The sequence below is a fragment of the Sphingomonas sp. LR60 genome (assembly GCF_036855935.1).
Lineage (GTDB): Bacteria > Pseudomonadota > Alphaproteobacteria > Sphingomonadales > Sphingomonadaceae > Sphingomonas.
Map to the genome: position 1 here is coordinate 578723 of NZ_JASPFK010000001.1, position 56231 is coordinate 634953.

Below are 56231 nucleotides of genomic sequence, written 5' to 3' on the forward strand. Positions count from 1 at the left end.
TCGAGGCGGTTACGGACAAGCCGGTGTGGGTCACCGAGGTCGGCGTCGGCTCGTTCGGTGCCGAAGAGGTGCAGGTGTTCGGGGTCGAGAAGACCGCCGAGCTGCTGATCGGCCGCGTGCCGCGCGTCTACTGGTATTCCCTGTTCGACCTGCCGCAGGAATGGGGAGCGACCACTCGCCACCGCGAGGCGGAAGGGTCGAGCTATTACCGGCATTTCTACATGGGGCTGATCCGCGAGGACGGCACGCCGAAGCCCTCGCTCGACAGCTATGCCAAGGTCGCGTCGGAGATGGGGCTGATGCAGTGGTTCCATTTCGAGGATCCGCGGCTCGACGATGCGGTCATGTGGATGAAGCGGCTGGGGACGAAGAAGCTGCGCACCGGGCTGAGCTGGGCCGACAGCTTCCGCCCCAATGCGACCGACTGGTTCGACCGGCAGATGGAAGCGCTTGCCGAATTCGACACGACCGTCACCTTCTGCTTCACGCCGGAGCATCTCGGCATCCAGCCGCATCATACCAGCGCGGCGCGCGATCCGCAGGCGTTCGCGGATTTCTGCGCGTGGATGATCGACCGCTATGCGCCCGCCGCGGTCACGAGCCGGACGGCGGTGGCGTAACCCGGTCGAGCGTGTCGAGCACATCCTCGGCGCGAACGTCGCGTTCGATCTCCGCAATGTCGTCCGGGGTGTGACCCCGACGCGTTCGGCGATCTGCCGGACGACGGACGTAAGCCGCGACAATTCGTGCTCGGCCAGCAGGTTGATGTGAAGGTCGAGGTCGGCGCGCGCCTGCGCCTGCGCGGCCATCCGGTTCTGGCTGATGAGGACGAAGGTGGACAGGAAGATCGCCTCCACCGACGCGATCATCGCCAGCACGACGAAGGTCGGGTCGAACTTGGGGCTCAGATACAGGTTCCAGACGATCCAGCCCCCGAAGAACGTCAGGTGCAGCGCGACGAAGGTCATCGATCCGGTAAAGCCGGTGATCCGCCCCGCCAGCCGGTCCGACCAAGGCGCATCGGCCTCGACGCGGTGCTGGCGCTCGGCAAGGCGGTGGATGTTGTCGGCGAGCGCGCCGTTCAGATCACGCGGTTCATTCATGGAAAGTCCAACGATTGTCGTACGATAATGGAAGCATGATGCCCGCCGCCGTGCTGGTGGCGCCGGGACGGTTCGAGGTGCGCGAGGCCCCGGTACCGCAGCCGGGCGCCGGCGAGGTTCGCGTCCGCCTCGAAGGCTGCGGCGTCTGCGCGTCGAACGTCGAGCCGTGGGAGGGGCAGCCATGGTCGACCTATCCCAGCGAGGCGGGCGGAATGGGGCATGAGGGCTGGGGCGTCGTCGATGCGCTGGGCGAGGGGGTCGATGACGTCGCGCTCGGTGAACGGGTGACGATGCTGTCGGGGCATGGCTTCGCGCCCTATGACGTGGCGTCGGTCGACCAATTGGTGCGGCTGCCCGCCGCGCTCGACGGGCAGGCGTTTCCGGGCGAGCCGCTGGCGTGCGCGATGAACATCTTCCGGCGTGCCGACGTGCTGCCCGGGCAGACGGTGGCGATCGTCGGCATCGGTTTTCTGGGTGCGGTGCTGACGAAGCTGGCGAGCGATGCGGGGGCGCGGGTGATCGCGATCTCGCGGCGCGCGGAGTCGCTGGCGCTGGCGCGCGCGAACGGCGCCGCCGAGACGATCGCGATGGACGATCACTGGGCGATCATCGAGCGGGTCAAGCAACTGACCGGCGAAGCATTGTGCGAGCGCGTGATCGAGGCGGTCGGCAAGCAATGGCCGCTCGACCTCGCCTCGGCGATCGTCGGGTTCGGCGGGCGGCTGGTGGTGGCGGGCTATCATCAGGACGGGCCGCGGCAAGTGAACATGCAGGACTGGAACTGGAAGGGTATCGACGTGATCAACGCGCACGAACGCAACCCGCGCGTAAACCTGCGGGGGCTGAACGAGGCGGTGGCGGCGGTGGCCGGCGGGCGCGTCGATCTGGCCGCGCTGCTGACGCATCGGTTCACGCTGACCGAGTTGAACGAGGCGGTCGCGGCGACGCGCGACAAGCCCGCCGGTTTCGTGAAGGCGGTGGTGACGTTCTGAGGCGGGAGCGCCTTGGCCGCGCATACGGCGTCGTTCCCGCGCGGGCGGGAGTCTAGGCATGCCGACGTGGCGCTTCCAGATCGTGAGGACATGACATCAACCCGAGATCGTCATTGCGAGCGCAGCGAAGCAATCCAGGGCCACGGCCAGGACGCTCTGGATTGCTTCGCTCCGCTCGCAATGACGGCTGAGCGTGATGTGATGTCGTCATATTTCAGCGAGACCGCATGGGTTCTGGATTCCTGCCTGCGCGGGAATGACGGACGGTAGATGAAGGACGACGGATCCATGACCAACGCCAAACCGCGCATCGGCTTTCTCGGCACCGGCTGGATCGGGCGGCATCGCATGGCGGCGATGGTCGCCAGCGGGGCGGTCGAGGCCGTCGCGATCAGCGATCCGTCATCGGCGATGGTCGCGGCGGCGGTGCAGGACGCACCGGACGCGCAGGTCTGCGCATCGCTCGAGGAGATGCTGGCGCTCGGGCTCGACGGGGTGGTGATCGCCAGCCCGAGCGCCCTCCACGCCGCGCAGTCGATCGTGGCGCTGGAGGCGGGGGTGGCCGTGTTCTGCCAGAAGCCGCTCGGTCGCGATGCCGCCGAGAATGAGGCGGTAGTCGCGGCGGCACGGCGGGCGGACCGGTTGCTGGGGGTCGATCTCTCCTATCGCCACACAGCGGGGATGCGCGCGATCGCGCCGCTGGTGCGGAGTGGTGCGCTGGGGCGGGTGTTCGCGATCGATCTGACCTTCCACAATGCCTATGGCCCCGACAAGCCGTGGTTCTATGACCGCGCGCAGTCCGGCGGCGGGTGTGTCATGGATCTCGGCATCCACCTTGCCGATCTCGCCTTGTGGCTCAATCCGGGCGCGACCGCCGAGCGGGTCGATGCCGCGCTCTATGCCGGCGGGGCGCCGGTCACGGCGGACGCGGTCGAGGATTATGCGGCGGCGACGGTGCGGCTCGACAATGGCGTCGTGGTGCGGCTGGCCTGTTCGTGGCGGCTCCACGCCGGGCAGGATGCGGTGATCGAAGCGGCGTTTTACGGCACCGACGGCGGCGCGGCGCTGCGCAACGTTGGCGGCTCGTTCTACGATTTCACCGCCGAGCATTTCCTCGACACCGCGCGCGAGACGTTGGCGGTGCCGCCCGATGACTGGGGCGGGCGCGCGGCGGTCGACTGGGCGGAGCGGCTGGCGGCCGGCGCGCGCTTCGATGCGGCGGCGGCGGAATATGTCGCGACCGCGCGGGTGCTCGACGCGATCTATGCGGCGGGGCGGGGGTAGGGGACGACTCCGTCATTCCCGCCTAGGCGAAACCTCTGCGAAGGGGCCGGATCTTCCAGATCGTTCCCCGGCGAAGGCCGGGGTCCAGTTGGGTAGGTTTGCGAGATAGTTGCAACCGTTTCCCAACTGGGCCCCGGCCTCCGCCGGAGAACGGAAGGCAGGATTTTCCAGAAGTCACGCCCACGCGGGAATGATGGCGGTGGGCTGGTGCCCGCCGCGGCGAAGCCGCGTCGTCGGTCGGGGCGGTGCCCCGCCGGCCGGTCTTGGGCGAGTCCCGGCGCAGGATGCGACGGGCCGCCCTGCGACTTAAAAGTCCGACCATTCCTCGTCCGCCACCGCCAGCGCGGTGCCGCGTGTGCCGGTGACCGGGCGGCGGGCCGTGCGGGCAAGGTCGCGGCCGGCCTGCGCGGCGCGCGCCTGAAGGTCGTGGACCGACGCAACCGGCGTCGTCGCGGGGAGGATCGGGCGTGGCGCGGCGGCGGTACGAAAGCGCGAGACTTCGGTGGTCAGCCGGTCGGCTTCCTCGGCGAGGCTGCGCGCGGCGGCAGTCGCTTCCTCGACCATCGCGGCATTCTGTTGCGTGACGCCGTCCATCTCCGACACGGCGGTGTTGACCTGCTGCAAGCCGGTCGCCTGCTGCTCGGCGGATTGCGCGATCGTCGAGACGAGCGTGCTGATCTCGCCGATACGGGTGATGATCCGCTGGAGCGCCTTGCCGGTCTCGCTGACCAGCGTCACGCCGGACTCGACCTGCTGCGATGAGGCGAGGATCTTGGTCTTGACGTCCTTGGCGGCATCCGCCGAGCGCTGCGCGAGTGCGCGGACCTCGGAGGCGACGACCGCGAAGCCCTTGCCCGCGTCGCCCGCGCGCGCCGCCTCGACCCCGGCGTTTAGCGCGAGGAGGTTGGTCTGGAAGGCGATGCCGTCGATGACGCTGATGATCTCGCTGATTTCCGACGACGCGCGCTCGATCCCGCCCATCGCATCGACCGCGCGGCGGACGACGTCGCCCGAGCTTTCGGCCTCGGTGCGTGCCTCGACCACCGCGTCATTGGCGCGACGTGCGCCGGCCGCAGTCTCGCGAACGGTCGTGGTGATCTCGTCCATCGCGGCGGCGGTTTCCTCGAGCGAGGCGGCCTGCTGTTCGGTGCGCTGCGACAGGTCGTCGGACGCCTGGCGAATGTCCGCCGCGCCGCTGTTGATGCCGTTGGCCGCGCTGGTCACCGCGCCGATCGTGCTCGACACCGCCGACATCGCGCGATTGAAGTTGGTGCGCAGCGCGTCGTAATCCGCGCTGAACGGCTCTTCGATCTTGAACGTCAGATCGTTGTCGGCGAGCCGGCCGAGCCCGGTGCCGAGCGCCTCGACCACCATCTGCTGCGACTGCGCCGCGCTGGCGAGCGCCTTGCCGTTGCGGCGGAACACTTCCATCGCCTTGGTCATCCGGCCGACGCAGTCGCGATGGTCGGTGAAGGCGATAATGGTGTCGAGGTCGTTGGCGGCCAGCGCCTCCATCCGGACCACGGTCGCGACATAGGGGTCGCAGATCAGCGCGCGAGACGTCACCGCAACCACGAGCACCGCCACCAACACGCCCGCGGCCAAGCCGATCGCGACATTGCCCGGTATCATTCCCTGCACGGCGCCGATCGTCGCGCAGAGCGATAGCGCGGCCAGCGCGCCGTACACCAGCGTCAGGACGGTGAACTTGGCGCGAATCGGCGCATGTTGCTGAAACCACGTGACCATTTTTGTTCCTTCCGCGCCCGACCGAAGCAATTCGACCAATCGAGATTAGTAAGGAATGTCTTTGCCCAAACTTGTTAAATAGCGAGTTAAGGCGACATGGACTTTGAAGTAGAGCAGTCACTCTAGAATGTTTCTACGTAGGATAAATCGTAGTTCTGGTGTCAAGCCTATGATTTCGGTTCGGGGTGAAAGAATGGGCTATGTGCTTAATCAAGCAAAGAAAGAGGCAGTCGCGACGCCACGACTTCGCGCAGGACGAAGCCGCTTTCCATCTGTGTGACGCCGGGCAGCCGGGAAAGTTCGTCGCGATGAATATGCGCGAAATCGGCGAGGTCGCGCGCGCGGACGGTGATCAGATAATCGTAGCTGCCCGACATCAGGTCGCAGCGCACGACCGACGGGCTGGCGGCGATCGCCGTCTCGAATGCGTCGAGCACGTCGATGCGCTGGCTCTCCAGCGTCACCTTGATGTGCACCGTCGTCTCGCGGCCGAGCCGCGTCAGGTCGAGCCGGGCGGCATAGCCGGTGATGATCCCGGCCTCCTCCAGCGCGCGCTGTCGCCGGGCGACCGCGGTCGCCGAGCGGCCGATCGCTTCGGCGAGCGTGAAGGCGGTGGCGCGCGCATTGTCGAGCAACAGCGCGATCAGCCGGCGGTCGATTCGATCGGGAACGTAGCTTTTCTGCGTCATGGCGCCGAACCATGCAGGAATTCGCCGCAAAGTCACCCCGGCCGCGTGCGGTTCGCCCGGTTTCGCCGTTCGGAACGTGCTACAGCGCCCATAAACAAGGAGACGGACCCATGCGCATCGGCGTGCCCAAGGAAATCAAGAACCACGAATATCGTGTCGGCCTGACCCCGGGCGCGGTGCGCGAATATGTCGCGCATGGCCATGAGGTGATCGTGCAGACCGGCGCGGGCGCGGGGATCGCCGCCGATGACGACACCTATCGCGCCGCGGGTGCCGGGATCGTCGATACCGCCGAGGAAGTGTTCGCGGCCGCGCAGATGGTGGTGAAGGTCAAGGAGCCGCAGCCGAGCGAGTGGGTGCAGCTGCGCGACGACCAGATCCTGTTCACCTACCTCCATCTCGCCCCCGATCCAGAGCAGGCCAAGGGTCTGCAGGCGTCGGGCGTCACGGCAGTTGCCTATGAGACGGTGGTCGACGGGCGCGGGCACCTGCCGCTCCTCGCGCCGATGAGCGAGGTCGCGGGGCGACTGTCGATCGAGGCGGCGGGCACCGCGCTGAAGGCGGTCAACGGCGGGCGCGGCGTGCTGATCGGTGGCGTACCGGGCGTGCAGCCGGCGCGGATCGTCGTGCTGGGCGGCGGTGTGGTCGGCACCCATGCGGCGCGGATGGCAGTCGGGCTTGGTGCGGAGGTGACGATCATCGATCGCTCGATCCCGCGGCTGCGCGAGCTGGACGAGCTGTTCCAGGGCCGGGTGCGGACGCGCGTGTCGACGCTGGAATCGATCGAGCACGAGATTTCGGAAGCCGACGCGGTGATCGGCGCGGTGCTGATCCCCGGTGCCTCGGCGCCGAAGCTGGTGACGCGCCCGATGCTCAAGCTGATGAAGCCGCGCGCGGTGCTGGTCGACGTTGCCATCGATCAGGGTGGCTGCTTTGAGACTAGCCATGCCACCACCCATGCCGAGCCGACCTATGAGGTCGACGGCGTGATCCATTATTGCGTCGCCAACATGCCGGGTGCGGTGCCGCTGACGTCGAGCCATGCGCTTAACAATGCGACCTTGCCGTACGGGCTGGCGCTGGCGGATCGTGGCTATGCCGCGGCCGAGGCGGATGCCGGGTTGATGGAAGGCGTCAACGTGCGCGGCGGCAAGATCGTCAACAAGGTGGTGGCCGAGGCGCTGGGCGTCGCGGGGTAAATACAATCGTCGTCCCGGGCTCGACCCGGGACGACGGTAGGGGCAGCGTGTCAGCTGCTCCCGTAAGCGATTATTTCTTTTTGCGTGCGCGCTTCGGGGCGGCGGCCGCGGCGGTGTCTTCTTCCTCGTCGTGTTCCTCTTCGCCCGCCTCGGTCAGCGCCTCGCCGAGCGACTTGAGCTTGTCCTGCGACTTCTCGGCCTTGTCGGCGATCTTGGTGGTCGCCGCGCCGAGCCGGTGGAGCAGCGCATGGACGCGATCGGCGTCGGGCTCGCTCTTCTCCAGCTGCTTGCGGAGCGAGCCGAGGTCGCGAAGGATCCCCTTGGCACCGGGCGTGTCGATGTCGGCGAGCGCAGCCTCCCAGTCTTCGATCATGTCGACGCCCTTGGCGGGCTTGGTTTCATCGAGTCCGCGATTGATCGCGTTCATGGTTCCGGCGAATTTCACGGCCATCAGCTGCTTCCTCTCGTGGGAGAAAAGTCCCGGGCGGCGAACGAGGGGCCGTTGCACTTGGGTCCGTGATGCAGATCAAGTTGAAAGATAAAGGTTCATCTGTCGGATGTGTCACTATCATTTCGGTTCGGTGACGACGGCCGTCACTCAATCGTCGTCATGGTGACACCTCACCGTCGCACAAGGGTCGCGGTCCCCGGGCCCGGTCGGGGCTCTTCAGCGAAGGTAAGCGGCGGGAATGACAGCGACGATGACAACGGCCGGCGTGGCGCTGGCCTATGATCGGTGGGCGCCGGTGTACGATCTGGTGTTCGGCCCGGTGTTCAGACAGGGACGTGCCGCCGCGATCCGTGCCGCCGACCAGATCGGCGGGCGCATTCTGGAGGTCGGGGTGGGCACCGGCATCTCGTTGCCGCATTATGCCGCGACCAGCCGCGTGACTGGCGTCGATATCTCCGAGGACATGCTCGACAAGGCGCGCGCCCGCACGAGGCGGCTGAACCTGGCCAATGTCGATGCGATCCGCGTCGCCGATGCCGAGGCGCTGGATTATCCGGACGAATCCTTCGACGTCGTCGTCGCGCAATATGTCGTGAGCGCGGTCGCCAATCCGCGGCGTGCGTTGGATGAATTCGCGCGCGTATGTCGGCCGGGCGGCGAGATCGTCATCACCACGCGCGTCGGCGCCGAACAGGGGCTGCGCGGCGGGATCGAACGCGCGCTGATGCCGATCACCAAACGGCTCGGCTTCCGCACCGACTTTCCCTTCGCGCTCTACACCGACTGGATCGCGACGCGCAGCGACGTGTCGCTGACCGAGCGGCGCGCGATCCCGCCGTTCGGACATTTCTCGCTGGTCCGCATCGCCAAGGAGAAGGCATGATGCCGTGGCTTCGCAAGCTCCGTTTCGAAGATGAGCAAGGCAATCCGGGGTTCCGCGCGCAATTGAAGGAGCAGCGCTGGGACGATCATCGTTATTATCACCACGACCTGATCAACCAGAGCCTGCATTTCGTCAGCGCCTGCACGTTCATCACGGCTTATGCCTTGCTGTTCGTCGATGCCGCGCTGGCGAGCCTGCTGGCCTGGGGTGTCGCGATGACCAGCCGGCAGGCGGGGCATTTCTTCTTCGAGCCGAAAGACTATGACGAAGAGAATGGCGTCAGCCACGACTACAAGGAAGAGGTGAAGGTCGGCTATAACCTGATGCGCAAATACGTGCTGATGGGGTTGTGGCTCGCGATCCCGGTGGTGCTGGCGCTGTCGCCGACGTTGTTCGGTGTGCTGGAGCGGCCCGACGGGGCAATGGCCTTCCTGCGTCATGTCGGGTTCGGGTGGCTGTTCTTCGGGATCGCGGCGATCTTGTTCCGCGTCGGGCAATTGTGGATCGAGCGCGATCTGGAAACCGGGATCGTCTGGGCGACCAAGATCGTCACCGATCCGTTCAGCGACTTCCGCCTGTACCGCAGCGCGCCGGCGCGGTTGATCAAGCACGGGCGGACCGACGACACCCACGCGGCGGCGTGAAGGCCGGGGCGGGGCGGAGTTTCGTCTGCCACCCGCCCTCTTCGTCATCCCCGCCTCTTCGTCATCCCCGCCTTCTCCGTCATCCCCCCGAAGGCGGGGATCCAGATGCGCGGTGGTTGGTGAGGATCGGGACGGTGCTGGCCACCGGCTCGATTGAGCCGTGACGACATGGGTTCTGGATCCCCGCCTGCGCGGGATGACGATGGTGGAAGGCGGACGATGGTGCTGGGCCGGGTCTTCCTATTCACCCATCCCGCACCCGCACCGCCAGCGACTCCTTCAACGCCTGTCGCTTCAGCTGCTTGTTGCTCACGACCGGTCCGTCCCACCAGCCGTCCGCCAGCATCGCCGTGCCCGCCGCGACGATCCGTGCCGCAATCTGCTCGAACAGGGTGTCGTCGATATCGAGGCTGAAGATCAGCCGTCCGGTGCCGACCCACGATAGCGCCAGCCCCTCGGCGCGGAGGTAATATTGCAGCATCCAATTGTAGCGCGACGGGCGGGTGTAGAGGATCGTCCACACCGTCTCGAGATGCGCAATCGACAGCGGCAATTCCACCTCCGCGAGCAAAGCATTGAGCCGGGCGGCGCGCGTGCTCCAGCGTTCGGTCATGCCGTCGTACAGCGCGGCGACCTCCGGCGTGTCGAGCCGGCGCAGGAAGGCGTCGGTCGCGGCCATCACATACGGATGCGCGTTGAACGTTCCGCGCGCGAAGCAGATGTCGACCGGGCGATCGTCGCGCCAGCGCTTCATCAGCGCCGCGCGTCCGGTCAGCACGCCGATCGGCAGCCCGCCGCCCAGCGTCTTGCCCCATACGATCATGTCGGCGTCGATGCCCCATGCGCGCGCGACGCTGCCCGGCGCGAGGCGGAAGCCCATGAACACTTCGTCGACGATCAGCACGATGCCGTTCGCGCGGCACGTCTCGGCCAGGCGACGCAGCCACGCGACATAGGCGGGCAGGTCGGCGCCCGCGCTACGCGCGCTGTCGACCAACTGGCTGTCCGATGGCGCGCCGCCATTGGGGTGGAGCGCCTGCAAGGGATTGACCAAGACGCAAGCGATGTCCTTGCGCCGGGCGAGCACCGCCAGCGTCTGTTCGGACTGATCGGCGAGCGTCAGCGTATGGTCGGCGGGGACGGGGTTGCCGATGCCGGGCTGCACCTCGCCCCACCAGCCGTGATACGCGCCCGCGAACCGCACCAACCGGCGCTTGCCGGTGTGATAGCGCGCCAGCCGCACCGCCTGCATCACCGCCTCGGTGCCCGACATGTGGAACGACACTTCGTCGAGCCCCGACAGCGCACACAGCCGGCGGACGTTGTCGGCGACGATCGGGTGATAGCTGCCCAGCACCCCGCCGAGCGGCTCCGCCACGGCGAGCGCCTCGCGCATCGTCGCTTTGTAGAAGTCGTTGCCGAACAGATTGACGCCGTAGCTGCCGGTCAGGTCGATGAAGGTATTGCCGTCGAGATCGGTCAGCCATGGTCCATCCGAGCGCGCCATGAACGCACCGACCGGCAGATGTTCGCGCACCGTCGCCGCGAACGGGAAGGGCACCCGGTAGCGGCCGGTGAATTGCAGATCGGACAGGCCCTCGCGCGTTTCGGCAGTCAGGGCGAGCGTCTTCGGAAAGCGTTCGGCATAGCGCGCCGCGAGTCGCTCGAACCCGGCGCGGCGGCGCGCGGCGACGCCGGCGTCACAGGCATCGGCGCGAAAGAAGCGGTCCTCGACATGCGCGTAATAAGGGATGTGCCCGGCAATGCGCTTGGCCATGCGGACGTGCCCGCCGGGGCCGGGGTGCTTGGCGCGCGACAGCGCGAGCCGCTCGCGGCCCTTGGTCGTGGCGAACAACGTACCGGCGACGAGCCCGGCGACGACGGCGAGGGTCTTTTTCTCCATGGCGCCACTACGCGCGCCGCGATGACGCAGGTGTGACAATGCGAACCGGACTGATGCGCGTATTGATGCAGGAAGACCTGAATTTCCTGCTGACCAACCGCTTGCCGCGGCGCTGGGCGACGAAAATGGTGGGGCGGATCGCGGCGGTCGAGCATCCGTTGGTGGCGAAGCCGGCGCTGGCGGCGTGGCGGTTCTTTTGCGACGTCGACCTGCGCGATGCCGAGACGACGCGCTTCGCGAGCTTGCGTGAGGGGTTCATCCGGCGGCTGCGCGCCGGGGCGCGCGTGTTCGCACAAGGCGATGGTGTGGTGGCGAGCCCATGCGACGCGATCGTCGGCGCGCATGGCCGGGTCGAGAACGGGCAACTCTATCAGGTGAAGGGTTTTCCCTATCGGCTCGACGAACTGGTGCCCGATGCGGCGCTGGCGGCGCGGTTCGCGGACGGCTGGTTCGTGACACTGCGGCTGACCGCGGGGATGTACCACCGCTTCCATGCGCCCGCCGACCTGACGGTCGAGGCGGTGACCTATCAGTCGGGCGATTGCTGGAACGTCAATCCGATCGCGCTGCGCCGGGTCGAGCGCTTGTTCTGCCGCAACGAGCGCGCGGTGATCGAAGCGCGCGGGTCAGGCGGGCGCGCGCTGTTGCTGGTGCCGGTCGCGGCGATCCTGGTGGCGAGCATCCGGCTGACCTTCCTCGATACCGAGCGGACGTTGCGCGAGCAGGGACCGGGCCGGCGGGCGTGCGACGTGGCGGTCGAGAAGGGAGCGGAGATGGGGTGGTTCGAGCATGGCTCGACGATCGTGCTGTTCCTGCCCGGTGAGGCGCGGTTGCGCGAGGGGTTGCGCGAGGGGCAGGCGATCCGCGCGGGGGAAGCGATCGCGGATTGGTGAATGACGGCGCTAGGCCGCCGGCAAGGTCAGCGTCACCAGAAGGCCGTGCGGCGCCTTCTCCGCCAGTATTATCGCGCCGCCATAAAGCGCCGCCAGTTCCGCGACGATCGGCAGCCCGAAGCCGTGGCCGTCACCGCGCTCGTCGAGCCGCGTGCCGGGTTGCAGCACCTGCGCGCGGGCCGCGGCGGGGATGCCGGGGCCGTCGTCGGCGATCGTCACCGTGACGTTGCGCCCGTCGCGACGCGCGGCCACGTCGATCCGCGACGCGGCATGGCGCGCGGCATTGTCGAGCAAATTGCCGAGCAGTTCGTCGAGGTCCTGCGCATCGACCGCGACCGCGATGTCGTCCGCGATTGCGCGGACGATCGTCAGCGGCGGACCGTCGTGAAGCCGCTCCACCACCGCCGCGATATCCGCGACCGCGGGGGCAAGCGTGGTGGCGACACGGCGGTTGACCGCGGCGGCACGCGCGCGGGCGAGATGGTGGCGGATCGTGCGATCGATCCGCGCGACGGTGGCGGCGAGGCGCGGCTGGTCGCGAAGCTCGATCGCCAGTGCGGCGACCGGAGTCTTGAGCGCATGGGCGAGATTGGCGGCCGAGGCGCGGGCGGTGGCCAACGCGCTGGCATTGTCCCCCGTCAGTGCGTTGAGTTCGCTGGCAAGGGGGGCGAGTTCGGCGGGCTGGTCGTCGTCGACCCGGTCGCGCGCGCCGGTGCGGATCGCCGCGACCTGATCGCGCAATCGGCGCAGCGGACGCAGCGCAACGCGCAGCTGGATCAGCAATGCGCCGGTAAGCAACGCCGCGACGCCCGCAAGCGCCATCAGCAACGGCGCGAGCGCTCCCTCGATCGGCCGCGCGATCACGGCGCGCGGCGCGGCGGCGGTCAACGTCACCGCGCCGCGGCGGGTGGTGAGCGTGATCGTCCGCGCGTGGAGCGCACCGCCGTTCGCGCCCTTCGCCTCGGCCGGATGCGGGCCCGGCGGTGCGGGCGGGGCGGGTGGTGCCGGAGGTGCGAGCGGACCCGCGGGTGGCGCGGGGATATCGGCGGCGCCGATCGCGCCGTCCGGTCCCTTGATCTGCCACTGCCAGCCGGGATCGCTGCCGAACGCGGCGACTCGCTGCGTCAGCCGTGCCCGATCGACGCGCCCCTCACCGTCGACCACCGAGGCGAGCACCAGCAATTGCGCATCGAGCCGTCGGTCCAGCCCCTCGGCCACGAACCGCCCGAGCAGCCCGGCCATCACCGCCCCTGCCAGCACCAGCGCCAGCACGGTCGCCAGCGCCGACACGAGCAGCATCCGCGCCTGCAACGATCGCGGCATCAGCCGGGTCATGCCGGGCACACCAGCCGATAGCCGCGTCCACGCACTGTCTCGATCATCGTCGCACCGATCTTCTTGCGCAGCCGCCCGACGATCACCTCCAGACTGTTCGAATCGACATCGGCATCGCCTTCGTAGACGCGCTCGAGCAGGTCGAGCCGCTCGATCACCGCGTTACGATGGAGCATCAGCTGCGACAGCACGCGCCATTCGAACGCGGTCAGCTTGAGCGGGAGGCCGTCACGTTCGAACACGCCGGTCTGCGCATCGAACGACAATGGGCCACATGCCACCAGCGCCTGCGCATGGCCCGCCGCGCGGCGCACCAGCGCGCGGAGGCGCATCACCAGTTCTTCCACCCGGAACGGTTTGACGAGAAAGTCGTCCGCGCCAGCCTTGAACCCGGCGACCTTGTCGGACCAGCCGTCACGAGCGGTGAGGATCAGCACCGGCAGATCGCGGTTCGCATCACGCCATGCCTTGAGCACCGAAATGCCGTCGCGCCCCGGCAGCCCGAGATCGAGCACCGCCGCGTCGAACCGCTCGGTTTCGCCGAGGTGCGCGGCGTCGATGCCATCGGCGGCGAGGTCGACGGCGAAATTTTCCTCACGCAGTGCGCGCGCGATCGCGGGTCCGAGATCACGGTCGTCCTCGACCAGCAGGATACGCATCTTGCCCCTTCCTTCCCCGCCCGCCCTATGCCGATCGCTTAAACCGAAACTGAACGATCCGGTTCAGCGCGGGTGGCAGGCACCACGCCTAAACATCGCTCATCAACCCGAAGAGGAGTGAGTGATGAAAACTTCGATGATCCCGCATCTGTCGCGCGGCCACCGGATCGCGCTGGGTGGTGCGGCCTTGCTGGCGATGGGTGCCGCGGGCGGCGCAGGCGCCGTGCAACTGACCCGCCCCAGCGTCGAGATGGCACCGACCATCCCGACCGCGATCGCCAAGCTGCCCGCCAGCAACGGCATCGTGACGGTGCGCGGGCGTGTCGCGGGTGTCTATGGCACGCGCTTTCTGGTCGAGGATGCCAGCGGACGCACCCTGGTCGACGCCGGGCGCGGTGCGGGCACGCTGACCACCGGCGCGCCGGTGCTGGTGCAGGGCCGCTTCGACGACGGGCAGCTGCGCGCGCGCTTCCTCGCCGATCAGGGCGGGGTGCGCGAGGTCGGCGCGCCGCCGCCGCCGCCGCCGCCGCCGCCCTCCCCGGGGCTGGCGCACCGCCCCCTCCGCCGCCGGGTGCTGGTGCTCCGCCGCCCCCGCCGCCGGGTGCCGGTGCGCCACCGCCTCCGCCCCCCGGTGCGGGCGCGCCACCGCCCCCGCCTGCACCAGGTGCAGGTGCGCCGCCGCCGCCTCCGGGAGCCGGCGCTCCGCCGCCGCCGCCGCCGGTGAACGGGCAGGTTCCGCCCGCACCCGTCGCACCGCGCGCGTGATCGGATCGGGGAGCAGCGTTACGCGCGCTGCTCCCCACTTCGTACGTCAGGCGGTCTCGGGCACCGGGGTCAGCGCCGCGGCGGTGTCGAACCAGCTGATGAGATTATCGACCACCAACTGCCCCATCGCCGCGCGGGTCTGCTCCGAGGCCGAGCCGAGGTGGGGCAGCAGCACGACATTGTCCATCGCGCGCAGCTCGGCGGGGACGTGCGGTTCGTCGGCATAGACGTCGAGCCCGGCGGCGAGGATCGTTCCGGCCTGCAGCGCCGCGATCAGCGCCGGTTCGTCCGCGACGCTGCCGCGCGCGACGTTGATGAAGATGCCGTCCTCGCCCAGCGCCTCCAGCACTTCCGCGTTCACCAGATGGCGGGTCGACGCGCCGCCCGGCACGATCGCGATCAGCACGTCGCACGCCGTGGCGAGCGCGACCGGCGTGTCGTGATACGTGTAAGCGACATCATCGCGTCGCGTGCGCTGGTGGTAGGCGATCGCGACGCCGAACCCTTCCAGCCGCCGTGCGATCTGTTGCCCGATCGCGCCCAGCCCGAGGATGCCGACGGTCCGCCCGCGCAACGTCGGCGAGAGCGGGAAGGAAGCCTTCTCCCAACGCCCGTCACGCACGTAACGATCGGCCTGCGGCAGGCGCCGGATCGTCGCGAGCAACAGCGCGAGCGCGAGATCGGCGACCTCGGCGTCGAGCACGCCGGGCGTGTTGGTGACCATGATGCCGCGCGCCGCCGCCGCCTGCGCATCGATATTGTCATAGCCGACGCCGAAATTGGCGACGATCTCCAGCGCGGGCAGCCGATCGAACAACGTCGCATCGACCCGGCCGGCGAGCGTGTTGGCGGCGAGGCCACGGATCGCGGCACCATGTTCGGCGAGCCAGGCGTCGGCGTCGGGCTGCTCCCACAGACGGTGCAGCGTGAAGCGCGCGTCGAGCGCGTCGATCACGGCGGCGGGCATCGGGGCGGGCATGAGGATGTGAATATCGGTCATGCCCGCCGTGTAGCGCCTCCTGCGCCGCGCGTCAGCCGATCGGACGCGCGCCAGGTGTTCCGCATTTGGCGAACTTTCCGTTGGTGCCCTTGCAGCGGGTCGCCTTGGCAGGCGGGCATTTGACGAACTTGCCGGTCTTCGGGTCCTTGCACGGCGCGGCGGCCACGGGCGGGGCCATCAGCGTCAGCGCGGCGGTGACAGCGAGCAGACGAAGCATCGGACATCCTCCAGCCCGATTATCGGGCCCGATCGAGGTTAAGCCCTTCTTTGTACAAGGGAAAGGGAAAGGACTTGTCGGTTCAATGATTTAGCGGCGATATGCGCGCAATAAACGTGAAGGAGGGGTGCGATGCGATCGATGGTGTGGGCAGGCATGGCCGCAATGCTGGTGGGCGGCGTGGCGCAGGCCGAGCCGGCGAAGCTCGATCCGAAGACCGCGGTCTACGAATTGCGCACCTATTACCCGGCGCCCGGCAAGGCGGCGGCGCTCAACGCGCGCTTCCGCGAGCATACGCTGGGGCTGTTCGCCAAGCACGGCATGACCAATGTCGCGTATTGGAACGAGATCGCGACCGACGCGGCGCCGGAGGGTCGGGTGGTGTACGTACTCGCCTATCCCAGCCGCGCCGCGCGTGATGCCGACTGGGCGGCGTTCGGCAAGGATCCCGAGTGGCAGAAGGTCGTCGCGGCGTCCGAGGCGGCGGGCAAGCTGGTGACCAAGGTCGACAGCGTGTTCATGACCGCCACGGATTACTCGCCGCCGATCCTTCCGAAGTAGGTCGATCTGTCATTGCTTCGCTACGCTTGCAATGACGGCGTCGGGGATGACAGGGCTATGCCGCGCCGCCCGGTTTGAGCAGGTCGAGCACCGCGGCGGTCATCGCGGTCGCGCCGGTGGTGACGACCGCCTGCGGGTCGACCTTGAACAACGGCGAATGGTGCGACGGGATCGGCGGCCCTCCGCGTGCCGCGGCGTCGAACGCCGCCTGCTGCGTGCCGCCGACCGCGAAATAATAGCCCTTGATGCCGTACTTGGGCTCGATGAACGCCGCAAAGTCCTCGGCGCCCATGCCCTTCTGCTGGAAGGGGATCACCTTGTCGGCGCCCAATGTGGTCGCCATCACCGCATTGAGCCGACGCGCGAGGGCGGCGTCGTTGATCGTCGTCGGCGTGCCCTCGATCACCGTCACGACCGGCATCTTGTCCGCCGGCATGCCGTTCAGTTCACCGATGCCGCGGGCGACGCGCTTGATCCCGGCGAGCAATTGCGCGCGCGTCGCCTCGTCATTGGCGCGCACCGTCACCTGCAGCTTCGCCTGATCGGAAATAATATTGTGCTTCAGCCCGGCGTGGAAGCTGCCGACGGTGATGACGGCGGGGCGCAGCGGCTGGCGCTCGCGGCTGACGATCCCTTGCAGCGCGATCACCAACTGGCTGGCCATATAGACCGGGTCCTTGCCCGCCTGTGGGCTTGCGCCGTGCGCGCCGATGCCGGGGACGACGATGTCGACGCTGTCCGACGAACTATACTGGATGTCCTCGGAGGCCGAGACGGTGCCCGCCAGCCCTTCGGAATTGGAGTGATAGGCCAAAGCGTAATCGGGCTTGGGGAAGCGGGTGTACAGCCCGTCCTTGATCATCGCCGCCGCGCCGCCGACGCGTTCCTCGGCCGGCTGGACGACGAAAACGATCGTTCCGGCCCAGCGGTCCTTCATCGCGGCGAGCCGGCGCGCGGTCGCGACCAGCCCGACGATGTGCGTGTCATGCCCGCAGGCGTGCATCACCGGCGCTTCGACGCCATCGACGCCGACCTGTCGCACAGTGCTGGCGTTGGCGAGCCCCGACTTCTCCTCGACCGGCAGCCCGTCCATGTCGGCGCGGACCAGCACGACCGGGCCGCTGCCGTTCCTAAGCACGCCGACCACGCCGGTGCCGCCAATCTTTTCGGTGACCTGCACGCCGGGGATCGCGCGCAGTGCCGCCGCCATCTTCGCAGCGGTGCGCTCTTCCTTGAACGACAGTTCGGGATGACGGTGGAAGTCGTCCCACATCGCGGCGAGGGACTTGTCGTAGTCGGCGCGGATCGCCGCGGCATAATCGGACTCGGCGGACGCCCGCTGGGCGAGCGCACCGAGCGCGACGGCGGCGAGAAGCAGATGACGCATGGCAGGACCCCCGGTTTTTCCGCAGCCTAGGGTTTGCGTTCGATCACAACAAGCGATCCTGTGTGCAATGGTCTCACCGGATCGCGATAAGCCTCACCGTTCGCACTGAGCTTGTCGAAGTGCGTGTTCCAAGCGCTCCGGCTGGTTCACGTGCTTAGACAAGCTCAGCACGAACGGGGTAAAGGGGTCACGCTACCGCAAATCGCTTTCGCTGTGGCACATCACATCCGCAACGTAGCCGACAGATAGAAGCTGCGACCGTAGAAGCTGCTCTCCTGCCAGATCGAGGGATTGTTGTTGTAATAGGCCTCTTCGCGGCTGTTGTTGAGGTTGATGACGCCCGCCGCGAAGCTGAGATAGTCGGTCGGGGTGAAGCCCGCCGACAGATCGAACTGCGTACGCGCGCGCACCGTATGGCCTTCGGTCGCGAAGAAGCTGTCGGCGCCATTCTGTTCGTAGGAGCTGCGGTAATTGGCCGACAGCCGCAGGCTGAACAGCCGGTCTTCCCAATAGGGCGTGATGTTCGCCGTGTTCTTCGACAGGTTGCGCACCGTGAAGCCGGTACCGATCGCCACCTTGGTCGGGATCACGCGCGTATAATTGGCGAGCAGCCCGAAGCCGTCGACCGGCAGCCAGCGGTCGAACGACTGGTTCCAGCTCACCTCGACGCCGCGGATGCGGATCGTGCTGGGGTCGTTCGAGGTCTGCGTGATGTTATAGATATTCCCCGCGGCATCGACGCAGTCGCCGTTGGTCGCCCCGCTGCTGGCGCGCGACAATGCGGTGCCGTTGAAGGCCGAAGGGCAGATCAGCGACGAGAAGGTGCCGTTCTTCACCCATTTGTAGAAGCCGTTGATCGACAGCGCGCTGGCCGGGCCGTAATACCATTCCACGCCCAGATCGAGCTGATCGGCGGTCAGCGGTTTGAGCCCGGACTGGCCGAGATCGACCGTCAACGTCCGCGTGCCGACCGGGAAGGTATTCGCGGTCGACGAGGTCGTCTGCGCCAGCGAGCTGCGCGAATCGAGGATCGGGCGCACCAGCACCTTGGCGGCGGCAAAGCGCACCTGCAGCGTGCGCGTCGGCTCCAGGACGAGGTTCAGGCTCGGCAGGACATTGTCATATTCCTGCTTCTCGACATATTCGCCGATCTTCTGCGTTACGTCGGTGTAGCTGCCGGTGCGCGGCTGGGTGATGTTGCCGTTCACGACCTGTTTGGTGTGTTCATAGCGCACGCCGAGATTGCCGCGCAGCGGCGCGCCGAACACCATGCTGTCGAGCGAGGCCATCGCGTAGACCGCCGGAATATAGCGATCGACGGTATAGCTGCCCTCCGGTGCCGGCAGGTCGGGCACCGACAGCCCGGCATTGGCGAGCGCTTGCCGATAGCCGGCGGTGTCGGGCGAGATCCACGCATTGGGCAGATTGCCGTTGCCGTCGAGGAAGCCACCGACGCCATAGCTGGACGCCGACAGCGCCGGGAACAAGGTGCTCGTCGGCCCCGGACGATTGGCGATCGAGCCGAGATCGTGACGGCCGACATCGCGCACGAAGCTTTCGTGCCGGAACTTGGTGCCCGCCGCGAATTGCGAGATCGGGCCGAGCGTCACGTCCTTGGTGACGTCGACCTGCGTCGAGACTTCCTTGCCGGTGGTGCGACGCGTCGCACCGTTCGGGAATTCGTTCCGCACCAGCGTCGCCTGATTGTACAGCGACGGATCGGACAGGTTCGCCGAAACCGTGTATTTGGGGTTGCGCGGATCGGTAATGTCGAGCGTCGCCGACGGGATGATGACGCCGAGGATCGCGGCGTCTTCGCGCGAATAGGCGTGGCCGCGCGTGAAATTGCCGACCGCTCGAACCGCCAGCCCGTCCTCGTCCTTCCACTTCATCGCCAGCGTATAGCCCTGGCTCGACAGCTTGCGGCTTTCCTCCTGCCGGTTGTTCTCCAGCGTGAAGTTGGTCGCGGTCGTCACCTTGGACGCGCCGTCGCTGACGCTCCCGGCGGTGAGGCGCGCGGTGTTGAAGAGAAACACCTGCTGGTTGACGTCATACTTGGTGTCGTCGCGGGCGTAGATCGCGGTCGCATCGATTTCGAGCCGGTCGGTCGGGCGCCATTGCACGCCGCCGCTGCCGGTAAGTTGTTCGATCGAGCGGTCGATGCGGCGATAGCGCGGGCGGCGCGGCACCGCGACCACCGCGCCGTTGATCGTCTGCGTCGCCCAGCGATCCTGAAACAGATAGTCGGCGCGATCCTCGAGCTTCTGGTAGCCGACGTTCAGGTATACGCCGAGCCGCCCGTCGGCGAATTGATCGACATAGCTTGCGCCGAACTTGGGCGTGATCGTCTTGCCGGCATATTCGCTGTTCTGCGCCTTGGCGGAGAGGGCGATCTTGCGCGTCTTGTAATCGAGCGGCTGGACGGTCTGGATGTTGATCGTGCCCGACAGCCCGCCGCTGTCCATGTCGGCGGTTGGCGACTTGATCACCTGAACGGCGTTCGCCAGCTCGGTCTGGATGATGTCGTAGCGGAAGCCGTCGGTGAAGTCGGCGCTCTTGAAGGTCTGGCCGTTGATCGTGGTCAGCGCATATTGTGGCCCGAGGCCACGGATACTGATCGTCGCGCCGCGGCCGTTGATGTTCTGCATCTGCACGCCGGAGATGCGCTGGATCGACTCGGTGATGTTCTGGCTCGGAAACTTGCCGAGGTCCTCCGCCGAAATGCCGTCGCTGACGCGCGTGTCGCGGCGCTTGGCATCGAGCGCGGTGGCGATCGACGCGCGGAAGCCGGTGACGACAACATCGCCCGCGTTTTCCGCGGCATCGGCGGCGGCGATCGGCTCGCTGTTCGCCGGGGTCGGGGTGGTGGTCGTGGCGGGGTCGATCGGGACGGTCTGTGCCGATGCCGCCGGTGCCATGAACCAGAGGACTGAACCTGCGGTGCCGAGCAGCATCGTCTTCATCGCACGCGCCGCACGCGTCGACTCGCCCACAACAAAAGCCATTTTCCCTTTTCCCCCGATCGTTGAGCATGTGACGCCGGTCGGTTTGTCCGATCGCGGGTCCTGCTCCTCCTGCATTGCTACGGTGCTTTGGTATTATCGGGCTGTCAATTGGTTTTACAACGGTAGTATATTGCCCTGACCACATTGATGCGGCGCGCTGACGGAACTTCCTAATCTAGAGCAGGTTTAAGGTCGGACCATCCGGTGCCGCTATCCGGCCGCGCCGATGTGATCGCTTTTGGTGCAACGGCGATACGCGGCCGCCTGCACCGAGTACCTGCGGCGGGCCTGCGTATCCGGCCCGCCGCACCCGTTTTTCGTTCGCGTGGAGACAGTTATGAACCGCAAGATCGCGCTCGCCACCACTGCCCTCGCGATGCTGGCACTCTCGGCCTGCAACACCGTCCATGGCGCCGGCAAGGATATGAAATCGGCCGGAACGGCAGTGACGAAAGCGTCGGGTGAAAAATAAGGAATAAGCAGCACGTCGGGTAGCGTCGGATGCGCAGGCTTGGACCGACTGCCCGATCCATGCGCGCCGTGCTCCTGCGAACGCAGGAGCCCAGAGTGGTGGTCGATATCACCTGTGGCTCTGGGTTCCTGCGTTCGCACGAACACGGATGTACAGTGGACTGACGGAAAAACGCTCCGGCAGCGGTACGGTTAGCGTGCCAGGCCAGCCGCCGCGCCCGCGCGCGCTTCGATCTCGGGCAGCGTACCTTCGGTCACCCAGCTACCGCCGACGCACAGCACCGGCCCGATCGCCAGCCAGTCGCGCGCGCTCGCCTCGGTGATCCCGCCGGTCGGGCAGAATTTGCACTGGTAGAAGGGCGCCGCGAGGGCCTTTAGCGCCTTGATCCCGCCGCTGGTTTCGGCCGGGAAGAACTTGAAATGCTCCAGCCCCATGTCGAGCCCGCGCATGATGTCGCCCGCGGTCGCGACGCCCGGCAGCCACGGGATGCCCGCCTCCAGGATGGCGTCGCCGGTCTTCGCCGAAAGGCCCGGCGAGACGATGAACTCGACGCCCGCGTCCTTGACCTGCGCGACCTGCTCGGTCGATACGACCGTGCCCGCGCCGACGATCGCGCCCGGCACCTGCTTCATCTCGCGGATCGCGTCGAGCGCGGCGGCGGTGCGCAGCGTCACCTCCAGCACCTTGAGCCCGCCCGCGACCAGCGCCTCGGCGAGCGGGCGCGCCTGTGCGGCGTCGTGGATGACCAGCACCGGGATCACCGGGCTGGTGCGCATGACGGTTTCGATGTGGCTCACGATTGATGCTCCTGCGCGAAGGCGGCCGCGGCACCGAACAGGCCCGGCTGCGGATGGGTGATGAGCTTGACCGGGATCGCCGACATCAGCGACTGGAACCGGCCCTTGGCGACGAAGCGCTGGTCGAACCCCGAACGCAGCAACTTGTCCTTGATGCGCAGGCCCAGGCCTCCCGCGATCACGACGCCCTTCGCGCCATGCGCCAGCGCCAGATCGCCTGCGACCGCGCCCAATGCCAGGCAGAAGCGGTCGAGCGCGGCGAGCGCGATCGAGTCGGTGCCTTCCAGCGCCTCGGTCCAGATCGCCTTGTCGTCCTTGTGGATATAGGCGCGGCCTTCCAGCTCGGCGAGCGTCTCGTAGATCGCGACGATCCCCGGCCCGGCGACGATCCGCTCGACCGAGACACGGGTATAGGTCTTGCGCAGCCGCTTGAGCAGCGCATCCTCGATCCCGTCGAGCGGCGCGTAATCCATATGCCCGCCCTCGGTGGGGAGCACGCGATACCGGCCGTCCTGCTTGTAGACCTGCGCGACGCCCAGGCCGGTGCCGGGGCCGCACACCGTGGTCACGCCATCGGTCGGCAACGGGGTGTCCGGGCCGCAGAGATGCTCGAAATCGCGCGCGGACAGCTGACCGACGGCATGGCCGATCGCGCCGAAGTCGTTGATGATCGTATAGGTCGATGCGCCCAGCCGTTCGGGGATCAGCGACGGGCGGATCACCCACGGATTGTTGGTCAGCCGGATCACGTCGCCGGTGATCGGCGAGGCGACCGCGATCGCCGCGGCATCGGGCAGGGTTCCGCCCATCCGTTCGCGGAACGCCTCATAGGCGGTCTGGAGGCTGGCGTGCTCGGCGGTCTTGAGCGTGGTCGGCTCACCCAGCGAGACGACGTGGCCGTCCTCGACCTCCGCAATGGCGAAGCGCGCGTGCGTGCCTCCGATATCGACCGCTACGACCTGCATCAGCAATCCTCCGTCATGCCGGACTTGTTCCGGCATCCACCGCGCCGCAAGTCCGATCCGTGTGAGTGTGCGGTTGGGTGGACCCCGGAACAAGTCCGGGGTGACGTTCAGCTAAAGACCAGCACCCGCCAGCACCGCGCTCGCGCCTTTTTCGGCTTCGTCCGCAAGTCCGCGGAACATGCCGAACAATTCGCGGCCCATCCCCGATGCGGGCGGCGGGGTCGGCGCCTGTTCGCGCGTCGCCCATTCGTCGGCAGGCACCAGCGCCTCCAGCGTCCCCGCCTCGGCGTCGACGCGGATCATATCGCCGTCGCGGATCAGCCCGATCGCGCCGCCGACGCCGTTCAGGCCGGGCAGCGCCTCGGGCGAGCAATGGATCGCGCAGGGCACCTTGCCGCTCGCGCCGGACATGCGTCCGTCGGTCACCAGCGCGACCTTGAACCCGCGATTCTGGAGCACGCCGAGCGGCGGGGTGAGCTTGTGCAACTCGGGCATCCCGTTGGCGCGCGGCCCCTGGAAGCGGACGACGACGACGACGTCCTGCTCCAGCTCGCCGTTCTTGAACGCCTCGAGCACCTCGAGCTGGTCGGAGAAGACGCGTGCGGGCGCCTCGACGATCCAGCGGTCGCGCTCGACCGCCGACACCTTGATGCACGCGCGGCCGATATTGCCCTGCAGGATCCGCATCCCGCCGTCGGGCGAGAAGGGCGCGCTCGCCGGGCGGAGGATCGTCTCGTCGCCGCTGTCGCCCGCCGGCGTCCAGGTCAGCGTCTCGCCGTCGAGCGTCGCCGCGGCGGCGTAGGCGGTCAGGTCGTCGCCAGCGACCGTCATGATATCGCGGTGCAGATAGCCGCCCGCCAGCAACTCCTTGATGACATAGGGCATCCCGCCCGCCGCCTCGAAGCCGTTCACGTCCGCCGATCCGTTCGGATAGACGCGCGCGATTAGCGGCACCGCCGCCGACAGCCGGTCGAAATCTTCCCAGTCGATGATGATCCCCGCTGCACGCGCGATCGCGGGCAGGTGGAGCAGGTGGTTGGTCGACCCACCGGTCGCCAGCAGGCCGACCGCCGCATTGACCACCGCCTTCTCGTCGACGCAGGCGCCGAGCGGGCGGTAATCGTCGCCATGCGCGCCGATCTTCGCGAGCCGGTGGACCGCGGCGCGGGTCAGTTCCTGCCGCAGCTTGGTGCCCGGATTGACGAACGCCGCGCCCGGCATGTGGAGGCCCATCACCTCCATCATCATCTGGTTGGTGTTGGCGGTGCCGTAGAAGGTGCAGGTGCCCTGAGTGTGATAGGCGGCGATCTCCGCCTCCAGCAGTTCCTCGCGTCCGCAATCGCCGGTCGCGAACCGCTCGCGCACCGCTGCCTTGGCCTTGTTGGGCAGCCCCGAGGGCATCGGTCCGCCGGGGATCAGGATCATCGGCAGATGGCCGAAGCGCAGCGCGCCCATCAGCAGGCCCGGCACGATCTTGTCGCAGATGCCGAGCAGCGCCGCACCCTCGAACGTGCCGTGGCTCAGCGCCACCGCGGTCGACAGCGCGATCGTGTCGCGGCTGAACAGCGACAGCTCCATCCCGGCATAGCCCTGCGTCACGCCGTCGCACATCGCGGGCACGCCGCCCGCGACCTGCGCCGTCGCGCCGACCTCGCGCGCCCAGACCTTCATCTGCTCGGGATAGCGATAATAGACGGCGTGCGCGGACAGCATGTCGTTGTACGCGGTCACCAGCCCGATGTTCATCGCCTGGTGCTGCGTCTTCATCGCCTCGCGGTCTTCGGGCGTGCCGGCATAAGCGTGCGCGAGATTGGCGCAGCCGAGCCGCGGGCGGCCGATCCAGCCCTGCCGCTCGCGTTCGATCAGCGACAGATACGCCTGCCGTGTCGGACGGCTACGCTCGATGATCCGGTCGGTGACGGCGGCGACAGCGGGGTTCATGATCTTGCGTCCTCGTCTTGCCGGGGGCGTTCCCGGCAATCATGGTCTTCATCGAAGGCCGTAGCGGCAGCCTTTGCGACAGCATCGCTCGCGGGACAAGGGCTGGCGCTGGCTGCGATTGATCCACATCCATCTCCCGTTCGCCCTGAGGAGCCGTCGAGCCTGTCGAAACGGCGTCTCGAAACGCCGGTGCTTCGAGACAAGGCTTTGACAGGCTCAGCCTTTCCTCAGCACGAACGGTGCGGGAAGGAAGCCGATCGCTTACGCCGCCCAGTGGATGTCGACGGGCAGCTCGGCGTCGGCCAGCACGCGCCCGATCGGATAGGGCGAGCCCGCACCTTCCTTGATCGCGTCCTCGATGACCTTGCGCTTGGCGTCGCCGCTCAGCGCGATCATCAGCGCGCGCGCGGTGACGATGCCCTGCCGCGTCAGCGTGACGCGTGCGACCGGCGCCTCGGGTGGCAACGGATCGGGCATCACGCCGATCGCGCGACGCTCCTTCGGTCCGTTGAGTGCCTGGTCATAATCGGGGCCGGGGAAGATCGACGCGGTATGCCCGTCGCCACCCACGCCCAGCAGGCACAGGTCGAGCGGCCAGTGCAGATCCTGCATTAGCGCGTCGGCCGAGCGTCCCGCTGCCTTGTAATCGTCGGTCGCCTTCGGGACGATCGGCATCACGCGCGCGCCCTTGGGGATGAAGATCTTGCCGAGCGCCGTGACGTTCGACAGCGCATCGCCCAGCGGCACGATCCGCTCGTCGCCGGGAATGATCGTCACGCGCTTCCAGTCGAGCTTGGCCTTCGCCAGCTTCTCATAGGCGGGCAGGGGCGTCTTGCCGCCCGCCAGCGCGATCACCGCCGAGCCGCGCGCGTCGATCGCACTTTCGATGACGAACTGGATGTCGCCCGCGACCGCATCGGCCAGCTCGGCGGCGTCGTCATATTCCCACCATTCGATTTCGGTCATGTAATACTGCCTTATGAAAGCACGTCATTCCCGCGCAGGCGGGAATCCAGAACCTCTGACGTATGGCCTTTGCGAAAACCTGCGCGTCTGGATTCCCGCCTGCGCGGGAATGACGATGCGACTATGTCAATCGTCCTGCCAGGTCACATTGTCGCGCTCGGTCAACGCGATCGCGCCGGCTGGGCCCCAGGTGCCCGCGGAATAATGTTTCGGCTTGGTCTGGTTGGCGGCCCAGCCGGCGCGGATCGCGTCGATCCAGCGCCATTGCGCCTCCACCTCGTCGCGGCGCACGAACAACGTCTGGTCGCCCTCGATCAGGTCGAGCAGCAACCGCTCGTACGCGATCCGGCGGCGCTTGCCCGCGAACTCGGCGTCGAGGCTGAGGTTGAGCGGCACTTCGCGCAACTTCAGCCCGTCGCGGTCCAGCCCCGGCTCCTTAGTCATCACCAGCAACTGGATATATTCCTCCGGTTGCAGGCGAATGATCAGCGTGTTCGGTTGCAGCACCCCGCCGCGTCCCGAGAACATCGAGTGCGGCACCGGCTTGAACTGGATCGCGATCTCGCTGCGGCGCTTCGCCATGCGTTTGCCGGTGCGCAGGTAGAAGGGCACGCCCTGCCAGCGCCAATTGTCGACATGCGCCTTGATCGCGACGAACGTCTCGACATCGCTGTCGTAACCGAGTTCCTCGTCATAGCCCTTGACGACCTTGCCGCCGACCGCGCCCTCTTCATACTGGCCAGTCACGGTATTCTGCGGAACCTGCTCGGGCGTCAGCCGGCGCATCGAGCGGAACACCTTGGCCTTTTCGTCGCGGATCGCGGTGCCGTCGTACAAGGCCGGCGGCTCCATCGCGATCAACGCGACCAGTTGCAGCATGTGGTTGGCGACCATGTCGCGCAGCGCACCCGCGCCCTCGTAATAGCCGGCGCGATCCTCCAGCCCGACCGTCTCGGCGATCGTGATCTGGACGTTGTCGATCCCCTGCGCGTTCCAGATCGGCTCGAACATCGAATTGCCGAAACGCAGCGCCAGGATGTTCTGCACCGTCTCCTTGCCGAGATAATGGTCGATGCGGAAGATGCGGTCCTCGGGGAAGACCGCCGCCACCGTGTCGTTGATCTCGCGGCTCGATTCGAGATCGTAGCCGAGCGGCTTCTCCAGGCCGATCCGCACCGTCTCGCCGGCCAGCCCGACGCTCTTCAGGCCCTTCACCGCCGGCTCGAACAGCGACGGCGCGGTCGACAGATAGATCGCGAGCCCGCCCGACACGTCGCCAATCTTGTCCGCCAGCGCCTGGAACGTCGTCGGATCGGACAGGTCGACCGGCTGGAAGAAGACCCGCGCGAGGAATGACGAAAGCGCGCTCTCGTCCTTGCGGTCGGCGGGCAGGAACTCGTCGAGTGCCTTGCGGGTGGCATCGCGGAACTGGTCGTCGGTCAGGTCGCCGCGCGCCGAACCGGTGATCGTCAGGCCCTCGGGCAACAGCCCGTCGGCGTGAAGGCCGTACAGCGACGGCAACAGCATTCGCTTGGCGAGATCGCCCGTCGCACCGAACAACAGCAGCTTGCCGACCGGGTTGCGCTCCAACTCGCGTCTCCTTCTTAAAGCGTCAGGCCGGCCACGGGATCGAGCCCGGCCATGATGTTCAGATTCTGCACCGCAGCGCCCGCGGCGCCCTTGCCGAGATTGTCGAGCGTCGCGATCAGCAGCGCTTGCCCGGATGCCTCGTTGCCGGTCACGCGTAGCGTCATCCGGTCGGTGTTGGCATCGTCCTCGATCCGCACCATCGTCGTGGCTTCGTGCGCGAAGCGGACGACGCGGTTGCCGTCATAGGCGCTCGCCAATACCTCGGCCACGTCGGTCAACGTCGCGCGACGCGTCAGCTGCGCCAGGTGCAACGGCACCTGCACGACCATCCCGCGATAGGCACGCGCCACCGCCGGCTGGAAGATCGGCGCATGGGTCAGCCCGGCATGGCGGCGCATCTCCGGCGCGTGCTTGTGGCTCAGGCCCAGCGCATAGGGGCGGTAGGCGGTGCTGGTCTCGCCGCCTTCGAATTCGGCGATCATCGCCTTGCCGCCGCCCGAATAGCCGGAGGTGGCATTCACGCTGAGCAGCGCATCCGCCCCGAGCAGCCCGGCGCGCACCAGCGGCCGGACGAGCGCGAGGAAGCCGGTCGGGTAGCAGCCGGGATTGCTGACGAAGCGCGCACCCGCGATCCGCCCGGCCTGCTCGGGCTCCAGCTCGGCGAAGCCATAGGTCCAGCGGTCGGCGACGCGATGCGCGGTCGAGGCGTCGACGGTGCGCGTGCGGTCGTTGGCGATCATCGCCACCGCCTCGCGCGCGGCATCGTCGGGCAGGCACAGCACGACATAATCGGCGTCGTTGATCGCCTCGCGCCGCGCTGCCTCGTCCTTGCGGCGTGCCTCGTCGAGCGTGACCAGCGTGATGTCGCGCCGCGACTCGAGCCGCTCGCGGATCTCGAGCCCGGTGGTGCCGACCGCACCGTCGATGAAGACCGTGACCGTCATTGCGGCTGCACCGCATCGGCGTCGAGATAGCCGACCGTTCCGTCTTCCACCGCAATTCCCCAGGCAATGCCGCCGGTCAGGTCCAGCAGGTCGAACGCCGCGCCTGTCGGCAAGATAGCGAGTGCCGCGGCTGTCCGGTCGCGTGTCTCACGCAAAGTGGCCTCGCGGAGCAACGTACGGCGCAGCGGGGCGGCGTAATGCGGGGCGAAGACGCGATCGGCGAGGCGAACGTCGGCGATGTCGGGGCGCACGGCATGCTTACGCGGATCGAGCACGCGCGACCGGCCGGTGAGCGCGAATCCGTTACGCTCGGGCCGCGTCCCCGGTGCCGTGGGGGCGGACGGCGGCGGGGGCGGCGTCCCCTTCTCCGATGAACTGGCCGAACTCTTCAAGAAAATCTGCCCCTTCGGTCGTGCGGGCGACGAAAATGTTGCGTTTGTCGCTGTCGTCGCGTTGGCGGCGCAGATAGCCCAGCGCACCCAGCCTGTTCAAGGCGCGCGTCACGACCGGCTTCGACACGTTCAAAATGCGCGCCAATCCCCGCACCGTGTGCGGGCCCGGGCGCAGGTAGACCACCAGCAAGAGCGCCATCTGGCGATTGGTGAGATCGGGCTCCCCCGACCGCACGTAATCGACCAACGCATTCATCCACGAACTCAGTTCGGGTTGAGCCAATGTTGCCACGTCCTCGTCCCGCATCGAAATAAACCCGGATCATCCCGGACTTGTCGTCGGACTAACGCCCGCTTTCACCGCTGGTTTCAGCTATGTCACGAATTTGGCACGCAGCTTGTCCCAGGCGGGCGGGCGGCGCGGTTGATCCCGGCGCGCGGCTCCCCTATGTGGCCCCTGATCCGGGGGCGCCTCAAGGCGGACCGCCGGCTGTTTCTAGCTTCGGAATCGCGCCCAGCCCATGTTCACCTTCCTGATCGTCCTCCAGGCCATTATCGCGGCGGCGCTCGTCACCGTGATCCTGATGCAGCGGTCGGAAGGCGGCGGCCTGACCTCGTCGGGCAGCCCGTCGGGGCTGATGTCGGCGCGTGGTGCGGCCGATTTCCTGACGCGCGCCACGTCGGTGCTCGCCGGGCTGTTCATCCTGATGAGCGTCGTGCTGGCGTTCCTGGCGGCGAGCCGCGGCGCGGTGTCGGTCGACACCTCGCTCCAGCGGCGGGCGCCGGCCGCGCAGACCCAGGCGCAGCCGCCGGTCGCGGCGCAGCCGGCACCGGCGACCGCGGACAATGCGGTCGCGCCGGCACCGGCTCCGGCCGACAACGGCGTGCCGCTGGCCCGCTGATCGCGACATTATCGTCGTTTCGTCGCGTGCGGGCTTCCCGCGCGCTTGCCCTTTTGCGCATTTGAAGGTTAGGGGTTGCGTCCCATGGCGCGGTACATTTTCATCACCGGCGGCGTGGTTTCCTCGCTGGGCAAGGGTCTCATGGCGGCGAGCCTCGCGGCTCTCCTGCAGGCACGCGGCTATCGCGTGCGCATCCGCAAGTTCGATCCGTATCTCAACGTCGATCCGGGCACGATGAGCCCGTATCAGCACGGCGAGGTCTATGTGACCGACGACGGTGCGGAAACCGATCTCGACCTCGGCCATTACGAGCGCTTCACCGGCGTCTCGGCGCGCCAGTCGGACAACGTCACCTCGGGCCGGATCTACAAGACGATCATCGAGCGTGAGCGGCGCGGCGACTATCTCGGCGCGACGGTGCAGGTGATCCCGCACGTCACCGACGCGATCAAGGCGTTCGCGCGTGCCGAAACCGACGACCTGGATTTCGTGCTGTGCGAGATCGGCGGCACGGTCGGCGATATCGAGTCGCTGCCGTTCATCGAGGCGATCCGCCAGCTCAAGAACGAGGTCGGGCGCGGCAATGCGATCAGCATCCACGTCACCCTGGTGCCGTATATCGCCGCCGCCGGCGAGCTGAAGACCAAGCCGACACAGCATTCCGTCCGCGAGATCGCGGCGCTGGGCGTGCAGCCCGACGTGATCGTCTGCCGTTGCGAACAGCCGCTGCCCGAGTCGGAGCGCGCCAAGATCGCTTTGTTCTGCAACGTCCCCGAAAGCGCGGTCATCCCCGCGCTCGACGCGAAGAGCATCTATGCGGTGCCGCTGCAATATCACGGCGAAGGGCTCGACTCGGAGGTGCTGCGCGCCTTTGGCATCACCCCGTCGTCCGCGCCCGACCTCAGCCGCTGGGAAGAGATCGTCGAGCGGCTGATGCACCCGGAGGGCGAGGTGACGGTCGGCGTCGTCGGCAAATATGTCGGCCTGCAGGACGCGTACAAGTCGCTCAACGAAGCGCTGGTGCATGGCGGGATCGCCAACCGCGTGAAGGTCAACATCCGCTGGATCGACGCCGAATTGTTCGAGGGCGACGACGACAGCGAGATCGCCGCTCATCTGGAGCCGTGCCACGCGATCCTCGTCCCCGGCGCGTTCGGGTCGCGCGGCGCCGAGGGCAAGATCGCCTCGGTCCGCTTCGCACGCGAGCATAACGTCCCCTATTTCGGGATCTGCTTCGGGATGCAGATGGCCTGCGTCGAGGGCGCGCGCGATCTCGCCGGGATCGCCGCCGCGTCGTCGACCGAATTCGGACCGACTCCGGAGCCGGTCGTCGGGCTCATCACCGAATGGATGGGTGAACGCGGGCTGGAGAAGCGCGCCGAGAACGGCGATCTGGGCGGCACGATGCGGCTCGGCGCCTATCCGGCGTCGCTGGCCGGCAACAGCGTGGTCGGCTCGATCTATGGCGACGAGTCGATCAGCGAGCGCCATCGCCACCGCTATGAGGTCAACACCTCGTACCGCGAGGCGCTCGAAAAGGGCGGGCTGGTATTCTCCGGCATGTCGCCGGACGGTACGTTGCCCGAGATCGTCGAGCGCCCCGACCATCCGTGGTTCGTCGGCGTGCAGTTCCACCCGGAACTGAAGAGCCGGCCGTTCGAGCCGCACCCGCTGTTCGCCAGCTTCATCGCCGCCGCGGTCAAGCAGAGCCGGCTGGTTTAAGACCGTTAGTCATGGCGAGCGTAGCGAAGCAATCCAGGGCGTCTTGATCTGACCCTGGATTGATCGGCTGCGTGCGCGGTAACGCCATCCATCCCCATTGCTTCAGGCTTACGCCCCCGTTAACCTTTCGTTTACAAAGATAAATGGGAGGATGGCATGATCGGACGGATGGCGGCGCTGCTATGCGCGGCGGCGATGACGGTGGCGGTTCCGGCGGCGGCGCAGACGACCCCGCCTCCCTTCTCCTCGCTGACCGTCTTCGGGGACAGCCTCGTCGACGCGGGCAACATCCGCGCGCTGCGGCTCGGGGCCGATCCGGCGGAGGGCTATGTCGCCGGCCGCTTCACCAACGGACTCGACTATACTGACCTGCTGAGCCTTGCGATGTACGGCACGCCGACCGTGGCCTCGCTGAACGGTGGCAGCAATTATGCCTTTGGCGGCGCGCGCGCGACCACGACCTCTCCGATACCGGACGCGCTGGAGCAGGTCGCCATCTACAAGGCCGCCCTCGGCAAGGGGGCAAGGCCGATCGCGACGGGCTGTATGTGCTCAATTTCGGCGGCAATGACGTTTTTGCGGCGGTGACGGACGCCAAGGCGGGCGTCACCGATCCCGACGCCTTTCTGCTCGATGCCGCGACCAACTATGCCGCGGCGGTCGGTGCGCTCAACAAGCTGGGCGCGCGCAATATCCTGCTCACCGGTTTCCCGGTCGCCAGCCCCGGTGCAGCGCTCGCCTATTCGATCGAGGCCGAGAATTATCTGACGACCGAATTGGGTAAGCTGCAGCTGACCGGCGGCACGCGGCTGATGCGCTACAGCTATCTCGATTTCTTCGGTCGCGTCCAGGCCAACCCCGCTGCGTTCGACTTGCCGACCCCGCTGATCTTGCCAGTCCCCGGCCAGGACGACACCACCTGTCAGGGCGCGAAGGCCTTTCCGGCGTGCACCGGCTATTTCTCGCTCGACGGAACGCATCCGACGACCGCGATCCACCGTGCGCTGTACAATGACATCAACGCCAAATTCGGGTTCGGGCTGGCCGCGGTGCCGGAACCGACGACCTGGGCGATGCTGCTGCTCGGCTTCGCGACAGTCGGCGCGGCGCTACGTCGTGATCGTCGGCGGCGAGTGGCGGCCTGAGAGCGCTCCGGAACAGGCGCGCAATGACGAAAAAGCCGCGGGTCACATCCGCGGCGACGACGCGGGACTAAAAGGGAAGGCGCCCGAGCCTTGCGGCCCGGACGCCCCCACCGACGCCTCGAAAGGGAGCAAAGAGACGCCGATCCGGATCAGGCGGCCTGTGCCTCGTCGGCCGCCTTGTTCTCGACGGCGGCCAGCGGCGTGCCGGTCTTGATCGCAATGCTCTTCGGCTTCATCGCCTCGGGCACCTCGCGAACCAGATCGACCACCAACAGGCCGTCGTTCAGTCGTGCATCCTCCACGAACACGAAGTCGGCGAGTTCGAACCGCCGCTCGAAGCTGCGGTTGGCGATGCCGAGGTGGAGGAACTGGTTGTTGTCTGCCTTGTCGTCCTTCTTGCCGGTCACCAGCAACAGGTTCTGCTGCGCGACGATCTCGATCTCGTCACGGCTGAATCCGGCCACGGCCAGCGTGATGCGGTAGCGGTCGTCCGCCACGCGCTCCAGGTTGAAAGGCGGATAATTTTCCGCAGCACTCCGCGCGTTGGCCTCGATGAGGTCGAACAGCCGATCGAAACCGATCGTGGAGCGGCGATAGGGGGTCAGGTCGAAACGCATCGTCAAATCCTCCAATGAGCTATTTGAAAGCGGCGCCCGCTGTTGCGCGACGCCTGTTTCGTGCGGCCCGGTGACCGGCACCGCACGATCGTGAATTTGGGGCCGACGCGAAGCGTTTCAAGGGGGCGACAAACCCCTAGTTTGTTGATGGGATATGGATGTTCCGGCAGAAGGCGGCGACAAGGTTCACGAAGGGGTATTTCCATGTCCGTCACGCTCGCCCTGCTGCTGGCCGCCCAGGCGACTGCGCAGCAGCCGTCGCCCACGCCGGTCGTCGTCGGCGAACGCGCCAGCGCGGCGACGACGCCGGGTGATCCGGATCGCACCGAGGAACAGGTGCAGCGCAGCTCCGCGGCGTCCGATGTCGTCGTCACCGCGCGGCGGCGCGCCGAATCGGCGCAGAATGTGCCGATCCCGATCTCGGTGGTCGGCGTGAAGGAGCTGGACGCGACCGGCAGCTTCAACATTCAGCGGCTCCAGCAACTCCAGCCGACGCTGCAATTCTATTCGACCAACCCGCGCAACTCGTCGGTCAACATCCGCGGGCTCGGCGCGCCGCTCGGGCTCACCAACGACGGGATCGAGCAGGGCGTCGGCATCTATATCGATCAGGTCTATCTCAGCCGCGTCGCGGCGGCGACGCTCGACTTCCTCGACGTCCAGCAGATCGAGACGCTGCGCGGGCCGCAGGGGACGCTGTACGGCAAGAACACCGTCGCGGGCGCGATCAACATCACCAGCAAGGCACCCAGCTTCACGCTGCAGGGTCGCGCCGAGGTGTCGGTCGGCAATCTGGAGTTCAAACAGGCGAAGGCGTCGATCTCGGGACCGTTGACCGACAATGTCGCGATCCGGCTGGGTGTGTCGACGACCAGCCGGCGCGGGACGATCTACAATGTCGCAAACGACCAATACGTCAATGCGCAGGACAATCTGGGCATCCGCACCGCGATCTTGTGGAAGGCAACCGACGACCTCGACCTGACCCTGTCGGGTGATTATTCGCGCCAGAACCCGGATTGCTGCGCACAGATCTTCGTGAAGGTCGGCAGCACCCAGCGTCCGCTCAATCGCCAGTTCGACGCGCTCGCCGCCGCACAAGGGTATGAGCCGCCAAGCCGCAACCCCTTCGACCGGCTGACCGACCTCGACGCCAAGCTCAGCGCGCGCAACGAACTGGGCGGGCTGTCGCTGCGCGGCGAGCAGCGGCTGGGCGAGGGGACGCTGACCTCGATCACCGCCTATCGCTTCTGGGACTGGCTGCCCGCCAACGACCGTGACTTCACCGGGCTGCCGATCACCACGCTGTCGCAGAACCCGACCCGGCAGGATCAATATACACAGGAATTCCGCTACGCCGGCAAGGCCGAGCACTTCGATTACGTGCTGGGACTGTTCGGTTTCTACCAGACGATCCACACCACCGGCACGCAGCGGCAAGGCCCGGCGGCGAGCCGCTGGCTCATCAATCCGACGAGCGCGCTGTCGAACGATCCCTCGGTGCTCGACGGCCTGACCGCCGCCAACGATATCCGCCTGAAGAACTTTTCCGGCGCGATCTTCGGCAAGGTCAATTGGAACGTGACCGATGCCTTCACGCTGTCGCCGGGCGTGCGGCTGAACTACGACGACAAGACCGGCAGCTATATCAGCGTGGTGCGCGACGGACAGGGCAATCTGGTGCCCGCGACCGGCGGCACCGCGCGGCAGGCGGCGCAGCGCGACGCGATCCAGCCGCAGGAATTCCGCGACCAGAAGTTCCGCGAATGGAACGTCTCCTACGACCTGACCGCCTCGTACAAGCCGTCGCGCGACGTGCTGCTGTACGGCACCTATGCGCACAGCTTCAAATCGGGTGGGCTCAACCTGAACGGCGTGCCGGTCGTCGGCGGCGTGGTGCAGACGCAATTGGCGCAGGTCGCGCCCGAAAAGGTCGACCATTTCGAGCTGGGCGCGAAGTCGCAATTCTGGGATCGCAAGATCACGCTGAACGTCACCGGCTTCTGGACCGAAATCAGCGACTATCAGGCGGTGGTCAACAACAGCTCGACGTCGACCTTGCGCGGCTATCTCGCCAATGCCGGCAAGGTGCGGGTGCGCGGTGTCGAGGCGGACTTCTCGATCCGGCCGAGCGACCGGTTCAACCTCTACACCAACGGTGCGTTCACCGATCACAAATACGTCGACTTCAAGAATGCGCCATGCCCGCCCGAACTGTCGGGCGGCGGCAGCGGCGCGACGATCGGCGCGCCGGGGCAGCCGGGCACCAACAGTCCGGTGGTCTGCGACATTTCCGGCCAGTGGCTGCCCGGTATCTCGAAGTTCGCCCTTTCCTATGGCGGCGAATATAACCTGCCGGGGACGGTGTTCGGGAAGTCGGGCGAGGCGTATGTCGGCGTCGATGCCAATTCGCGGACCAAGTTCTCGTCCAACGCATCTCGGTCGATCTACACCGATATCGACGGCTACACGCTGGTGAACGCGCGGCTCGGCTTCCGCACCGACAGCGGGGTCAATGTGTTCGGCTGGGTCCGCAACCTGTTCGATACCGAATATTACGAGGTGCTTGCGACGACGCCGGGGAACACCGGGTTGATCGCGGGCAACGTCGGCGATCCAAGAACGTATGGCATGACGGTGGCGTTCGGGTTCTGAAATGACGAGAAGAGCGGTCGCGTGAGGAGTCGTACCCCGGCGAAGGCCGGGGCCCATTCGGGAAGGCTCTGCCGGATGACCCGCAACGCCAGCCAAGCGCCGACGGCAAACCGGTGGGCATGACGTCGGACGGGATCGGCTGCGGCCGACGCGCCGGCCGTTTGGCGCGCTGCTCGCTTCGCTTGCACCAGCGGCGGACACCGTCGCCTGCGCACCAAAAGCAAACGCCCGGGCCGTTATCCACGACCCGGGCGCCTGCGTGACGATCGCTCGTCAGCCCCCTATCCAGCCTTTAGCCCGCACGCTTTTCCCGAGGGATCAGCGGGGCTTGATGGCGTTCCCCGAACCACGGCCTTTTGCCTGTGTGCCAGTGCCCACAGGTATGCGGCGTGCCTTGTTCGCTGTCGATACAAATGAACGGCAGCAAAACCGATTGCGGCGACTATGTGACGATTCCGCAACAGCCCCCATTGCGCAACGTCGGGCGGCTCCCTATCGGAACGGCCATGTTGCTGTCGCGCTATGAGAGCATGATCGCGCGGCGGTATCTGCTGCCGGGCAAGGGTGAACGCTTCATCGTACTGGTGGCGGGCTTCTCGCTCGGCGCGGTGATGCTCGGGGTCGCCGCGCTGGTGATCGTGATGAGCGTCATGAACGGCTTCCGGGCCGAGCTGTTCGACAAGATCGTCGGGCTGAACGGCCATGCCGTGGTGCAGGGCTACAACAACCGCCTCGACAATTGGCAGCGTGTCGTCGAACTCGCCAGGACGACCCCCGGCGTGACCAGCGCGGTGCCGATGATCGAACAGCCGCTGTTCGCCACTTACAACGGTCGTGCCGAGGCGATCCTGCTCCGCGGGATGCGCCCGGAGGATATCCGCACCAATGCCACAATCCGTACCAAGATCGTCGCCGGCAGCCTCGCGACGCTGACGCCGAACAGCGGCAATGTCGCGATCGGCGCGCGGCTTGCCGAACAGCTCGGCGCGACGATCGGCTCCGACATCACGGTCATCAGTCCGCTCGGCCGCTCCACGCCGTTCGGTACGATGCCGCGCAGCGTCAGCTACCGGGTTGGCGCGATCTTCGAGGTCGGCGTCTATGACTACGACAAGGCGTATGTCGTCATGCCGCTGCAGGATGCGCAGACGCTGCTGCTGACCGGCGACACCGTCGGCATGATCGAGTTACAGACCACCAATGCCGACAAGGTCGGCGAGATCCTCGCCCCGCTCGCTAAGCAGGTGCAGCCGTACGGCGTCATCAGCGACTGGCGCCGCCTCAATTCGGAATTGTTCGACGCGCTGGCGGTCGAGCGGGTGGCGATGTTCGTTGTGCTGTGCATTATCATCCTCGTGGCCGCGTTCAACATCGCCAGCTCGCTCATCATGCTGGTGCGCGCCAAGACGCGCGATATCGCGATCCTGCGCACGATGGGCGCGAGCCGCGGCGCGATGCTGCGGATCTTCATTACGGTGGGCACGACGATCGGCGTGCTCGGCACCTTTGCCGGGCTGCTGCTCGGCGCGGTGTTCCTGTTCTTTCGCCAGTCGGTGGTCAATTTCGTCCAGCTGGTCACCGGGCAGAACCTGTGGGACCCGTCGATCCGCTATCTGACCGAGCTGCCGTCGAAGGTCGATCCGGTCGAGGTGACCGCGATCGTCATCATCACCTTGCTGATGACCTTCCTCGCCACCGTCTATCCGGCGCTCAAGGCCGCCAATACCGATCCGGTCGAGGTGTTGCGCTATGAGTGATGCGGGCGAAGCGGCGCACGGCCGCCACGGTTTCACCGAGTCCGACGGCGCACCAGCGGTCCTCCAGACCACCGGGCTCGCGCGCAGCTTCACGCAGGGCGAAACCACGATCCACGTCCTGCGCGGCGTCGATCTGGCGGTGCGCCCCGGCGAGATCGTCGCGCTGCTCGGGCCATCGGGGTCGGGCAAGTCGACCTTGTTGCAGGCGGTCGGGCTGCTCGAAGGCGGCTTCTCGGGCTCGATCCGCATCGCCGGGACCGAGGCCGCCAGGCTCGACGCCGCCGGGCGCACCGCGCTCCGCCGCGATCGCCTCGGGTTCGTCTACCAGTTCCACCATCTGCTGCCCGATTTCAACGCAATCGAGAATGTCGTCCTGCCGCAGCTCATCCAGGGCGCGGAGCGCGCGCCGGCCGAGGAGCGGGCGGCCACGCTGCTCACCGCGCTCGGCGTCGGGCATCGCCTGACGCACCGGCCCGCCGCGCTCTCGGGCGGCGAGCAGCAGCGCGTGGCGGTCGCGCGCGCGCTTGCCAACCGCCCCGCGCTGGTGCTCGCCGACGAACCGACCGGCAATCTCGACGAAGCCACCGCGGATCGCGTGCTCGGCGAGTTCCTGCGGCTGGTCCGCGAGGAGGGCTCTGCCGCCCTGGTCGCGACGCATAACGAACGGCTGGCGGCGCGGATGGACCGCGTCGTCCGGCTCCACGAAGGGCAATTGGAGATCGCGGGATGAGCGACACGGCGTGGCGGACCGTTCCGACGTTGATTGGACGCCATGTCACGCTACGCCCCCTCGACCGCACGGATCGCGCCGACCTGCTGGCGACCTTTGAGGGGTTAACGCACCTTTTCGCTACGGTCGTTCCCACCAAAGCGACGATCGATGGCTGGTACGATATGCTGGAGGCGCAACAGGCCGCCGGGCGCGCGCTGCCGTTCACCGTTCTCGACGCCGATGGACAGGTCGCGGGAGCCACCCGCTTCCTGCGGATGAACGAGGGGCATCGCCGCGTCGAGATCGGCGGGACGCTCTATGCGCGCCGGGTACAGCGCACCGGGTTGAATACCGAGGCAAAGCGGCTGTTGCTTACCTACGCTTTCGAAACGCTCGGCTGTCAGTGCGTGCAATTGCGGACCAACTGGCACAATCGTCCCTCGCGCGCAGCGATCGAACGGCTGGGTGCGCGGATGGACGGCGTGCTGCGCGGGCATATGGTCACCGCGGAGGGGAGGTGCGCGACACGGTCGTCTATTCGATCCTCGACCATGAGTGGCCACAGATCCGTCGCAACCTCACTTATCTACTGGAGCGCACGCGATGACCGCTATTACGGACTTGACCGTCACGGCTGCCGATGGCGCGCCGGTCCCGCTCGATCAATGGCGCGGGCAGGTGCTTCTGATCGTCAACACCGCGTCGAAATGCGGGTTCACCCCGCAATATGAAGGGCTGGAGGCGCTCCACCGTCGCTTCGCCGATCGCGGCTTCGCGGTGCTCGGCTTTCCCTGCAATCAATTCGGTGCGCAGGAACCCGGCGATGCGGCGGAGATCGCGAACTTCTGCTCGTTGACCTATGACGTCACCTTCCCGGTCTTCGCCAAGATCGACGTCAACGGCGCACACGCCGCACCGTTGTTCGAGCGGCTGAAGGCCGAGGCGCCGGGCTTGCTGGGGACGAAGGCGGTGAAGTGGAACTTCACCAAGTTCCTGGTCGATCGCGACGGCAAGGTCGTGCGCCGCTACGCACCGACGACCAAGCCCGAGGAGATCACCGCCGACGTCGAAGCCTTGCTGTAGCCGATGTTCGGCGATCGCGTGGTGCTCGGCTGCATGTTCGGGCTGATCCTCGCGATCCTCGCCCTGCTGCTGGTCGCGATGGCCCTGGTGCACGTCGCGGCGCGCTAACGCCGCCCCGTCATTCCCGCGAAGGCGGGAATCCAGACGCGCAGGCCCATCGATAGAGGCGCAAACGCAGAGGGCCTGAATTCCCCGCCTTCGTGGAAATGCCGGGCGAGGGGGGCGCGACGTCGCCAGTCCCCCACCTACGCCGTCACTGCTTCGCTCCGCTCGCAATGACGAAAACGTGCTCACCCCGGCATCGCAAACGCATCCGCGCCCTTGCGGTGGTCGCTGGCTGCGGTGATCGCGGTCACGCCGCCGACCAGAAAGCTGACCCCCAGGACGAACCCCGGCAGCGTCAGCGCCGACGCCGGCACCGTCGCCAGGATGAACCCGGCCAACAGGATGTTGACCACGCCCAGCGCGATCATCAGCCCACGCCGCCGCCGCATCCGGAAGCCAAGCACGACCTCCAGCACGCCGCGCACCAGCAGCCATGCCGTCACCATCAACGTCAGCGACAGGGCACCGGTCGCCGGCTCGAACACCATCACCGCACCGACGATTACCGACAGCACGCCGAACAGCACCGCATAGACGCGGCCTTCATGCCCTTGCCCGAACAGGCCGGCGGCGATCGCGAAGACGCCCGAGACGAACAGCAACGCGCCGATCACCACCGTCGCGGCATAGGTCGCCGCGAACGGCCAGACGAACGCTGCGATGCCGAGCAATACCGACACCACGCCATACGCCATGATCCATCCCCAGCCCGCGCCGGTCGCCGCGCCGGGGATGCCGAACCCACGCTCCGATGAAGCTTCGAATTGTGCCATGTTCCTCACTCCGTTCCGGCTGGGCGAACGGGCCGGTGTGTTCGCAGTTCCGCATCGGTCGACGGGGATGGTCGAGATCGGGTCATGGCGACTAGGTAAGGGCGATGCCGCATTCCGGGTTCGTGCCGCTCCGCATCTTTTCCAGCTACACCATGCTCGATGGCGCGATCGAGCCGAAGGCGATCGCCAAGCGCGCGGCGAAGCTCGGCTTCCCCGCCGCGGCGCTGACCGACCGCAATGGCCTCTATGCCGCGATGGCGTTTTCGGACGCGGCGATGGGCGCGGGCGTGCAGCCGGTGATCGGCACGATGCTGGGCGTCGCACGCCCCGACATGCCCGAAGGCATCGCGACCGCGACCGACTGGATCGCGCTCTATGCGCAGGACGAGACGGGCTACGACAATCTCTGCGCGCTGGTCAGTCATGCGCATCTCGATCGTCCGCTCGAACTCGCGCCGCATGTCGGCTTCGACTTGCTGGAGCGGCATTCCGCCGGGTTGATCGCGCTGACCGCCGGGGGCGAGGGCGGCGTGGCCCGGCTGTTTGCCGAGGACCAGCCCGATCGCGCCATGGCCTATGCCGACCGGCTGGCGGCGATCTTCGGCGACCGGCTGTATATCGAATTGTGCCGCCGCGACGACGCGATCGAGGACAAGGCCGAGCCGCTGCTGCTCGACCTCGCCTATGATCGCGGCTGGCCGCTCGTCGCCACCAATCCGTGCTGTTTCGAGGAAGCCGATTTCGGCGACGCGCATGACGCGATGCTGTGCATTGCTTCGTCGAGCTATGTCGAAAGCGAGGACCGCCCGCGCAGCTGCGGCCATGCATGGATGAAGCCCGCGATCGACATGGCGGCGCTGTTCGCCGACCTGCCCGAGGCGCTCGCCAACACGCTGATCGTCGCGCAACGCTGCGCGGTCGCTGCGCCGAAGCGCAAGCCGATCCTCCCCAGCCTCGCGGGTGACCGCGAGGGTGAGGCAGCGATGCTCCGCAACGACGCCGCCGCCGGTCTGGAGGCGCGGCTCGACCGGATCGAGGAACTCGGCGCGCAGCCCACCGACGATCCGAACTGGCGCGACGCCTATCGCGAGCGGCTGGCGTTCGAGGTCGACGTCATCATCCAGATGGGCTTCCCCGGCTATTTCCTGATCGTCGCCGACTTCATCAAATGGGCGAAGGATCACGACATTCCGGTCGGGCCGGGGCGTGGTTCGGGCGCTGGCTCGGTCGTCGCCTGGGCGCTGACGATCACCGATCTCGATCCGATGAAGCTGGGGCTGCTGTTCGAGCGCTTCCTCAATCCGGAACGCGTGTCGATGCCCGATTTCGACATCGACTTCTGCGAAACCCGGCGTGGCGAGGTCATCCGCTACGTTCAGGAGAAATACGGCCGCGATCAGGTCGCGCAGATCATCACCTTCGGAAAGCTGAAGGCGCGCGCGGTGCTCAAGGACACCGGGCGCGTGCTTCAGATGAGCTATGGCCAGATCGACCGGCTCGCCAAATTGGTGCCGAACCATCCGACCGACCCGTGGGACCTCAAGCGCGCGCTGAACGGCGTGCCGGAGATTGCGCGCGAATATTCCAACGATAATCAGGTCCGGCACCTCTGGGACCTTGCGACGAAACTGGAGGGGCTGCCACGCCACTCCTCGACGCACGCCGCGGGCGTGGTGATCGGCGACCGGCCGCTCGCGCAGCTCGTCCCGCTCTACCGCGATCCGCGTTCCGACATGCCGGTCACGCAGTTCGACATGAAATATGTCGAGGGCGCCGGGCTGGTAAAGTTCGACTTCCTCGGGCTCAAGACGCTGTCGGTGCTCAAGAAAGCGATCGAGCTGCTCGAGAAGCGCGACATCCACGTCGATCTCGACGCGCTGCACTGGGACGACGAGGGCGTCTACAAATTGCTCCAGCGCGGCGACACGGTCGGCGTGTTCCAGCTGGAATCGGAAGGGATGCGGCGCACGCTGTCGGCGGTGCGCCCGACCAATTTCGGCGACATCGTCGCGCTCGTCTCGCTCTATCGTCCCGGCCCGATGGACAACATCCCGTCGTTCGGTCGGCGTAAGCAGGGGACGGAGGAGATTACCTACCCCCACCCGCTGCTCGAGCCGATCCTGGCCGAGACCTATGGCATCTTCGTCTATCAGGAACAGGTGATGCAGGCCGCGCAGGTGCTGGCGGGCTACTCGCTCGGCGGCGCTGATCTGTTGCGGCGCGCGATGGGCAAGAAGATCAAGGCGGAGATGGACGCGCAGCGCGCCACCTTCGTCACCGGTTGCGCCGAGCACAACCAGATTCCCGCGCCCTACGCCAACCAGCTGTTCGACTTGATCGACAAGTTCGCCGGCTATGGCTTCAACAAGTCGCACGCCGCGGCCTATGCGTTGCTCGCGTACCAGACTGCGTGGCTGAAGGCGCATCACCCGGCGGAGTTCTTCGCGGCGTCGATGTGTTACGACCTCCACCTGACCGACAAACTGGCGATCTTCGTCGACGACGCGCGGCGGCTCGGCATCCCGCTGCTCCCGCCGTGCATCAACGGCAGCGTGGCGGAGTTCGACGTCCAGTTGAACGACGAAGGCCAGCCGGCGGTCCGCTACGCGCTCGCCGCGCTCAAGTCGGTCGGCGAGGGCGCGATGGAGAAGCTCTGCGAGGAGCGCAGCACCGCCGGGCCGTTCAAGAGGCTCGACGATCTCGCCGCGCGCGTCGATCCGCGGCTGCTCAACAAGCGCCAGCTCGAAACGCTGGCGGCGGGCGGTGCCTTCGACGGGCTGGAGCCCAACCGCGCGGGCATCCATGCCGTCGCCGAGACGGTGCTCGCGATCGCCGCGCGCACGCACGAGGGGCGGACAAGCGGGCAGGGCGGGCTGTTCGGCGACGATGCCGGCGCGGGCGACGCGATCAAGCTCCCCGCCAACGCGCGCTGGTCGCTCGCCGAGCGGATGGAGCAGGAAAAGGAGGCGTTCGGCTTCTATTTCTCCGCGCACCCGGTCGACCGCTATCGCCACCTCGCCAAGACGCACGGCGCGCGCACCTATGTGACGCTCGGCGAGTTGCAGATCGCCGACGGCGCGCGCGTGATGGCGACGATGGCGGTGCTGGTCGAGGAAGCGCGCTGGCGCACCTCGGCGCGCGGCAAGCGTTACATGATGGCGACGCTTTCCGACGCGACGGGGCAGTTCATGGCGACCTGTTTCGACGACGGCCCCGCCGCCGATCTCGAAGAGGCTGCCAAGAACGGCGGCTGCGGCCTCGCCACCGTCGAGCTGGACCGCCGCCCCGGCGAGGAAACGCCGCGTGTGACGGTCAAGTCGATCAAGCCGTTCGAAACGCTGGCCACCTCGACGCGCTTCGCGCTGGAGGTGCATGTCGCCGATGCGAGTGCGGTGGCGGGGCTCGCCGCGCTGATCGGCCCCTTGCGCGGCGCACGCGGCAAGGTGACGCTCAAGGTGCCGATCGGTGAGGGCGAGATCGCGACCGTGATCCTCGACCGCGACTTCGCGCTCGACGCCGAACTGGCGGAGCGGATCGAGACGCTGCCCGGCGTGACCAAGGTCGACTTCGAGGTCGAGGAAACCCGCCTGCGGTCGGTGGGATAGTCAGCGCGAGGCGATGGGCGATCAGCCTAGCGCGCCCCCGCCACGATCCCCGCGACATACGTCCGCAACACCGCGCGCACCTGCGCAGGCTCCAGCGTCAGGCCGCCATCCAGCGCCAGCGTCGCCATGCCATGCACGATCGCCCAGCACCCCAGGGAAGCGACCGCATCCTCCGCACCGACCAGCGCCGCGACGCGGCCGGTGAGGATCGCGAACGCCGGCGCGTCGGGCTGCTTCGGGGCGGCCGCGCCGCGGGCGAACATCGCGCGAAACAGCGCCGGATGCGCGCACGCGAAGTCGACATAGGCCGCCCCCTGCGCCACCAGCCGCTCGGCATCGCTGCCCTCGGCATCCGCAGCCGACAACGCATCGAGAAACATCGCGAGATCCGCGCTCGGCAACCGCCGCGAGCAACGCCGCCTTGTCCGCGAAGTGCCGATACGGCGCCATTGCCGACACCCCCGCGGCGCGCGCCAGCGCGCGGATACCCGGCTCGGCTTCCCCAGCCTCCAGCATCGCGATCGCATGATCGAGCAAGGTGTCGCGCAAACCTGCCGTCGGAACCATAAGCTGTTTACACCGTATACATGCCGAACTATGTGTACGGTGTAAGCAGCGGAGCGACGATCATGCAAGCCAGCGATGCGAAGAGGATGACGGTCGATCTCGCCGAGTGGCCGGATTTGGTCGTGGTGATGCTCGGCTTCCGCGTCGGCAGCCTGCGCGGTTTGCCGTCGTTCCTGCGCATCGGTCGCGGCCTGCGGGAGATCGCGCAATCGCCGCCCGACGGGCTGCTCGCTGCGCATCAATGCCTGCACGGCTGGAACCATGTCGGCATCCGCCAATATTGGCGCGACCTCGAAAGTCTCGAAGCGTTCACCCGCTCGATGCCGCATGCCGGCTGGTGGAAGGATTTCCTAGCCGATCGCCACGGCAACGGCTTCTGGCACGAGGCCTATGCGGCACGCGGCGGGATGGAGGCGATCTACATCGACATGCCGCAGGCCACTGGCCTCGGCACCTTCGCCCCGGCGCTGCCTGCCCATGGGCGATTGCTGTCGAGCAGGGGGCGACTGGGACGTTAAGGCGTAGCATGCTGACTTCCCCGCTCCCGTCATTGCGAGCGTAGCGAAGCGGCCCGGGGCCGGAGCAAGGCGCCCTCGATTGCTCCGCTCCGCTGACAACGACGATCAAGCCGCTAAAATAACTCCCCCTGCGCGCCAGCCGGCTTGCGGAACAGATCGCACCGCAGGTCCAGCGCACGCCGCCGGTCGGGAAATCCCGCCTTGGTCCGCGCGATCCGAAAGCGCGTGCGCAGCAACTCCGCCCACGGCCCCTGACCCTTCATCCGCATTCCGAAGCGCGGGTCATTGTCCTTGCCACCCCGCAGCGACTGGATGATCGCCATGACCTTCCCCGCGCGATCGGGATAATGTTCGTCGAGCCACGCGCGAAACAGCGGCGCGACCTCCCACGGCAGCCGTACCGGAATGTACGACACGCCCAGCGCCCCCGCCGCTGCCGCGCGCGCGACGATCGTCTCGACCTCGCTGTCGGTGATCGCGGGGATCACCGGCGCCATGTTGACATAGGTCGGCACGCCTGCGTCGCTCAGCGCGCGCACCGCCGCCAGCCGCCGTTCGGGCGTGGTCGCGCGCGGCTCCAGCGTCATCGCGATGCGCGGATCGAGCGAGGTCACCGACATCGCCACCGCGACCAGCCCCTTGGCAGCCATCGGGCCGAGCAGATCGAGATCGCGCACCACCCGGTCGGACTTGGTGGTGATGACCAAAGGATGATCGCATGCCGCCAGCACCTCGATCAGCGCGCGCGTGATCCGCCATTCGCGCTCGATCGGCTGATAGGGATCGGTGTTCGTCCCCATCGCGATCGGCGCACAGGCATAGCCGGGCTTACGCAGCTCGGCGCGCAGCAACGTGGCGGCATCGGGCTTGGCGAACAGCTTGGTCTCGAAATCGAGCCCCGGCGACAGATCGTGGAAGGCATGGCTCGGCCGTGCGAAGCAATAGATGCAGCCATGTTCGCAGCCGCGATAGGCGTTGATCGAGCGATCGAACGGCACGTCGGGAGACTGGTTGCGCGAGATGATCGAGCGCGGATGCTCGACGGTGACGGTCGTGCGCACCGGCGGCGGCGCGCCGTCGATCAGCGTGCGCGCGTCGCGCCAGTCGTCATCCTCTTCCGCCTGCGGCAGATTGAAGCGCGCGCTCCGTGCATTGAGGGTCGCGCCGCGGTGAGGCCGTGGATTCGCCATTGCGCGAGGCTATCCGGCCGAATAGAACGTTACAAGAACAAACAGGGAGATTCGATGTGGCCCGCCTCTATTATCTCGAATTGCCGACCCGCGACCGTGCAGCGTCGAAAGGCTTCTATGCGCAGGCGTTCGGCTGGACCTTCACCGACTTCGGCCCGGATTATGCGGCGACGCTCAGCGGCGACACCGACGTCGGACTCGACGCCGCGGCGGATCGGATCGCCGCGCCTTTGCCGGTGATCGAGGTGGAGGATCTGGAGGCGGTACAGGATGCCGTCGAACGCGCAGGCGGGACGATCACCGTGCCGATCTTCGCCTTTCCGGGCGGACGGCGCTTCCACTTTCGCGATATCGACGGCCACGAGCTGGCGGCGTCGCAGGCGGGCTGAACTGGCGCTTGCCGGCATTACGAGCGTAGCGAAGCAATCCAGGGCGTCCTGATCCGGCGCTGGATTGCGTCGCTACGCTCGCGATGACGGATCGACCTGGGGTCGCACCGACCCTATCGCTCCATCAGCCGCGGCATCAATTCGACGAAATTGCACGGCCGGTGGCGGCTATCCAGTTGCGTCGACAGGATGCCGTCCCACGCGTCCTTCACCGCGCCGGTCGACCCCGGCAGCGCGAACACATAGGTTCCCCGCGCCACGCAGGCGCAGGCGCGGCTCTGCACCGTCGAGGTGCCGATCGTCTGGAAGCTCAGCCAGCGGAACAATTCGCCGAAGCCGGGGATCATCTTGTCCGCGACGCGCTCGACCGCCTCGGGTGTCACGTCGCGCCCGGTGACGCCGGTGCCGCCGGTGGTGATGATGCAATCGATCCGCGGATCGTCGATCCAGCGGTGGAGTTGCGCGATGATCGCGTCGACGTCGTCGCGCAGGATCGCGCGCTCGGCGAGAAGGTGCCCCGCGTTGAACAGGCGCTCGACCAACGTGTCGCCAGAGCGATCCTCCGCCAGCCCGCGCGTGTCGGACACGGTAAGGACCGCGATGCGGACGGGCAGGAAGGCGCGGCTTTCGTCGATCGGCATAGCGTCGAGGTAGCGGGGCGGGGCGGAGGCGTCCAGCGGGCCGCTCAAAGCAAATCGGACCCTGTCACTCACCCCGTTCGCCCTGAGCTTGTCGAAGGGCGTGCGACCGGGCACGTGCTTCGACAAGCTCAGCACGAACGGGAGGCATATGCTCCCGGACTAAAATCCCCCGCGCTCAGTTCGACTGGATCGGCGTCTGCACCCCGACGCTGGCGTTCACCGCCAGCGCGGTGTTCGGCGCAGGGTTCATCCGCACCGCGCTTGCCCCGGGCAGGCCGGGGAAGCGCGGCCACATGCCCTGCGCCAGCGCCGCACGGCTCGGGCTCTTCGCCTTGCCGCCCTGCGCCTCGTACATCCAGTAGTTGCGCAGCACCGTCACCACATAGCCGCGCGTCTCCCAATACGGGATGCTCTCGATATAGAGCAGCGGATCGCCGTTATCGTGGACCAGCGCGTTCCATTCGCCGACCGGCTTCGGCCCGGCATTATAGGCGGCGATCACCTTGGGCAGCAGCCCACCGGTCAGCCCCATGTCGCGCAGCTTCTCGATATGCCGCTGTCCGATATCGATATTGGTCGACGGCCGCGCCAGCGCATCCTGGTCGATCGTCAGTCCACGCTCGCGCATGTAATCGGTCGCGGCGGCGGGCATGATCTGCATGAGCCCGAATGCCCCCGCCGGGCTGCGCACCTTGTTGCGGAAACCCGATTCCTGCAGCGTGTGGGCGTAGACCAGCGCCTTGTCGATCCGCCACCCGGTGTCCGGCGTCCAGTTCGGCATCGGATAGCGCGTGTCAGCGGTAGCGACCGTGCCCTGCGGCAGATTGTGGGCCAGCCACACGGTCGTCGCGGGCAGGTTCAGCGATTCGCTGAAACGGACGAGGCTGGTGAACTCGGCCGGCGTGCCGATCCGTGCCTGTTGCCGCACCACGCGATCGGCATCGTCACTCTCGCCGATCTCGGCCAGCGCTGCGGCGACGCGGATGTTCGGACGCCGCTCTAACCGCGTCCAGTCCGCCGAGACCCGCTGCGGGCGCACGGCCGGCATCGCCAACCCCAGCGCTTGTCGCGCGAGCAGCCCATAGAAGGTCTCGCCATATTGCGCCGCGACCTTCAGCCGCGCCTCGACCTTGTCGGGCCGCCCGCACGCCATGTCGGCGCGCGCCGCCCAGAACAGGGCGGTGGCGCGCAGATCGATATCGGGGCTACGCGCCGCGACATTCTCGAACTCGGTCTGCGTCGTCGCGCAATCCTGCTGCCGCCACGCCGCCAGCGCCTGCGTCCAGCGCCCGTGGATCGCCCAGTCGCCACTACCCAGCGCGGCCTTCGCACCCATCGCGCGCGCCTGCGGGTCGAGCCCTTGCAGGAAATAGATCCACGCGATCCGTGCCTGCCACTCGGTCTGCGCCTCGGGCGACAGGCCGAAGGTGCTCTCCAGCAGCGTCTGCGCCTCTGCGCCCAGATCGGCCTTGACGAACGGCTGCATCTTCACCGCCAGATCGGCGGCGATCTGGTCGCTGGCGGTCGCCTTGGCGCGCACGCGGATCGGGGCGCCATCGTTCCAGATCAGCCGCTGCTGTTCGGGGAGGACGGGCAGGTCGCTGATCCCGCGCGCCTTCGCCACGCGCAGCAGCGCATCGCCCTGTGGCAGCTCGGGCGCCTCGGCCAGCAACCGCGCGACCGCCGCGCCGTCTGCCTTGGGCGAGCCCTTGGCAGTGTACAGCTCGGCACGCGCATAGGCGTGGAGCGGGCCGGTCGCCATGCCGTCGAGCGCGAGCTGCGCATCGGTCCAGCGCCCTTCATGGATCGCGGCGAACACCGCGCGATAGGCGCTCCGCTGCTCGGGGGTCAGCTGCGCCGGGATGCCGGCGTCTTCGCTCGCCGAGGGCGGCGGGGCAGGGGCGCGATCACCGGCAATCCGCCGCCGACCGGCGCGGCCTGTGCCGGCGCGATCAGCGCCATGGCGGTGGCGATCATCAGCCCGGAGGCATACGCAACTTTCACGATTCGACCTCCCCGGTCAGCAACAACAAATCCTTCCACGCTTCCGCCTTCGCCGCAGGCCGGTCGAGCAGGAAGCGCGGATGATGGCTCGCCACGACTTGCGTGACCCTGCCATTCTTATGGTTAAGTGTATGAAAACGACCGCGCGCATCGGCGACGTTCATCGTCAGGATCGCACGGCTGGCCGCATCGCCCATCACCAGCAACCGCTTCGGCGCGGCGAGCCCGACATGATGCCGCGCGATCTCGCCCAGCCGCGCCTCGGTCTCGCGCGGCACGCGACCGGTGGTCGGCCGCCGCACGCAGACCGAGGCGAGCGCGGTATCGGCACGCGAGCGCCCGATCGCGGCAAGCATCCGCTCGAACAGCCGTCCGACCTCGCCCTCCATCAGCAATTCGCGATCGTCGCGCTCCGGGCAGTCGACGAACACCATCAGCTCCGCGTCTGCCGGCCCGCTCGCCGCGATCGCGCCGCCGCCCCAGCGCGCTTCCGGCGCGGCCTCGCCGATCCGCCATGCCGCGAACGCCGTCGCATTCTCGGGCAGCGCGTCGCTGGCCGGCGCGACCTCGGCCACCGCCGGACGTACCGCCTGCCGCGCGGCGAGCTGCCGCGCCGCGCTGTCGAGCCACGCGAACCCGTCGTCGCCGACCACCACGTCGACCCCGGCATCGTGCCACCAGTCGAGCGCGCTGGCCGCCGCCTTCGTCCAGTCGAGATTCTGATCGGCCCCCATGGCGCCATAGGATGGAGAGTTGACGCGAAGGTCAACTTGCTGGCACCGCCGATGCCGACAGAACGTTGGCACGATACGACGAGCGCCCGGTGCGGGTGCGCGCGCAGGAGATGACGAAGTGAGCGACCGCGAATCCATGCCCTATGACGTGGTGATCGTCGGCGCCGGCCCGGCCGGGCTGTCGGCGGCGATCCGCCTCAAGCAGCTCGCCGCCGAACGCGATGCGGACCTCTCGGTCTGCGTGCTCGAAAAGGGCTCGGAGGTCGGCGCGCACATCCTGTCGGGCGCGGTGATCGACCCGCAGACGCTCGACGAATTGCTCCCGACGTGGCGCGACGACGGTTGCCCGCTCGCCGAGGTGCCGGTGACGCAGAACGTCCACTGGGTGCTGACCAAGGCGGGCAAGGTCAACCTCCCCCACCTGTGGACCCCGCCGTTCCTCCACAACAAGGGCACGTACACCGGCTCGCTCGCCAACCTGTGCCGCTGGCTCGCCGGCAAGGCCGAGGAGCTGGGCGTCGAGATCTTCCCCGGCTTCGCCGCCGCCGAGATCCTGTTCAACGAGGACGGCAGCGTGAAGGGCGTCGCGACCGGCGACATGGGCGTCGCGCGCGACGGCACGCACAAGGGCGACTATCAGCCCGGCCTCGAACTCCACGCCAAATACACCTTCTTCTCCGAGGGCTGCCGTGGGCACCTCTCCAAGGAACTGATGCGCATCTTCGACCTGCGCCGCGATTGCGATCCGCAGGTCTATGGCCTGGGCGTCAAGGAATTGTGGGACATCGACCCCGCGCTCCACGAACCCGGCAAGGTCGTCCACACGCAGGGCTGGCCGCTCAGCGAGCATGGCGGCAACGGCGGCGGCTGGATCTACCACCAGGCCGGCGGGCAGGTGTCGATCGGCTTCGTGACGTGGCTCAACTATTCCAACCCCTATGTCTCCCCGTTCCAGGAGATGCAGAAGTGGAAGACCCATCCGCAGGTCGCCGCGCTGCTCAAGGGCGGCAAGCGCGTCAGCTACGGCGCGCGCGCGATCAGCGACGGCGGGTTGCAGTCGATCCCGAAGCTGGTCTTCCCGGGCGGCGCGCTGATCGGCGACAGCGCCGGCTTCCTCAACGTGCCGCGCATCAAGGGCACCCACACCGCGATGAAGAGCGGGATGCTCGCCGCCGAGGCCGCGGTCGACGCGATCCTGTCGCAGCGCGGCGGCGACGAACTGGCCGCCTATCCGGAGGCGTTCGAGCGCAGCTGGGTCAAGAAGGAGCTGTCGATCGTCCGCAACGTCGTGCCGCTGGTCAAGAAGTTCGGCGACCTGCTCGGCTCGGGTCTGGCGGGCGTTACGATGTGGGCGGAATATGTCGGGCTCAAGATGCCGTTCACGCTGCATCATCACCCGGACCACGAGACCTTGTGGCGCAAGGATCTCGTCAAGAAGATCGACTATCCGAAGGCGGACGGCGTGCTGACCTTCGATCGCCTGTCGTCGGTGTTCCTGTCGAACACCAACCACGAGGAGGACCAGCCGGTCCACCTCACGCTCAAGGACCCGGACGTCCCGGTCGCCTACAACCTGCCGCTCTACGACGAACCGGCGCAGCGTTACTGCCCGGCGGGCGTGTACGAGATCGTCGGCGAGGAAACCGGCGACCCGAAGTTCGTCATCAACGCGCAGAATTGCGTCCACTGCAAGACGTGCGACATCAAGGACCCGACACAGAACATCAACTGGGTGGTGCCGGAAGGCGGCGGCGGTCCGAACTATCCGAACATGTGACCGACCGATCGTTGTCCCGGACCCGATCCGGGGCGATGCCCTGTTTTCGGCCGTGAAGCAAAGAGCACGAGCTCGGGAAAGAATAATCGGCAACGGATGGCAGGAAAGGCGGCCGTGCTGACCGCCTCGGCGCAATTACCCGCGGCTTCCTTCCTACAAGGGGTTCCGACCGGGAACAGCGGGCACTGCTGTTGAGGGATTCACGCACCCCTCCATTTCGCCGCACGATCTATGTCTCTTCAGGCGAAGCTACACGGAAGCTCTCCCGATAGCGGGCCGGGCTAACCTTCAATCGACGCTGAAAAGCGGCTCGCATTTGATCGGGGCTGGCAAAGCCAGTGTCAAACGCGATCGACTTCAACGGCGCATCTGTCGCTTCAAGGAGGTTGCGCGCCTGGTCGAGCCTTATGGCCTCAACGAACTCGTGCGGCGTTATCCCAAGCTCCGTGACAAAGAGGCGCGCAATACTGCGTACGCTCGTGCCAGCGATTTCGGCAAGGCGCGAGACGGGCAGTGGCTGGTGGTGGTGTGCTATGACATGGGCTTGCACGCGCCCGATCGGCGTATCCGGATCGGTGCGCCGCGTGAGCAAGGGGCTGAATTGAGATTGGCCGCCCTGTCTTTGCGCCACTACGACGAGCCGCTTGGCAGAGGCGAGCGCCAGCGCCTCGCCGTGATCTTCGCCGATCAGCGCCAAGGTCATGTCGATCCCTGCCGTTACGCCCGCCGATGTGACAAGTGCACCATCGCGCGCATAGATGCGGTCGCCGTCTATGTTGGCATTGGGGAACATTTCGGCCAGTTTGGCCGCATTCTGCCAGTGGGTCGTTGCTGTGCGTTGATCGAGCAAGCCGGCGTGTCCGAGCGTGAAAGCGCCCGTGCAAATCGAGCCGTAGCGTTCGGCCCGCACGGCCCACTGCTTTAGCCACGCGGATAGCCGGTAGTCGGGCGATGTGTCGGATAGCGCCGGTCCGCCGGCGACCAACACGATGTCGAAGCGGCGCGGTGCTTGTTCCAGTGTCAGGTCGGGGACTATGGTCATGCCGTTGGAGGCACGCACCGGCTCTGCAGACGTGGCAAGGAGCTGGCACGAATAGCCGTCGTCTGCACCCAAGAGCGCTGTGGCCTCGGTAAACACATCCAACGGGCCTGCCACGTCCAGCGCCTGTACGCCATCGTGGATAATGACTGCCACGTCCTTCATCATGATCAAATTGCGTCGCGCCTTCTGGCTGCCGGATATGAACGCCGATTGGCAGAAAATCACTGTGACGTCCAATTGCTGCCATGTCATGCAGCTGCGAAATCGGCCGCGTCAACCGCGCCCTTTCTGTTGTGCCCACACGGGCTGGCCGGGCGCTTGGATGGAGTACCGACCGTGACGAAAACGTCTTGCGCGAACCCGACCATCGCTGGCGTCGCTGTGCCCGATAGTAAGTTTGGCCGGGCGATCACGGAGTTCGTCCGCGACACCGAGAGCGATCTCCTCTTCAATCATTCGAGCCGGGTGTTTTACTTCGGCGCAATCGCAGGCCGACAACGCGGACTGACCTTCAACTCGGAGCTGCTCTACGCCGCCACCATGTTCCACGACATTGGCTTGATGTCATCGTACAGTAGCCCGGATCTTCGCTTTGAGGTCGATGGCGCCAACGCCGCGCGCGCCTTCCTCTTGGGCTGGAAGATCGACCCGGCGGACATCGAGAAGGTTTGGGCCGCGATCGCCCTCCATACTACGCCGGGTGTGCCCGAGTTTATGCATCCAGTAATCGCGCTCACCACCGCTGGCGTCGAGATGGACGTGTTGGGCCTAACCTACGACCAATATGAGGATGACGTCCGCAACGCAGTGGTCGAGGCCTTTCCACGCACTCCCAACTTCAAGGAAGACATAATCCAAGCATTTTATGAAGGTATCAGGCAAAAACCTGACACCACCTTCGGTAACGTCAAAGCCGATGTCATTGCCGATAAGGAACCGCACTACCATCGCGGCAATTTCTGTTCGGTCATACGTGGTTCGCACTGGAAAGCGTGACATCGTCGGGCCGGCGGCTGGTAAGCTCGTTCTTCAAAAAGTCGGCCTGATTGAGACCGGAGAAAGCGTTCTGCGTCCCGTTTCCACATTTCAATACCCGGAAAGCGACAACTAAACTTTCGGCTAAGGCCCTCGGCGAGCCCTGAGACAAAGCACTCCACTCCCCAAACCCAGCCATTCGCATCCCACACCAACGCCCCCTGAACGCACCCGCCCCCTCGCGTGTTGTGTCGTGCATGACCCGCCGCCCGCCGCCACTGGACCTCGCCGTCCGCCCCCTCTACCCCGACCGGCCTTCGACCCACCGCATCCGAAAGGCCGTCGTCACGCTTACCCGCCGCCTCGCGCTCCCGCTCGCCGCGACGCTCGCCGTCACCGCGCTGCCCGTCGCGGCGGCCACGGTCGACCCGGCCGCCTATGCGCGCGCGCGGATCGCGGAGGCGGACGGCGCGGTCGCCAGCGCCGCGCAGGATTACGCCCGCGTGCTCGCCGACGATCCGCAGGATATCGCGATCGCGCTGCGCACGTTCCGCGCCGCGGTGCGCGCCGGTGACATGCCGCTCGCCGATCGCGCCGCCGCCGCGCTCGCCGCACAGAAGGCCGCACCCTCCGACATCGCGCTGCTGACGCTCGCCCGCGCCGCGCGCGACGGCGACCGCGCGGGTGCGGAGGCGGCGCTCAAGCGCTTCGACGGGGACCGGCTGCGCATCCTCGCGCCCCCGTTGCGCGCATGGCTCGCGCTGGAGGCCGGCGCCGATCCGTTCGCCGCGCTGGCGCAGGCCCCGGACGAGCCGGTCGCGCGGCGCTTCGCGGCCGAGACGCGCGCGCTGCTGCTGATCGCGACCGGCCGTATCGACGAGGGCGTGACGGCGGTGCGCGCGCTGGGCGGAGCGGCGGACCTCGCCGCGTTCGACGAGCACGTCGCGGCGGCGCGGCTGCTGATCGGGCAGGGCAAGGACAAGGCGGCGCGCGCCTTGCTCGACGACGATGCCGGGGCGACCGCGCTGCGGATCGAGCCGACGCGCGGCACGCGCCCGACGCTCGCGTTCGGCGCCTCGCATCTGTTCACGCGTATAGCCGCCGATCTGGCGACCGGCGAGGATCCCGGCGTGCTCACCTACACGTTGCTCCGCGCTGCGCTGCGCGCCGATCCGGCCAACGATCGCGCGCGGCTGTTGCTCGCCGGGGTGCTCGCGGGGGACGATGCGCTTGATGCCGGGCTGGCGATGCTCGCCGAGGTGCCCGCCGACAGCCCCTATGCGTCGCTCGCCGCGACAGGGCGGGTCCAGATGCTCGCCGATGGCGGGCGCGCGGACGAGGCGCTGGCGGTGCTCGACACGCTGTCCGTGACGAAGAAGACGCCGATCGGCGACATCCAACGGCTCGCCGACCTGCAGCTGCGGCTCGACCGCCCCGCGCAGGCGGTGCCGCTTTACGCGCGGCTGGTGAAGCAGGCCGGTGCGGCGGCCGATTGGACCGACTGGCTGCAATATGGCGCCGCGCTCGACGGGGCCGGGCAGTGGCCCGCGGCGCGCGATGCGTTGCAGAAGGCGCTCGCGAAGGGCCCCGACCAGCCGCTCGCGCTCAATTATCTGGGCTATGCGCTGACGCAGCATCGTGAGCGGATCGACGAGGCGCAGGCGATGCTGGAGAAGGCCGCGCGGCTGAAGCCCGACGATGCCGCGATCGCCGACTCGCTCGGCTGGGCGCTGTACCTGCGCGGACAACCCGCGCGCGCCTTGCCCTTGGTCGAGCGAGCGGCGGAGGGCGACCCGCTCAGCGCCGAGATCGGTGAGCATCTCGGCGACCTCTATTGGCAGGCCGGTCGCCGCTACGAGGCGCGCTACGCCTGGACCGCTGCGCAGGCGACCGCGACCCCGGTCGAGACCGCGCGGCTTGCTGCCAAGATCGAACAGGGACTGCCGCAGTGATGATCGTCGAGACCGCCCCCGCCAAGCTCAACCTCGCGCTGCACGTCCGCGCGCGGCGGGCGGACGGCTATCACGAGCTGGAGACATTGTTCGTCTTCGCGCGCGACGGCGATCAGGTGACGGTCGCGCCCGCGACGACGCCGAGCTTCACCGTCACCGGTCCGTTCGCCGCGGCGGTCGGCCCGGTGGCCAACAATCTCGTAACGCGTGCCGAGGCGGCGTTCCGCCAGGCGTTCGCACCCGATGCGATCCATGCGCTGACGCTCGACAAGCATCTGCCGGTCGCCTCCGGGATCGGCGGGGGTTCGGCGGATGCCGCTGCGACACTGCGCGCGCTCGCCCGGTTGCACGGGCTGCCGGTCGACACGCCGCGACTGCTGACGATCGCGGTCGATCTGGGCGCGGACGTTCCGGCCTGCCTGCTCGGCTGCCCGACGTTCGGGCGCGGACGCGGTGATGCCCTCGCGCCGGTGCTGGGGCTCGGCGACATGCCGGCGTTGCTGGTCAATCCCGGCGTGGCGGTGTCGACCGCGCAGGTCTTCGCGCACTGGGACGGGGTGGACCGCGGCGCGCTCGATCT

General features: G+C 67.4%; 53 protein-coding genes and 2 pseudogenes (2 of these 55 running past the window's edge). 26 read left to right on the forward strand and 29 right to left on the reverse strand.

The window, feature by feature from the left end; all coding sequences use genetic code 11:
• Positions 1-620, forward strand: the 3' portion of a protein-coding gene (locus QP166_RS02740) for a glycosyl hydrolase (RefSeq protein WP_333914515.1). It extends 298 nt beyond the left edge of the window; only the last 620 of its 918 coding nucleotides appear in the window; its start codon lies beyond the left edge, outside the window; the stop codon is at positions 618-620.
• A 135-nt stretch (positions 621-755) separates the two neighbouring features.
• Here the strand turns inward: QP166_RS02740 and QP166_RS02745 are convergent.
• Positions 756-1103, reverse strand: a pseudogene (locus tag QP166_RS02745) (DUF1003 domain-containing protein); the annotation flags it as partial.
• A 38-nt stretch (positions 1104-1141) separates the two neighbouring features.
• On the opposite strand from QP166_RS02745, the gene QP166_RS02750 reads away from it, so the two are divergent.
• Together QP166_RS02750 and QP166_RS02755 are read left to right on the forward strand one after the other, a co-directional pair.
• On the forward strand, positions 1142-2095 hold the full coding sequence (locus QP166_RS02750; protein WP_333914516.1) for an MDR/zinc-dependent alcohol dehydrogenase-like family protein: 954 nt from the start codon (positions 1142-1144) through the stop codon (positions 2093-2095).
• A gap of 288 nt (positions 2096-2383) precedes the next feature.
• The gene (locus QP166_RS02755; RefSeq protein ID WP_333914517.1) at positions 2384-3379 is read left to right on the forward strand and encodes a Gfo/Idh/MocA family protein; all 996 of its coding nucleotides are present in this window, start codon (positions 2384-2386) and stop codon (positions 3377-3379) included.
• A gap of 306 nt (positions 3380-3685) precedes the next feature.
• Here the strand turns inward: QP166_RS02755 and QP166_RS02760 are convergent, their stop codons facing one another.
• Together QP166_RS02760 and QP166_RS02765 are read right to left on the reverse strand one after the other, a co-directional pair.
• Positions 3686-5128, reverse strand: a complete 1443-nt coding sequence (locus QP166_RS02760; protein WP_333914518.1) for a methyl-accepting chemotaxis protein — start codon at positions 5126-5128, stop codon at positions 3686-3688.
• 206 nt (positions 5129-5334) lie between these two features.
• The gene (locus QP166_RS02765; RefSeq protein ID WP_333914519.1) at positions 5335-5817 is read right to left on the reverse strand and encodes an Lrp/AsnC family transcriptional regulator; all 483 of its coding nucleotides are present in this window, start codon (positions 5815-5817) and stop codon (positions 5335-5337) included.
• A gap of 110 nt (positions 5818-5927) precedes the next feature.
• On the opposite strand from QP166_RS02765, the gene ald reads away from it, so the two are divergent.
• The gene (ald, locus tag QP166_RS02770) at positions 5928-7016 is read left to right on the forward strand and encodes an alanine dehydrogenase (protein WP_333914520.1); all 1089 of its coding nucleotides are present in this window, start codon (positions 5928-5930) and stop codon (positions 7014-7016) included.
• 70 nt (positions 7017-7086) lie between these two features.
• Here the strand turns inward: ald and QP166_RS02775 are convergent, their stop codons facing one another.
• Positions 7087-7467: a hypothetical protein gene (locus tag QP166_RS02775; protein WP_333914521.1), complete on the reverse strand. Its 381-nt coding sequence runs from the start codon at positions 7465-7467 to the stop codon at positions 7087-7089.
• 250 nt (positions 7468-7717) lie between these two features.
• Here QP166_RS02775 and QP166_RS02780 point away from each other — a divergent pair, with 250 nt between their 5' ends.
• Together QP166_RS02780 and QP166_RS02785 are read left to right on the forward strand one after the other, a co-directional pair.
• Complete coding sequence (locus QP166_RS02780; protein ID WP_333914522.1) at positions 7718-8350, forward strand: class I SAM-dependent methyltransferase; 633 nt, start codon at positions 7718-7720, stop codon at positions 8348-8350.
• A complete protein-coding gene (locus QP166_RS02785; RefSeq protein ID WP_333914523.1) occupies positions 8347-8994 on the forward strand; it encodes a hypothetical protein in 648 nt (215 codons plus the stop codon). Before QP166_RS02780 ends, QP166_RS02785 begins: the two co-directional genes overlap by 4 nt.
• Before the next feature lie 244 nt (positions 8995-9238).
• On the opposite strand, the gene QP166_RS02790 is transcribed toward QP166_RS02785, so the two are convergent.
• Positions 9239-10897: an aminotransferase class III-fold pyridoxal phosphate-dependent enzyme gene (locus tag QP166_RS02790; protein WP_333914524.1), complete on the reverse strand. Its 1659-nt coding sequence runs from the start codon at positions 10895-10897 to the stop codon at positions 9239-9241.
• A gap of 53 nt (positions 10898-10950) precedes the next feature.
• On the opposite strand from QP166_RS02790, the gene asd reads away from it, so the two are divergent.
• Complete coding sequence (gene asd / locus QP166_RS02795) at positions 10951-11790, forward strand: archaetidylserine decarboxylase (RefSeq protein ID WP_333914525.1); 840 nt, start codon at positions 10951-10953, stop codon at positions 11788-11790.
• Positions 11791-11799: 9 nt separating this feature from the next.
• Here the strand turns inward: asd and QP166_RS02800 are convergent, their stop codons facing one another.
• Positions 11800-13125: a sensor histidine kinase gene (locus QP166_RS02800; protein WP_333914526.1), complete on the reverse strand. Its 1326-nt coding sequence runs from the start codon at positions 13123-13125 to the stop codon at positions 11800-11802.
• Entirely contained in the window at positions 13122-13784 is a 663-nt protein-coding gene (locus tag QP166_RS02805) for a response regulator transcription factor (RefSeq protein WP_333914527.1), read from the reverse strand. The genes QP166_RS02800 and QP166_RS02805 overlap by 4 nt, the downstream gene beginning before the upstream one ends.
• A gap of 124 nt (positions 13785-13908) precedes the next feature.
• Here QP166_RS02805 and QP166_RS02810 point away from each other — a divergent pair, with 124 nt between their 5' ends.
• Entirely contained in the window at positions 13909-14508 is a 600-nt protein-coding gene (locus tag QP166_RS02810) for a hypothetical protein (protein ID WP_333914528.1), read from the forward strand.
• An 87-nt stretch (positions 14509-14595) separates the two neighbouring features.
• On the opposite strand, the gene QP166_RS02815 is transcribed toward QP166_RS02810, so the two are convergent.
• Together QP166_RS02815 and QP166_RS02820 are read right to left on the reverse strand one after the other, a co-directional pair.
• On the reverse strand, positions 14596-15549 hold the full coding sequence (locus QP166_RS02815) for a 2-hydroxyacid dehydrogenase (protein WP_333914529.1): 954 nt from the start codon (positions 15547-15549) through the stop codon (positions 14596-14598).
• 31 nt (positions 15550-15580) lie between these two features.
• Positions 15581-15766 carry a hypothetical protein gene (locus tag QP166_RS02820; protein ID WP_333914530.1) on the reverse strand — a complete coding sequence of 62 codons (186 nt, stop codon included), beginning with the start codon at positions 15764-15766 and terminating at the stop codon, positions 15581-15583.
• A gap of 132 nt (positions 15767-15898) precedes the next feature.
• On the opposite strand from QP166_RS02820, the gene QP166_RS02825 reads away from it, so the two are divergent.
• Positions 15899-16327 (forward strand): NIPSNAP family protein, encoded by a 429-nt coding sequence (locus QP166_RS02825; RefSeq protein WP_333914531.1) that lies wholly within the window; start codon positions 15899-15901, stop codon positions 16325-16327.
• Positions 16328-16382: 55 nt separating this feature from the next.
• On the opposite strand, the gene QP166_RS02830 is transcribed toward QP166_RS02825, so the two are convergent.
• Together QP166_RS02830 and QP166_RS02835 are read right to left on the reverse strand one after the other, a co-directional pair.
• Positions 16383-17714: an amidohydrolase gene (locus QP166_RS02830; RefSeq protein WP_333914532.1), complete on the reverse strand. Its 1332-nt coding sequence runs from the start codon at positions 17712-17714 to the stop codon at positions 16383-16385.
• 221 nt (positions 17715-17935) lie between these two features.
• The gene (locus QP166_RS02835; RefSeq protein WP_333914533.1) at positions 17936-20719 is read right to left on the reverse strand and encodes a TonB-dependent receptor; all 2784 of its coding nucleotides are present in this window, start codon (positions 20717-20719) and stop codon (positions 17936-17938) included.
• 337 nt (positions 20720-21056) lie between these two features.
• Between QP166_RS02835 and QP166_RS02840 the strand changes: the two genes are divergently transcribed.
• Positions 21057-21191: an entericidin A/B family lipoprotein gene (locus tag QP166_RS02840; RefSeq protein WP_333914534.1), complete on the forward strand. Its 135-nt coding sequence runs from the start codon at positions 21057-21059 to the stop codon at positions 21189-21191.
• Between the two features lie 191 nt (positions 21192-21382).
• On the opposite strand, the gene eda is transcribed toward QP166_RS02840, so the two are convergent.
• The 8 genes from eda to QP166_RS02880 all read right to left on the reverse strand — a co-directional run bounded on the left by eda (position 21383) and on the right by QP166_RS02880 (position 29042).
• A complete protein-coding gene (gene eda / locus QP166_RS02845) occupies positions 21383-21988 on the reverse strand; it encodes a bifunctional 4-hydroxy-2-oxoglutarate aldolase/2-dehydro-3-deoxy-phosphogluconate aldolase (RefSeq protein ID WP_333914535.1) in 606 nt (201 codons plus the stop codon).
• Positions 21985-22953 (reverse strand): glucokinase, encoded by a 969-nt coding sequence (glk, locus tag QP166_RS02850; RefSeq protein ID WP_333914536.1) that lies wholly within the window; start codon positions 22951-22953, stop codon positions 21985-21987. Before glk ends, eda begins: the two co-directional genes overlap by 4 nt.
• 111 nt (positions 22954-23064) lie before the next feature.
• Positions 23065-24894, reverse strand: coding sequence for a phosphogluconate dehydratase (gene edd / locus QP166_RS02855; RefSeq protein ID WP_333914537.1), 1830 nt, complete (start codon positions 24892-24894; stop codon positions 23065-23067).
• A 261-nt stretch (positions 24895-25155) separates the two neighbouring features.
• On the reverse strand, positions 25156-25860 hold the full coding sequence (gene pgl, locus QP166_RS02860; protein WP_333914538.1) for a 6-phosphogluconolactonase: 705 nt from the start codon (positions 25858-25860) through the stop codon (positions 25156-25158).
• Between the two features lie 126 nt (positions 25861-25986).
• Complete coding sequence (gene zwf / locus QP166_RS02865; RefSeq protein ID WP_333914539.1) at positions 25987-27450, reverse strand: glucose-6-phosphate dehydrogenase; 1464 nt, start codon at positions 27448-27450, stop codon at positions 25987-25989.
• Between the two features lie 14 nt (positions 27451-27464).
• A complete protein-coding gene (gene argC / locus QP166_RS02870) occupies positions 27465-28394 on the reverse strand; it encodes an N-acetyl-gamma-glutamyl-phosphate reductase (RefSeq protein ID WP_333914540.1) in 930 nt (309 codons plus the stop codon).
• On the reverse strand, positions 28391-28669 hold the full coding sequence (locus tag QP166_RS02875; RefSeq protein ID WP_333914541.1) for an SH3 domain-containing protein: 279 nt from the start codon (positions 28667-28669) through the stop codon (positions 28391-28393). The genes argC and QP166_RS02875 overlap by 4 nt, the downstream gene beginning before the upstream one ends.
• A 28-nt stretch (positions 28670-28697) precedes the next feature.
• Positions 28698-29042 carry a MarR family transcriptional regulator gene (locus QP166_RS02880; protein WP_333917238.1) on the reverse strand — a complete coding sequence of 115 codons (345 nt, stop codon included), beginning with the start codon at positions 29040-29042 and terminating at the stop codon, positions 28698-28700.
• Between the two features lie 265 nt (positions 29043-29307).
• Between QP166_RS02880 and secG the strand changes: the two genes are divergently transcribed.
• The 4 genes from secG to QP166_RS02900 all read left to right on the forward strand — a co-directional run bounded on the left by secG (position 29308) and on the right by QP166_RS02900 (position 32555).
• Positions 29308-29688, forward strand: a complete 381-nt coding sequence (secG, locus tag QP166_RS02885; RefSeq protein ID WP_333914542.1) for a preprotein translocase subunit SecG — start codon at positions 29308-29310, stop codon at positions 29686-29688.
• An 84-nt stretch (positions 29689-29772) separates the two neighbouring features.
• Positions 29773-31410 carry a CTP synthase gene (locus QP166_RS02890; protein ID WP_333914543.1) on the forward strand — a complete coding sequence of 546 codons (1638 nt, stop codon included), beginning with the start codon at positions 29773-29775 and terminating at the stop codon, positions 31408-31410.
• A gap of 156 nt (positions 31411-31566) precedes the next feature.
• Positions 31567-31998 (forward strand): hypothetical protein, encoded by a 432-nt coding sequence (locus QP166_RS02895; protein WP_333914544.1) that lies wholly within the window; start codon positions 31567-31569, stop codon positions 31996-31998.
• Entirely contained in the window at positions 31959-32555 is a 597-nt protein-coding gene (locus tag QP166_RS02900) for a PEPxxWA-CTERM sorting domain-containing protein (RefSeq protein WP_333914545.1), read from the forward strand. The genes QP166_RS02895 and QP166_RS02900 overlap by 40 nt, the downstream gene beginning before the upstream one ends.
• 149 nt (positions 32556-32704) lie before the next feature.
• Here the strand turns inward: QP166_RS02900 and QP166_RS02905 are convergent, their stop codons facing one another.
• Positions 32705-33172, reverse strand: coding sequence for an Hsp20 family protein (locus tag QP166_RS02905; protein WP_333914546.1), 468 nt, complete (start codon positions 33170-33172; stop codon positions 32705-32707).
• 204 nt (positions 33173-33376) lie between these two features.
• Here QP166_RS02905 and QP166_RS02910 point away from each other — a divergent pair, with 204 nt between their 5' ends.
• The 5 genes from QP166_RS02910 (at position 33377) to QP166_RS02930 (ending at position 39379) form a co-directional block, all read left to right on the forward strand.
• Positions 33377-35827 (forward strand): TonB-dependent receptor, encoded by a 2451-nt coding sequence (locus QP166_RS02910; protein WP_333914547.1) that lies wholly within the window; start codon positions 33377-33379, stop codon positions 35825-35827.
• A 506-nt stretch (positions 35828-36333) separates the two neighbouring features.
• Positions 36334-37584, forward strand: a complete 1251-nt coding sequence (locus tag QP166_RS02915; RefSeq protein WP_333914548.1) for a lipoprotein-releasing ABC transporter permease subunit — start codon at positions 36334-36336, stop codon at positions 37582-37584.
• Complete coding sequence (locus tag QP166_RS02920; protein WP_333914549.1) at positions 37577-38314, forward strand: ABC transporter ATP-binding protein; 738 nt, start codon at positions 37577-37579, stop codon at positions 38312-38314. Before QP166_RS02915 ends, QP166_RS02920 begins: the two co-directional genes overlap by 8 nt.
• The gene (locus QP166_RS02925; RefSeq protein ID WP_333914550.1) at positions 38311-39027 is read left to right on the forward strand and encodes a GNAT family N-acetyltransferase; all 717 of its coding nucleotides are present in this window, start codon (positions 38311-38313) and stop codon (positions 39025-39027) included. Before QP166_RS02920 ends, QP166_RS02925 begins: the two co-directional genes overlap by 4 nt.
• Positions 38909-39379, forward strand: a complete 471-nt coding sequence (locus QP166_RS02930) for a glutathione peroxidase (RefSeq protein WP_333917239.1) — start codon at positions 38909-38911, stop codon at positions 39377-39379. Before QP166_RS02925 ends, QP166_RS02930 begins: the two co-directional genes overlap by 119 nt.
• 290 nt (positions 39380-39669) lie before the next feature.
• Here QP166_RS02930 and QP166_RS02935 read toward each other — a convergent pair whose 3' ends face one another.
• Positions 39670-40257, reverse strand: coding sequence for an HdeD family acid-resistance protein (locus tag QP166_RS02935; RefSeq protein WP_333914551.1), 588 nt, complete (start codon positions 40255-40257; stop codon positions 39670-39672).
• Between the two features lie 104 nt (positions 40258-40361).
• Here QP166_RS02935 and dnaE point away from each other — a divergent pair, with 104 nt between their 5' ends.
• Positions 40362-43862 (forward strand): DNA polymerase III subunit alpha, encoded by a 3501-nt coding sequence (gene dnaE, locus QP166_RS02940; RefSeq protein ID WP_333914552.1) that lies wholly within the window; start codon positions 40362-40364, stop codon positions 43860-43862.
• Between the two features lie 26 nt (positions 43863-43888).
• Here the strand turns inward: dnaE and QP166_RS02945 are convergent, their stop codons facing one another.
• Positions 43889-44242 carry a TetR-like C-terminal domain-containing protein gene (locus tag QP166_RS02945; protein ID WP_333914553.1) on the reverse strand — a complete coding sequence of 118 codons (354 nt, stop codon included), beginning with the start codon at positions 44240-44242 and terminating at the stop codon, positions 43889-43891.
• A gap of 61 nt (positions 44243-44303) precedes the next feature.
• Positions 44304-44429: pseudogene (locus QP166_RS18910) on the reverse strand (hypothetical protein); the annotation flags it as partial.
• Between the two features lie 62 nt (positions 44430-44491).
• On the opposite strand from QP166_RS18910, the gene QP166_RS02950 reads away from it, so the two are divergent.
• Positions 44492-44947 carry a monooxygenase family protein gene (locus QP166_RS02950; protein ID WP_333914554.1) on the forward strand — a complete coding sequence of 152 codons (456 nt, stop codon included), beginning with the start codon at positions 44492-44494 and terminating at the stop codon, positions 44945-44947.
• Positions 44948-45060: 113 nt separating this feature from the next.
• Here the strand turns inward: QP166_RS02950 and QP166_RS02955 are convergent, their stop codons facing one another.
• Positions 45061-46137 carry a PA0069 family radical SAM protein gene (locus QP166_RS02955; protein ID WP_333914555.1) on the reverse strand — a complete coding sequence of 359 codons (1077 nt, stop codon included), beginning with the start codon at positions 46135-46137 and terminating at the stop codon, positions 45061-45063.
• Between the two features lie 56 nt (positions 46138-46193).
• Here QP166_RS02955 and QP166_RS02960 point away from each other — a divergent pair, with 56 nt between their 5' ends.
• Positions 46194-46526, forward strand: coding sequence for a VOC family protein (locus tag QP166_RS02960; protein WP_333914556.1), 333 nt, complete (start codon positions 46194-46196; stop codon positions 46524-46526).
• Positions 46527-46639: 113 nt separating this feature from the next.
• On the opposite strand, the gene moaB is transcribed toward QP166_RS02960, so the two are convergent.
• From moaB to QP166_RS02980, 4 genes are all read right to left on the reverse strand, one after another.
• Complete coding sequence (gene moaB / locus QP166_RS02965) at positions 46640-47167, reverse strand: molybdenum cofactor biosynthesis protein B (protein ID WP_333917240.1); 528 nt, start codon at positions 47165-47167, stop codon at positions 46640-46642.
• Between the two features lie 175 nt (positions 47168-47342).
• On the reverse strand, positions 47343-48986 hold the full coding sequence (locus QP166_RS02970) for a lytic transglycosylase domain-containing protein (RefSeq protein ID WP_333914557.1): 1644 nt from the start codon (positions 48984-48986) through the stop codon (positions 47343-47345).
• A gap of 29 nt (positions 48987-49015) precedes the next feature.
• Positions 49016-49171, reverse strand: coding sequence for a hypothetical protein (locus tag QP166_RS02975; RefSeq protein WP_333914558.1), 156 nt, complete (start codon positions 49169-49171; stop codon positions 49016-49018).
• Positions 49168-49905: a uracil-DNA glycosylase family protein gene (locus tag QP166_RS02980; RefSeq protein ID WP_333914559.1), complete on the reverse strand. Its 738-nt coding sequence runs from the start codon at positions 49903-49905 to the stop codon at positions 49168-49170. The genes QP166_RS02975 and QP166_RS02980 overlap by 4 nt, the downstream gene beginning before the upstream one ends.
• Positions 49906-50023: 118 nt before the next feature.
• Here QP166_RS02980 and QP166_RS02985 point away from each other — a divergent pair, with 118 nt between their 5' ends.
• On the forward strand, positions 50024-51682 hold the full coding sequence (locus tag QP166_RS02985; protein WP_333914560.1) for an electron transfer flavoprotein-ubiquinone oxidoreductase: 1659 nt from the start codon (positions 50024-50026) through the stop codon (positions 51680-51682).
• Between the two features lie 229 nt (positions 51683-51911).
• Here QP166_RS02985 and QP166_RS02990 read toward each other — a convergent pair whose 3' ends face one another.
• The gene (locus QP166_RS02990) at positions 51912-52976 is read right to left on the reverse strand and encodes a GlxA family transcriptional regulator (RefSeq protein ID WP_333914561.1); all 1065 of its coding nucleotides are present in this window, start codon (positions 52974-52976) and stop codon (positions 51912-51914) included.
• 84 nt (positions 52977-53060) lie between these two features.
• Here QP166_RS02990 and QP166_RS02995 point away from each other — a divergent pair, with 84 nt between their 5' ends.
• The 3 genes from QP166_RS02995 to QP166_RS03005 all read left to right on the forward strand — a co-directional run.
• Positions 53061-53720, forward strand: coding sequence for an HD domain-containing protein (locus QP166_RS02995; RefSeq protein ID WP_333914562.1), 660 nt, complete (start codon positions 53061-53063; stop codon positions 53718-53720).
• 236 nt (positions 53721-53956) lie between these two features.
• Positions 53957-55651: a tetratricopeptide repeat protein gene (locus QP166_RS03000; RefSeq protein ID WP_333914563.1), complete on the forward strand. Its 1695-nt coding sequence runs from the start codon at positions 53957-53959 to the stop codon at positions 55649-55651.
• A protein-coding gene (locus tag QP166_RS03005) for a 4-(cytidine 5'-diphospho)-2-C-methyl-D-erythritol kinase (protein WP_333917241.1) crosses the window boundary here: on the forward strand, positions 55651-56231 show its 5' portion. Its footprint extends 253 nt past the window's final position; the window shows 581 of its 834 coding nt (coding positions 1-581); it begins with the start codon at positions 55651-55653; its stop codon lies off the right edge, out of view. The genes QP166_RS03000 and QP166_RS03005 overlap by 1 nt, the downstream gene beginning before the upstream one ends.

Bases quoted from the DNA above. Each gene is read 5' to 3' on its own strand.
- QP166_RS02750 (WP_333914516.1), top strand. From the start codon at position 1,142: ATGCCCGCCGCCGTGCTGGTGGCGCCGGGACGGTTCGAGGTGCGCGAG.
- QP166_RS02755 (WP_333914517.1), top strand. From the start codon at position 2,384: ATGACCAACGCCAAACCGCGCATCGGCTTTCTCGGCACCGGCTGGATC.
- QP166_RS02760 (WP_333914518.1), bottom strand. From the start codon at position 5,128: ATGGTCACGTGGTTTCAGCAACATGCGCCGATTCGCGCCAAGTTCACC.
- QP166_RS02765 (WP_333914519.1), bottom strand. From the start codon at position 5,817: ATGACGCAGAAAAGCTACGTTCCCGATCGAATCGACCGCCGGCTGATC.
- ald (WP_333914520.1), top strand. From the start codon at position 5,928: ATGCGCATCGGCGTGCCCAAGGAAATCAAGAACCACGAATATCGTGTC.
- QP166_RS02775 (WP_333914521.1), bottom strand. From the start codon at position 7,467: ATGGCCGTGAAATTCGCCGGAACCATGAACGCGATCAATCGCGGACTC.
- QP166_RS02780 (WP_333914522.1), top strand. From the start codon at position 7,718: ATGACAACGGCCGGCGTGGCGCTGGCCTATGATCGGTGGGCGCCGGTG.
- QP166_RS02785 (WP_333914523.1), top strand. From the start codon at position 8,347: ATGATGCCGTGGCTTCGCAAGCTCCGTTTCGAAGATGAGCAAGGCAAT.
- QP166_RS02790 (WP_333914524.1), bottom strand. From the start codon at position 10,897: ATGGAGAAAAAGACCCTCGCCGTCGTCGCCGGGCTCGTCGCCGGTACG.
- asd (WP_333914525.1), top strand. From the start codon at position 10,951: ATGCGCGTATTGATGCAGGAAGACCTGAATTTCCTGCTGACCAACCGC.
- QP166_RS02800 (WP_333914526.1), bottom strand. From the start codon at position 13,125: ATGACCCGGCTGATGCCGCGATCGTTGCAGGCGCGGATGCTGCTCGTG.
- QP166_RS02805 (WP_333914527.1), bottom strand. From the start codon at position 13,784: ATGCGTATCCTGCTGGTCGAGGACGACCGTGATCTCGGACCCGCGATC.
- QP166_RS02810 (WP_333914528.1), top strand. From the start codon at position 13,909: ATGAAAACTTCGATGATCCCGCATCTGTCGCGCGGCCACCGGATCGCG.
- QP166_RS02815 (WP_333914529.1), bottom strand. From the start codon at position 15,549: ATGACCGATATTCACATCCTCATGCCCGCCCCGATGCCCGCCGCCGTG.
- QP166_RS02820 (WP_333914530.1), bottom strand. From the start codon at position 15,766: ATGCTTCGTCTGCTCGCTGTCACCGCCGCGCTGACGCTGATGGCCCCG.
- QP166_RS02825 (WP_333914531.1), top strand. From the start codon at position 15,899: ATGCGATCGATGGTGTGGGCAGGCATGGCCGCAATGCTGGTGGGCGGC.
- QP166_RS02830 (WP_333914532.1), bottom strand. From the start codon at position 17,714: ATGCGTCATCTGCTTCTCGCCGCCGTCGCGCTCGGTGCGCTCGCCCAG.
- QP166_RS02835 (WP_333914533.1), bottom strand. From the start codon at position 20,719: ATGGCTTTTGTTGTGGGCGAGTCGACGCGTGCGGCGCGTGCGATGAAG.
- QP166_RS02840 (WP_333914534.1), top strand. From the start codon at position 21,057: ATGAACCGCAAGATCGCGCTCGCCACCACTGCCCTCGCGATGCTGGCA.
- glk (WP_333914536.1), bottom strand. From the start codon at position 22,953: ATGCAGGTCGTAGCGGTCGATATCGGAGGCACGCACGCGCGCTTCGCC.
- edd (WP_333914537.1), bottom strand. From the start codon at position 24,894: ATGAACCCCGCTGTCGCCGCCGTCACCGACCGGATCATCGAGCGTAGC.
- pgl (WP_333914538.1), bottom strand. From the start codon at position 25,860: ATGACCGAAATCGAATGGTGGGAATATGACGACGCCGCCGAGCTGGCC.
- argC (WP_333914540.1), bottom strand. From the start codon at position 28,394: ATGACGGTCACGGTCTTCATCGACGGTGCGGTCGGCACCACCGGGCTC.
- QP166_RS02880 (WP_333917238.1), bottom strand. From the start codon at position 29,042: ATGAATGCGTTGGTCGATTACGTGCGGTCGGGGGAGCCCGATCTCACC.
- secG (WP_333914542.1), top strand. From the start codon at position 29,308: ATGTTCACCTTCCTGATCGTCCTCCAGGCCATTATCGCGGCGGCGCTC.
- QP166_RS02890 (WP_333914543.1), top strand. From the start codon at position 29,773: ATGGCGCGGTACATTTTCATCACCGGCGGCGTGGTTTCCTCGCTGGGC.
- QP166_RS02895 (WP_333914544.1), top strand. From the start codon at position 31,567: ATGATCGGACGGATGGCGGCGCTGCTATGCGCGGCGGCGATGACGGTG.
- QP166_RS02905 (WP_333914546.1), bottom strand. From the start codon at position 33,172: ATGCGTTTCGACCTGACCCCCTATCGCCGCTCCACGATCGGTTTCGAT.
- QP166_RS02910 (WP_333914547.1), top strand. From the start codon at position 33,377: ATGTCCGTCACGCTCGCCCTGCTGCTGGCCGCCCAGGCGACTGCGCAG.
- QP166_RS02915 (WP_333914548.1), top strand. From the start codon at position 36,334: ATGTTGCTGTCGCGCTATGAGAGCATGATCGCGCGGCGGTATCTGCTG.
- QP166_RS02920 (WP_333914549.1), top strand. From the start codon at position 37,577: ATGAGTGATGCGGGCGAAGCGGCGCACGGCCGCCACGGTTTCACCGAG.
- QP166_RS02925 (WP_333914550.1), top strand. From the start codon at position 38,311: ATGAGCGACACGGCGTGGCGGACCGTTCCGACGTTGATTGGACGCCAT.
- QP166_RS02935 (WP_333914551.1), bottom strand. From the start codon at position 40,257: ATGGCACAATTCGAAGCTTCATCGGAGCGTGGGTTCGGCATCCCCGGC.
- dnaE (WP_333914552.1), top strand. From the start codon at position 40,362: ATGCCGCATTCCGGGTTCGTGCCGCTCCGCATCTTTTCCAGCTACACC.
- QP166_RS02945 (WP_333914553.1), bottom strand. From the start codon at position 44,242: ATGTTTCTCGATGCGTTGTCGGCTGCGGATGCCGAGGGCAGCGATGCC.
- QP166_RS02950 (WP_333914554.1), top strand. From the start codon at position 44,492: ATGCAAGCCAGCGATGCGAAGAGGATGACGGTCGATCTCGCCGAGTGG.
- QP166_RS02955 (WP_333914555.1), bottom strand. From the start codon at position 46,137: ATGGCGAATCCACGGCCTCACCGCGGCGCGACCCTCAATGCACGGAGC.
- moaB (WP_333917240.1), bottom strand. From the start codon at position 47,167: ATGCCGATCGACGAAAGCCGCGCCTTCCTGCCCGTCCGCATCGCGGTC.
- QP166_RS02980 (WP_333914559.1), bottom strand. From the start codon at position 49,905: ATGGGGGCCGATCAGAATCTCGACTGGACGAAGGCGGCGGCCAGCGCG.
- QP166_RS02990 (WP_333914561.1), bottom strand. From the start codon at position 52,976: ATGACATGGCAGCAATTGGACGTCACAGTGATTTTCTGCCAATCGGCG.
- QP166_RS03000 (WP_333914563.1), top strand. From the start codon at position 53,957: ATGACCCGCCGCCCGCCGCCACTGGACCTCGCCGTCCGCCCCCTCTAC.